The following is a 57,671-nucleotide window of genomic DNA, read 5'->3' on the forward strand; positions in this document are numbered from 1 at the left end:
TTCATAACCGGCCAGATCCAGTACCTCAGCTGTACTTTCCCTTATGTCGTCATTATCTTCAATAATCAAAACTTTCTTGTTCATGGAGATTGGGTGTTTAATTGTAAATTATTTACCTAGCGCAAAGGTGAGTGTAAAAATAGTACCTGAGTTTTGTTCGCTCTGGCAGCTTACCGCTCCGTTCATCAAACCTACGTATCTTTTCACAATGTTCAGGCCTAAACCTGTGCCGGGGATGTCGCCCGTATTGTGTGCCCTGAAAAATGGTTCGAACAGATTTTGCTGATCTACTTTTGGAATGCCGATTCCATTATCTTTCACCTCCAAAATGAGTTCATCATCTTTTAAAATAGAATTGAACTGGATCAAAGTATCTGCGCCAGAGTATTTTATCGAATTGGAAATCAGATTAATGACACAGTTTTTCAACAGGTTCGGATCGAGGTAAACTTCGGCGGTTGTACCTGTGTGTTCGTAAATGATGTGCTGGTTCTCTTTGGTCATCATCTGCATTTCTTCAGCTATTTCTTCAGCAAAACTGATGATGTTGAAAGATTGTGCCGATGCTTCCACTTTTCCCGCTTCAAGTTTTTCCAATGAGAGGAAATCGTTCAGGATCGTAGTGAGATTGTTGATCGAGTTTTTGATTTTCAGCGTATGTTTTTCTACACTGGCCACATCATGTCTGGAGGTATATTTATCGATTAAAGAAGCCGATAATTGTATCGAACTGAGCGGTGTTCTAAACTCATGCGAGGCCATAGAAACAAACCTTGTTTTGAGCTGATTGAGTTCTTTCTCTTTCTGAAAAAGCGCCTGCATATTTTCTTTGGCCATTTCGAGCTCGGATACCAGCTTTACCAGATCGTGTGTACGTTCTTTGATCTTGACCTCTAGTTTTTCGGTGTAACTTCTGATCTGCTCCTCATTGGCCTTTTCTTTACTCAGATCGTGGATAAAACCGGTATAAATTTTACGGTCGCTAAATTTTATTTCGCTTACCCCCAGCCTGAAAGGAAAAACCGAGCCGTCTTTACGCTTTCCTGAAACCTCCCTGCCAATACCTATAATGTGTTTCTGTCCGGTATGTTCGTATCTGGATAAGTAGCCATCATGCTGTGAATGATCGGGCTCTGGCATTAAAACCGATACGTTTTTTCCAACCAGTTCTGCTCTGCCATAACCAAAAAGCTCAAGTGCAGCCGGATTTAAATGTTCTATAATCCCCTTATCATCAATGGTAATAATCCCATCAATGGCATTTTCAATAATGGCATCTAAAAATTTCGATCTATCCATGTAATACATCAGTATATCCTTGTAAATATAGAAAAGTTATTCCCGATCTTTTTCTGCTTATTCAACAATCAATCCGTCCAGTTTGTCTTTCGACTTCGCCAGCTGTTCATATAATCCTTTTAATTCTCCAGATGCCTGGTCTGCAACGTCGGCAAAAAGCTTTTTATAATAATTAATCCCTTCGGCCAGCTGGAATTTGAATGCGTTTAACTGCTTCCTTTTTTTATCGCTAAAATGTTGAAGCTGCTGTTTAATATCATCCTGAAGATAATCGATATAGAGGTTAAGTTCTTTGATAAAAATATGTGGCCTTTCTATTTGTGCCAGCAGGTTAATTTTTCCGTAAATATGGCCAACCATTTCATCGAATGAATATACATCAGAAAAATAAGCCAGGTTTGGCCCCGGGCAAATGGCTACTGCGGTACTTTCTTTGGGTTTAGCCATGTCATATTTCAAATAGGTAGCGGCACATAAGCCTTCACAAAGGCAAACTTTTTCAGTAACCAGATTAAACTGTTTTTGGTATTCATCTGCCGGTAGGCCAGCAGTTTTAAGGCTTTTGATTTTTAAGTGCTGGTATTCGCGGGATGCCGTACAGATGGCCTGCTCGGTAAATTCGGTATTGTTGCAAAGGTATTTCTTGGTGCATGGGCTTCCGGGCCTGCCCTTTTCAATCCGCTCGGTACGCTGAAGTTCTATCGTACTGTTTTTAAAATTATTGAACCGGATACCCAGTGGAGAGGCTCCGCTCAGGTAAAAATCGCTTTCTGTTGAGCTGGCCAATTGTGCCAGTGTTTCGGCATCTACATTAGTTACTTCGGGTACCAATAGGAATGGGCTTCCCCAACCCGTGGCATCGAGATTGTAATGTTGAAGGAGGAAATCGTGTTCTGCAGCGGTGCCAATTCCACCCTGAACACTTACCCGCTGTTTGGGTGGGTTTTCTATTTGTATGCCTCTTAGTGCCAAAGCAGATTGGTACATTTTAAAAAGCTCAGCAAGCATATCGTTTTTTTTGAGCTTAAATTCTTCCAAAATTGGCCCCAGTAAATAACCTTCTGTTGCAAATGCATGGCCACCACAGTTTAAGCCCGACTCTACCCTGAATTCTGAAACCCACAAACCCTTTTTTGCCAAAAATTTAGCCTGGATCAGGGCCGACCTGAAATCGCTTACTTTTAAAATGATTTTCTTTTTCAGATTCTCGTTTTCATCTGGGAAAAAGTCATCAAAGTTTTCCATATAGCTGTATAATTTCGGGTTCATACCAGCAGACAGCACAACTGAGGCATTCAGTTTACTTTCGGCAAAACCACGTAATGCACTTAAGGCATCGGTATTGAGATCGCCTGTGTATTGGTCATCTACATAATTCATTTTATCTACCTTGGCCATAATATTCACATCAATAGCCCCCATCCGCATTGCATTTTTTAAAAGCGATTGGAAGGTCTGCCTGGTTTCACCTTCGGGATAGTCCAGCATCAGTTGGTAACCATGTTTTAATTTAGACGTATCAGGCAGTAGTTCGAAATAACGGCATATATCATTTCCGGCACTAAAATCCTGCTTTTTTAGGGCTTTAAAATCGTCGGTTATCGTTTCCAGCAAAAAATTGAGGTAGGCAGTGATGCGTTTACTCCGGCTATCAGCTGCTCCTTTTGGAATGGCTTCGAAATGAACCGACCGATTTTTTGAATGATAAGCACGCATGCGCTCGATCAGTTCATCATCAACAATAGACAGCACTGATGAAATACCGTATCTGGCAACTTTTAATGGCGTATCGATAGAATAACCGAGGCCCAATACGGGGATATGGAATGAATGTGGCATGGTGTTTCGTTATGTAATCTGAGGTTGCATCATAAAGATAGATTTGTCATCCTGAGCCTGTCGAATGACCTGCTTAAATACCCTCTAAGGTGTTTCGACAGGCTCAACATGACAGCATCTGAGGCGAAATCGCCTTTATGATACACCCTCAATGGTTTCGACAGCAAAACTACTGTAGTAGAACTGATCTGGGGATGATGCCTGTCAAAACGAAAAGTGAGTAGGGTCACTTTTAACGTTTTTATAATATGCCTTTTTGGAAAGTTTGGGATATACTTATTTTACTAAAACCGCTCATTCAACGCTATCGTTTATCTCGAACCTACCTGTTTTAAGATGAAAGATAATTTTGAACACGATAATATCTTCATCATAAGGATCTTTCTTGCCAGTTCCATGCGATGGTTGCTCCGAAGGAGTATTGGTTAAAGGCATCATCCGATGGATGATCCCCTGAAGGGCTCTTTGTTTTTCTGCAGCATCCGTAATTTCTTCAAACTTGCCCCAGCACACCACACTTTTCCAATTATAAGTATCGCGGATCTGATCAGTCTGAAAGCAGACATTGGGGTTGCTTTTCATCATCCTGATTTTTTGCCCTGGAGCAGAATGGGCGTAAACCATGCCGCTGCTATACACATAATTAATGGGCACAATGTAACTTATCCCATGGGCATGGCAGGCCAAACGGCCAATATATTGTTCCTTAAGGAGCTTTTCTATGTCCTCTTCTTTTAATATTCCTAACATCTTCTTATTCGTTAATATTGATTGATAAACACCTAATCACCAGAAATATCCAAAACAATCCGCCCCTCAATCTCACCTTTTTTCATCTGTCCGAATACTTCGTTAATGTCTTCCAGTTTAGCTGATTTAACCTGCGCCCTTACCTTTCCATCTACCGCAAATTCGATCGCTTCCTGCATATCTTTTCTGGTGCCGACAATAGAGCCCCTGATGGTTATTCTGTTCAACACGGTATCGAATATGGGAAGGTCAAAACTGCCCGGAGGTAATCCATTTAGTGATAAAGTACCTTTTCTGCGCAATGCCGAAAGCCCCTGACTAAAAGCAATAGGTGTTACTGCCGTAACCAGTACACCATGCATGCCACCGGTTTGTTTTTTAAGAAATTCACCCGGATCCTGTTCCAGCGCATTAACAACAATGTCGGCACCGAGTTTCCTGGCCATTTCCAATTTATCGTTTGAAATATCAATCGCGGCAACCTGAAAACCCATGGCCTTTGCATACTGAACCCCAAGATGGCCGAGCCCGCCAATACCTGATATGGCTACCCACTCACCTGCTTTAACCTCGGTTTCTTTTAAACCTTTGTATACAGTAACCCCGGCACAGATAATGGGTGCCATTTCTGCAAAATTTACATGAGAAGGGAAATGGGCAACATATCTCGAATCGGCAATTACATACTCTGCAAAACCTCCGTTTACACTATAGCCTCCATTCTGCTGCTCATAGCATAACGTTTCCCAACCTGTTAAGCAGAATTCGCAACAGCCACAGGCACTGTATAACCATGGTACGCCAACTACATCTCCTTCTTTAACACTTTTAACATCGTGCCCCATTGCCGCTACCAACCCAATGGCTTCGTGGCCTGGCACCAATGGCATTTTTGATTTTACCGGCCAGTCGCCATTACAGGCATGCAGATCGGTGTGGCAAACACCGCATGAAATTACCTTAACCAAAATCTCGTATTGATTGAGCGGTCTAACCGGAAGTTCTTCTATGGCCAGTGGTCCTCCATATTCATGGATAACTGCAGCTTTCATTGTTTTTGGGTACATCGTTTTTTGTTTATGATAGATTTAAGAATAGAATTTATTCATTATCAATCCATTACATCGGAATGTTATGTGACGGCGGTAAAACCAAAAGCGGGATCTGAATATGATCTGACATGCTCAGGGTATAGCTACCTTTAAGCAACTGATGAAAAAAACTATGTTTTCGGTGCACCATGGTCAGGATATCGATCTGTCCGTTTTCTACGATCCAGTCTAAACCGTCCTTAATCCGCTCACTGTTTATATGCCTATGGTAGATATTTCTATAGTTAACCCGATCGGCAACCCGGTTTAAAAAATCTTCGGTTGCATGCTTATAACCTTCTGGTTCTGATTTTGAATTACCGGTATGTGTAATGAGTATATCGGCATTAAAAGGTTTTGCAAATTCGGCAAGTGTACATAAAACGGGGATATCACTATGGCTAAAATCTGTGGCAAAAGCGATCTTTTTAGGTTTCTTAAACCTATATCCCGCAGGTATAAGCAAAACAGGTATTTCCTGCTCGATAATTTTTCTGGCAACACTGCCCATAAGCGTTTTGGTTAACTTATCTGCGCGGTTTAATCCGGCCACAACGAGATTCATTTTACTCTCGGTAAAATACTTGCTAATCTCTTGTTCAACCTGGCCACGAACAGATCTCCCAAATACTTCTGCTTTAAAACCAAGCTCATGATGCGCTTTTTTATACTTTTCTTCAACCTTCTCGACCAGTTTGCCCAAGGCCTTTTTAGCATCATCTTCTATCAGCTTATATTCTTCAAGCGGCCATACCAGAGATGCGGCAGCAGGAGAAAACTCAGGAACCTGAAAAACATTTAACAGTTCTACCCTGGCACCAATACCATGGGCCAGATCAGTTGCATAATCGGCTGCGTTCTCTGCAGTAGCAGAGAAATCAACGGGTACCAGGATCTTTTTCATAATGTGCGCTGTTTAATTAAGCATAAAGTTTGTAAAAACCCTATGTTAAAAATATGAGCAGCATCAATTATTATAATGATCCTCATCCAGTGTACGAGCAAAGGCAAACCTTTCTACTAACCATAAGGAAGGGATATTTAGACTAATTATCATTACCACAAAAAAAGATTAAATCATGATGCTTTACGTAATTTTAATGTTTCAAAATTATCCATTATACAAAATGAGTGTCCATATAGGCTTAATGATCTGGAAGGAAATGAAGCAGAAAGATATCTCTGTTTCAGACATTGCCGCCGCCCTTGAGATCAGCAAAACAAAAACGCAGGAGATACTGAATACCGCAACTATCGATATTCTTACTTTGGTCCGCTTGAGTGAAATCCTGAACTATAATTTTTTCAGCTATTACGAAAGTGGAAAGGTTTTCTCGAAGATGGAGTTACAGGAGAAACAAAGACTTACGGCAGAAGTAGACCGTTTGAAGGCTTTGCTCAATGAAAAGAACAAAGCCCTCGAACTCCAGGAAAGGTTAAACAAGATTCAGCTCAGCACGATTTCACTGTTGGAAAAAGGGCAGTTTAGATAAACCGGGCTTACTTAAACTTTAGATTTAACGATACGATATTGGAAACCAGGCTTGTTGACCGGGAATAGTGACCATATCTCAATTCAAGCATATTCAATCTCTGCCAACCGAAAACGCCTTTAGGTGGAGCAAACCTAATACCTGCACCATAAAAATCACTGGTCAACGTGGATAGGTCATAATCACTGGTAAAGTACTGATCCGATGGCGAATGCTGGCCATAAGGTGCAAAGTATTTGGTTCCCACCTGGTTATTATAACGATAAAATGGGCTTATAGAAAAGAACGAATTGATCTTAACAGGAATTTCAAGCTCTGCTGTGTGTGCCCTTATGCCCCAGTTATCCATATAATAGCGGTAAAAAGTGCGGATCACAAAACGATCATCCAAAAAGTAGTTCATCCGCAAACCTATAGGTAACTTATAACGCTTATCTGGCAGGGTTTCAGCACGCATCGAACCATCTGTAAAATAGTCCCGTTGATACTTGGTAGCCAGCAATCCTTTTTGATAAGATGGCTCTAAAATCAGCGAAGCCTGAAATTTTTGGTTGATGACCTGCGAGAGGGAAAAGGATGCACTGAAGGAATTCCTCGGCGCAGTATCATATTGCTCACCGCCTCTTCCGGTATTTGCCGTTCGCAGTTCTATCGGTAAGATTACCGTCCATTGATCTAGAAAGGCCTGAAGTTTAAAGTCAAACTGCGTGTTTTTGTCTTTTGATAAACGGGTTAAATTAAAAGCTGCACCCATCGATTGGTAATCGAACTCTGTTGAATAAGACCCTGTAAAACCGAATGAATTCCCGGTTTCTTCATTAGAGTGGGTCCAGTTGAGTGAGGGATAAATACGGGTATCGGCCGAAGAAGCTGAAGAAATGGTACTAGGATCGATCTTATCAGAAGAAGCCGAAGTATAATGATCTACACCGAGTTCGAAAAGAAAGGTATTTTTTTTACCTCTTTTATTAAACTTGGACATTTGAAGATCTATGGTGTTGGCAAAATCGCTCAGTTTCTCAGTTCCGATACCACCTGTAACAGCAGAATTATTACCATTCTGGTGGTAATAGGCCGAAACCAGGTTGATCTCATCAACTTTTAACTTCCGTGACTGATATTTACTGCTATCTGCTTTTGCAGGCTCGGGCCTGGTTTGTGCATAGGTGCTCAAGATACCGAAGTACATGAAAAGCACATGAAGATATATTTTTCTCATTTTCTAATCGCCATGTTAATTACAGCCACAGCCACCACCGCTTTTGCCTCCGTTGGCACCCGAGGCACCCTCGCGGTAAAGCTGAAAACTTTGTTCAAATTTTTGGGCTTTGCGGGCCGAAAGAATCATATCTGCATCATTAAGTTTACTTTTTTGATAAGGCTTTACGCTGCTACAGGCACTAAGCAGGCTGCCCAGCGAAACTGCGGTAACCATTGAAAGGAAAAATGTTCTGGAACTTTTCATATTTATATCACATTAATATTGTTTGAGGTATATATCCGATCATGATCATCAATTACAATACAGGCCACATGTTTAATCTGGTTGATTAGTTCGAGCCCTACTTTTACGCCCATTACCACAACTGGCGTGGCCAGGGCATCTGCCAGTTCGGCACTGGGACAGATAATACTCACGCTTTTCACACCGCTTACCGGGAGCCCAGTCTTGGGGTCGATCGTATGCGAGTAGCGCTTTCCACCTATAGTAACATATTTTTCATAACTGCCAGAAGTGGCAATCGCCATGTTGCTAATCTTAAGCGAAGAAAATGGCCTATCGGTCTGGTCCGGATCGGCGATACCTACTGTCCACGAGTGGCCACTAAGCTGTGTACCCCAGGTAACCAGATCGCCTGCAGCATTTACAATTCCACTGCTTATCCCCATTTGCTGTAGGATGAGTTTAGCTTTATCGGCTGCATAGCCTTTGCCAATTCCGCCGAAACCGATACGCATACCCTTATTTTTCAGAAACACTGTCGATTTTTCCTTATTCAGGATCACATTTCTGTAATCGATGAGCCCAACAGATGCCAACGCGGTTGCTTCATCAGGCAAGCTGGTCATGTTTTGATCAAAATTCCAAAGCCGCTTATCTATCGATCCATAGGTAATATCAAAAGCACCATCGGTAATTTCTGATATCCTGATCGACCGTTCAATAAGCCCGATAACCTCGTCATCTACACTTACAGGCTTTAACCCTGCGTTTTCATTGATCAGACTGGTCTGACTAAGATCGCTGAAAGTGGTTAGCAGATGTTCTATTCGCCTCACCTCTGCTATTGCAGCATCTATCGCCTCATTACCTGCCTGCCCGTTTTCAGCGATGACAGTAAACTCAAAGCGGTTTCCCATGAGCTTGAGTATCCGGTTTACAGAAACTGGTTTAGCCATCCTGAAGTTATTTTTTAAGTTTATCGATTTCGGAAACGAAAGCCTGTGCACTCTCGTTAGGAAATCCGTCCCAGCTTTTGAGTACTTTTCCATCTTCATCTACCAGAACCGTGTATGGAAACTTGCCATCCTTGTTATATACTTCTGCTAATGATTCGTTGAGCTTGATCTGTTCTTTTGAAAGCTGATTTTTCTTCTGCCTTGGAAAATCCGCCCTGACCAATAAAAGATTGGTAGAGGCATATTGTTCAAAACTTTCAGATTCTAAAATCTCTTTACGTAGGCGGATACATGGACCGCACCAATCAGAGCCAGAAAAATTGATCAGGATCTGTTTATGCATAGCTTTAGCCTGTTTCTGCGCTTCTGAAAAATTCCCCATCCACAATGTTGGAACGGCGAACAGCCCAAAAAGGGCAACAAAAAGTAATTTCATAAAAAGAATAAATTTTTAAAGTTGTACCTGTTAGCTGGGTAGCGCAAAGGTCTAATGAGCGGAAAGCTGGTTTATCCAATAACCTTATGTTTTTAGATAAAGGTATTCCATGCTTAAGGCAGTTAATCAGTGCAAAGGGAGTAGCAGTAATCCCAAAGCTTCCAATTTCTTTTTGCTATCCATGGTCTTTTTATAGTGAATATGAGCAATACGTTAAAATACTTAACCAATGTCTCGACAGATAACCGTTAGGTAACGACGAGCAACGGCAGAAAAATATTTGTAAAATTCTATCTATAAAAAGTTCTTAGCTTTCCTAATCCTTATAAATCTTCTACTCCAATAGAGCATCTGCGTTAGGACCAGAATCCTTTGTAACAAAACTATGGGCGAAATCTGAAGACATTCTGAAGTTTAACCGAAGATTATGTTAATTTTTGTTAATAAAAACAGTTAATTAGAACCACAATACGATAGTAGGATTTAAGCAAACTGAATTACCCTGCCCGTTCCATTTTTAAAAAGAAAGCCACAACCAGTTGATCTTTAGCCCGGATGATCCTGCCTATTTTTTGTGGAGGAATCAGATGAAAATCAGAAAAATTAATGGCTTGTTGCCCTATCAGTTCGATAGAACCTCGTTTAACATTTATCTGATAACAGATTTCGAATCTTTTTAATACCCCTGATAGCGTGATCTCCACATCACCCTTAACAAAACTATTCTGACTTTCGGAAGGGATTTCTTTTAAGGACAGGAATTTGATCCTTAGCACCGGAAACCTGTTCTCCTGCAGGGTATTTAGTAGCTGTTTAGTCATCATCGCACTGTTACAATCAAAATTTTTCACCTCCAGATTTAAGATTCCTGAAAGCGCAATATGGTCTGTTTTATCCTTCGAAACCAGAACGGTATCGGTTTTGGGATACCGCAGGATTACACAGGAAAAGCGGTTTATATTGGTAGATCCATTAACAGTGAGCATACTGTTTTCACTCACTACCCATTTTGAGGTACTTTTGGTTTTCCCTGTAGGCCTCAAGCCGGCCAACAGCAAAAAAAGGAAGATTAACAGTGGCTTCATCATAATTTTTAAAGGCTGGAACAAAACCGCTCCAGCCAAATAGTCTATTGGTTAAAATCCTACAACAGCCTGGATAACATAACCTTTGAATTTTCCCCCGCTCCGGAAATCCGCAGTCGGGAAATCTTTATATTTCTGGCTCACATACTCACCTTTTAACAATATGTTTCTGGTCATAAACCATCCTGCAGCAATAGCAATGCGGTCTATTTTTACATCATTATTATAAGTTATTGCAGGTGTTGTTCCGGCAGCTGCCACATTAGGCATTGCGGCGGTAACCACATTGTATTTTGCACCGATAAAGAAATTTTCTGTCTTGCCGAACCTGTAAACGCCATCTATTGCCATTTGCTCAGCTCCGCGGCTGCTTGTCTCTGTTTTTGATCTTCCCTTTGCGTTTTCATAAGTCGCAAACAGTTCTAGCCCCTGAAATTTTATAAATGCGTTTAGTTGAAGGGCATTAACTTTTTTGGTAAAACCAGGATTAAACCGTCCGGAGAAAGCATTGGTCGTATTTACTGCGCCGACTTTTTCCAGCACCATAAAATAGTTCGAGCCGGTACGGTCGCCGCCATATAAGGTCTGTCCACCAGAACTGTTATTGCTATAAAAAGAAGCTGCTAAACGCACCCTCAAATCGCTGTTCAATTGTTTATCAAAGCCGCCTTTTATATAAACGGCTGGTGATTTGTGCACATTTGCATCCTGGGGAGTCGCGATCAGGCTATCGATATTACCTTTGATCATCCCATTGGAAACACCGATTAAACCAAACAGTGCATTTTTTCTCACTAAAACTTCGCCGCCGATTTCGGTTGTAAAGCCATCCATGATGTAATTTTCGATAAACGGGTTATAAATCGTTTGCCCGCCATCCGACCTGCGGAAATGCTGATCGCCATAGTTGATTTCCATGTGTCCGATTTTGATGGTTGTTACCGCCATAATATCTTCCCACAGTTTGCCCCTAAACGGCAGCTTATCAAACTGGATATATCCACCCTTTACCCAGGTTTCGTTGTGGTGGCGGGAAGAAAGATAGCTCGTGAGGTTCAGCCTGATCCCATCTGAAAGCTGTACATCCATGAACAGATTGGCATTGGCAGTATTAAAACCCGGGGTTATTTTATATAGCCCGCCCGATGTGTTTTCATGTTTCAGCCCTTGAAAAGACTGGGTAAATCCCGCACCAAAACGGACTTTTATTTTATCAAACACGGCATTGCTATCTTTGGGTGCTTCAAAAACATTAATACCGGATTTATCATAAGGCCTAAGATTGGAAACCTGCGCCTGGACGCCAAAACTATACGAACTTATAATGGCTACCGCTAGGGTAGAAAGTAATGTAAATTTATTTTTCATGATTTTATCTTAGTGATGAACTGTTATTTTGCTACTGATGCCTTAACATAGTCGAACTGGAACTGGACAACCAAGTTATTACCCACTTTCATTGCGCCAAGCATAAAACTTGGTGGTTCTATACCATAGTCGGTGAGCATTAATTTTTCGCTGCCATGGCAACTGATGGAACCATCTGCATTTACCAAAGCCATTACCTTCATTGAAAGGCTTTGTGTTTTCCCGGCAATGGTGAGGATTCCGGTGGTCTGAATCGAATACCTTTTTGCCTGTACCATGGTAACTGTTGCAAAAGTGAGCTGATAGCTTATCTTAGGAAACTCAGTTGCGTTAAGTGTTTTATAGGTTCGGCCATCCATAGCAGATTTACCGCTTTTGAGGCTCTTTGCCGCCAGGGTAAATTTTAGGGCTGTTACATCTGTCATTTCACCACGGGCGTTGAAATTAAATGTACCTGTGCTTTCGAACTGTTTGGATGTCATCGACCAATCGTGGACATTGGATGTGCCCGATACCTTAACTGAATTGCCGGCTGTTTGCGAAAGCTGATATGTTGTTTGCGCCACTGTTACCAGCGGTGAGAGCATAAACAATAAGATGATAGGTCTGATTTTTTTCTGGAATATGTTAAATGTTTTCATAGCAGGGTTATTGGATTAAACTGTTGCTCAAACCTACCCTGTTCTGCGCCAAATTTTATGAGGCGCACCAGATTGAAAACTGATAGTCATCACTTTTCAACCACATCAACATCCTATAAATCAATAATATAATTTCTAAAAATGGCTTTTCGACTAAAGTTCTCCTGATTCCGTTCCAAACTGTAGCCTCAACTATTTGCCATCCAGTATTCAAGGCATCTTAAAGATTGACCAAAATATATCCAATCAGGCCGCGAGGAACCAATATCATTAAGTTAATTACAGCGGTTGTCAGTCTGTCCGAAGGACTCCTGTGGAGAGCGTAGTCGAAGACTTCTTGAGATGATAAATCGCAAATAAATGCCCTTCGACTACGCTCAGGGTGACATCTTTTTGAGATTTATCTTTTAACTTGATGACATTGGGGAGGGCCCTTTTCATTTTTACGTCCGATCAGGTCTTAATTGTATTATAATTTACCTGAGCCGCCAATCATAAATTTTAATGCAATTTTAATCATGCAACTAAACCAGGGCCATGCTATAATTTCAATCATAACACATCATCAACAAATGAGTTTATATCCTACTCCACGCAAACTGATGATCTGTATTTCAGGTTCGCTTTTTAAGAGCTTTCGCAGATGTGCCATAAAAACATCCATACTGCGACCATTATAAAAACTGTCTTCTCCCCATATTTTGATCAGCGCATCCTCACGTTCCAAAATGTTATTTCGGTTTTTCAGTAATAATTCTAGCAGGATCGCTTCTTTATAAGAAAGTGAATATTCACCTACAGAAGTTTTTAGTTTTTGGGCAACAGGATCGAGTTCACAGTTTCTAAACCAGTATTTTCTATCGGTATCGTTTTCCCCGTTGTTCGCAGGGCCAAACCGCTTTAAAAGTGATTCCATCCGCACCAGCAGTTCATCAATACTAAAAGGTTTTTTAAGATAGTCGTTTCCACCGCTTTTAAATCCCATCACCACATCTTCGGTAAGGGCTTTTGCACTCAAAAAGATGATCGGAATATTGGGATCAGATTTTCTGATTTCGGCCGCCAAGGTATAACCATCCTTTTGGGGCATCATGATGTCGAGTACACAGATATCAGGCTTTTCTGCTACAAATTGCGCCCAGGCAAGCGCTCCATCTAAAGCCAGCTTTACCTCATAACCACTGCTGGTTAAGCCATCGAGCACAATGCGCGCCAAAAAAGGCTCATCTTCTGCATATAAAACCTTAATTTTCTTCATATAAGGGCAAAATGATCATAAAATTACTTCCTTTCCCTATTTTGCTCTGCAGCGCAACACGCCCGCCATGGAGTTCTACCACCTGTTTTACATAATGAAGCCCCAGGCCGGATCCTTTCACATTATGGATATTATCCTGGCTAAAAATCCTGAAAAAGCGCTCAAAAACCTGTTGCTGATAAATTTCTTTAATCCCCGGACCATCATCCTTAAAGCTGATGGTTAACTCACCATCGGCAATGCTGCAGGAGACCTCAATTTTGGATTGGGCCGGCGAATATTTCAATGCATTATCAATCAGGTTATAACATACGTTAGCAAGATGCATCGCATCACCTTTAATAAAATAAGGCTCATCAGAAGGCACAAGTATAAGCTGCGAATTCTTCTCGCGTACCTGAATATCCATCGTAAAAATCACCTGTTTAAGTACGGATTGAATTTCGAAGAGGGTAAATTGCAATTTTGTTTTCCCAAGGTCCATTTGTTCCTGTTTAAGCACCTTTTCTATCATCGCTTGTAACCGCTGCAATTCATGACGGCTTATATTGATGTAATTCTGCAACTTTTCGGGCTCATCAATCAAATGATATTTACTGATCGATTCAAGGGCCACAGCAATCGTCGAGATTGGCGTTTGGAGCTCATGCGTCATGTTACTGGTAAAGCTCATTCTCGCCTGGGCATAAAGCTGTTGATTTTTCATCAGCCTGATGAGCAGGTAGAACGCGGCTGCTGTAAGCGCCAGCATCAGGAACGACGAAATGAGGTAATACCTCATCTGATAAATGATCAGCCAGGTAATACTGGGCACTACCAGCTGATACTGATTCTGAAACTTAAGGTTATAAGTATATTTCCCACTGGCGAAAGCGGATGCCTCTTTAGCAACTGCTTTCCCTTTCACCAACTTCCCACTGGAATAGTCGTAAAGGACATAGTGCCTATCGATAGCTACACCCAGGCCATTGAGCCGATGGTTCACTAAACTATCCATCACCTTCAGGTCGCGCTGATCTTCCAGCGAAACTTCCCGTTGCGATTTGCCATCGATAACGGAAGTTGATTTATGATCGGTTTGCTTTTTGGGATTGTTCGGGAACGACATTTTCATTTCTACCACCGAACTATCATTGGTAATGCCATAATGGAACCGGCTGCGCAGGTTATCCACTTTTAAATCATCAAAAGCATGCCTGAGCACCAGCCATTCTGGTGAGAGGAAAAACTGCTGAAAACGGGTGCTTTTTTCATGCCCCTTCACGATGCTCTGATAGCTTATCTGACTCGAAGCATCGCTAACAATAGATTCGAGTACTGTAGTAACCGATTTCTTTTGCGCCAGATACAACTGCCGTATCCATGCACATTGCAGGCACAGGCTAATGATCAGTGTAATAACCGCCAGCGGAAGAACATATCTGGAGCGAAGCCATTTCATTCCCCTAAATTGAACAATTCATTTTATCTATAGAAGTCTGGGCCGAAGATTTAACCATATTTAACCGAGATTAACTTTGTTTAACATGTAAAGCATTTAGTTTTGAAACATGAAAAAGTTAACCCTACTCCTTATTTTCTGCTTCCCTTTGGTCACTTTAGCGCAATTACGTAAAGGTTTGGTAACCGACAAAACCGGTGAACCAATTGATGGGGCAACCATTGGCTTGCGGCGTGGAGACTCGACCCTATCCATCCAGACTTCAAAAAACGGGTTGTTCAGTTTCCCGCAGCCTTTTAAAGGCAGTTACATTTTAAAGGCTAATGCTGTTGGATATAAAAATACGGTTCAAACATTGAATCTTCCGATGGATTCGGTTGTGATCGTGATGATCAGTGAGGATAAAACCCTGGAGCAGGTTACAGTATCTGCTTCAAAACCACTTATCGTGAGAAAAATCGACAGGGTGATATTCAATGTCGAAAATAGCATCGTAGCAAGTGGTGCAACGGTTTGGGATGCATTGGGCAAAGCACCGGGCGTACAGACCCGTTTTGACGGCGGCGTAACGGCGAACAATAAAGGTGTGGTGATTTACATGGATGATAAGCCCATCAGGTTATCGGGAGAAGATCTGGCCGCATATCTCCGGAGCCTTCCTTCGGACAATATTGCCAAAATAGAAATTATTGCCAATCCAACGGCGAGGTATGATGCCCAGGGCGGTGCAGTAATCAATATTATTTCTAAAAAACCAAAAGGCGACGGCTTTAACCTGGTGCTTTCCGGCGGTTATACCCAATCAACCTATAGCAGCTATAACCCCAGTATGGTGTTCAATTATCGGAAAGACAAATTGAATGTATATGGCAGTTATGGCTACAGCAGGCGTAAAAAGGACCATACAGAAAGCGAGTACATCATTTTCGATTCCCCGGGAAACTATTCGGATTGGCGGAATGATAAATCGGGAATACGTTCGGGAAAGGCCAATAGTTATAAAATCGGCGCAGATTACAACCTGACCGACAAACAGGTAATCGGTATTTTGGTAAATGGCTACAATGGTGCGAACAGCAGGCCAAATAGTACATTAACGACTATTGTTAACAACCACTCGGCACTACCAGATTCTATTCTTCATACCCAAAATGTTTCTAACGGAAAAGCCTATCAATATAGTTTCAATCTCAACTACAAGATCAAATTAGATACCAACGGGCGGAATATTAATGTGGATTTAGATTATGTGCCTTACCAGAACAAAAACAGCCAACAGGTAGATACTTATGGCACATTGGGTAATGGGAATCTGCTTCCCGACAATTACCACATCTTTACCCCGTCTGACCAGAATATCGATATCTATTCGGGAAAGCTGGATTATACCGATAAGTTCTGGAAGAAATGGACGTTTGAATCGGGTGTAAAATATAGCAGTATCCGCACACGCAACAGTTTTGATTTTTATAATAATCCGGCCACTGGTCCTGAATTGGTACCTAACCGCAGCGACCGCTTTGAATATGCAGAAAACATATCGGCTATTTATGCCAGTATTAGCGGAGATGCTGGCCAATGGAGCTTTGAGGGCGGTTTACGGGGTGAATATACCCGGACAAACGGAAAATCGCTGGTATTAAACACCAATAACCAGAACCACTATTTTAAGCTTTTCCCAACGCTTTTTGTAGCCTATAAAATGAATAAAGACAACGAAATAAACCTTGTTTATAATTCAAGGATCAACAGACCTGAATACTGGAGGTTAAACCCTTTTAAATCTTATACCAGTCCTTACACTTACCTGGAAGGAAACCCTGCACTGCAACCTGCTTTTATTTACAATGGCGAACTGGGCTATACCTATAAACAGCAGTATAACATTTCATTTTACCTACGGCGGGTGGTTGATTATTTTAGTAATATCTCGGTACAGGATAACAGCTCAAAACTCTTTTATGATACCCAAAGAAACCTCGATTTAAGTCAGGAAATGGGTTTCTCGGCATCCTTCCCCATTAAGCCGGCTTCCTGGTGGGAAATTAATAATTATGCACAGGGCTCCTACCGCCAGGAAAAGTCGGGATATTTACAGGCCCGTTATGATTATCATGTTTGGGGTATTTACCTAAGCACGAACCATGCTTTTACATTGAACAAAACACAGGGATTGAAAGCGGAAATCAGCGCATGGTATTCTTCTCCTACCATACAGGGCATTTATAAACTAGCAAAGCTTTATGATGTGAGCGCTGGTGTGAGCAAGAGTTTGTTTAAGGGCAAAGGCACTTTAAGGTTGGCTGTAAACGATATGTTTTATGGAAATGCCTACCGTATTGATGTTGATTACGAAAATCAACATAATGGTTTTTATGAAAAAAATGATACACGCAGTGCTACTTTAAGCTTCTCGTACCGGTTGGGCGGTAATCCAACCGCGGCCAGAAAAAGAACCTCGGCCAGTGAGGAGGAAAAGAAACGCACGCAGTAAATGGCAATAATGAACCCGTAACAGCAAGCGTGGATTGATGCTAAGATTAAAAGCTCATCGAAAGATGGGCCTTTTGTATAGGGATTTTTAACTAACCTCAATTTTTTCTGCTATCGCAAACATGCAGCCAGCGAGGGAATCAATGTCGTTAAGTTAAGGGATAAATCGCAAAAAGATGTCACCCTGAGGGATAATTTATTGTATAAATAATATGAATGACGCATATCCTTTTTTTGCCCAGCGGCTTATTCTTGCCTCGGCTCGCCGCCGCCGAAAGGCTCTTTCTTTTTGGCATCAAAAAGAAACAAAAAATGCCGGCTGAAAATTTTTCTTTAGAGGTCAGTAGGGTGGCTGGGCCAGCAGAATCCGAAAAATTTGTTAGGCCGGATTTAAGCGGAACGGGGATACTGTACTGTGGCCTAGCTGGGTGGAAATGTATAGTGTCGCAAATATCTTATCAGTAAGTAATTACAAAATAATGTCGATGGTAGCGTAGTCGAAGGGCATAAATTTGCGTTTCATCAATCTCAAGAAGTCTTCGACCATGCTCAGACTGACTACCGCAGTGCTTAACTAAAGACTATGAGTAGGGGCTACAATCGTCCGTTAAATACGATTTACGATTTATTTACAAAATTTACATTTTTATTTACAATCCAAATCACCCCATCCGAAAAATATCAAACTAGATTCGCTTAATCAATTTGAAAGGATATGAAACATATGAAAAAAACCATCTATGTGCTGATCTTACCACTGGTTGTGGTGAGCGGATTAGTATTTGCCAATCGTGAAATTAAGCCATCCCCAAAACCCCTATCTATCGCTGAGCGGAAAGCCCGCATGGTGGAGGACAAGAAAAAATGGGAAGCCTCTCCTGACGGGATCAGGTACAAAAAATGGGAGCTTTCCCCCGAAGGTAAAAAAGTGCATGCCAGTCATGATAAGATAAGGAAGTACATAAAGGATTTCAGCAATATGGAAGCCGTGGTCACCTCGGTTACTTTTCAGCGCGCAAACGCGAAATCAGGACCAAAATGGCTTATCGTTAGGATTGATGGCGAAGAATACATGATGCAATTCACGCTTAAGGAATTTCAGCAGTTAAATGGCCTGAAAGTTAACGACAAAATAATGGTAAAAAGCCGCAGCGCTGGCTATTCGCCCAATCATCCCTATTTGATTGTATCGGGCGACTATATTGAGCAAAATAATAAGGTACTTTTTAAACGCGACTTTAGTAAAAATAAAGGTTGCTGAGAAAAAGCTCGACATTCAGTACCTCCCTAAGGACTAAAAGCTCATCGAAAGATGGGCTTTTTTGTTTAGATCTACCTATAATTAGTTTGGTTTTGGTCTTAGCGAGACGCTACTAGGGCTAGATGGGGCAATTTGGCAATAAAAACTAAAATCTTGGTAAGGTAGTGATTCCTGCGCCGTCAACCATATGCACGGGGCTTGTATGCATGTTGCCGGGCAGCACCGGTGATCTGCATGCGGTAGGCCACCATTTCTGTACTGGCATTAAAGTAGGCGCCCATCTGTTGGTGGTTCATGCTTTTCTTCAACCCCCAAAGTAAACCCGGCCTGGAGATTTGAAGGGCGGAGCCAAGGCATTTGGCCTCTTCTTCGTGAAGTTCGTTAAAACTGCGCATGCCCATGGGGATGGCAAAGTCATATTCATTTTCCTGAAAAGCGTGTCCACAGATGATGTGAGCCAGTTCATGCATGATATCACTTTGCTGGCGTGGAGAGGAATGGAAAGGGTTGTGGATAATGATAGTATTTCCTGCGGCGGTTCTCATTGTTAGTGCACTCCATCCGCTACCCCCAGCACCGGTAGCACTTAGGCTTTGTATTTCTTTAGCATCGTTTAAAAAATCTGTGGCCGGATAAATGCTGATGTCCATCGAAGCGGCCAGCTTAAAAGCGCACATAGGTGCGTAAGCTCTCAGTCCCAGCTGTTCGCGATATCCGATGGAGAGTTTCTCCGCCTTCGACTTAAAGCCCCTTTGTAAAATATCCTTTGCCGCCACGTCAGTTTATTTGGTTGAGTAGGCCATGTCGATCATTTTGATGAGCATGTTGAGTGTTTCAGGTTCAAGTTCGCGGTCCGCGCGAAGATGAGCAACCGCTTTTTCCTTATTGGAAATTAGGCTTGTCGGCTGGTCCTGGGAAATGAAAGTATCTGTAGGTACCTCAAGCCAGTTACAAAGCTTGATAAAGGTTTCTACGTCAGGCACTTTTCCCTGCTCTATTCTCGATAAGGTTGGGGCGCTGACGTTGCCGATCTCATCGGAAATCGTTCTAAGCCCCTTATTCCCTCGCTTACTTTTAATCATACCAGCCAATAGCTCGGTATTCAGTGTTGATTGCATGTGGAAAATTTGTTAAAAATAAAACTATGTTTCACTTGTGAAACAGTATTTCAAACTGTATCTTTGATGAAACAAAACCAATTAATGTTTTATTGATGAAACAAAGATAAAACAAAAAACTATTTTAACAACACCTTTAAACACTATTTAAATGGCAATTTTAATTACTTATGATGTTCCTGCAAAGCATGTGGAACTTAAAAAAGAAATGGCAAAACTGGGTTATACCAAAACCATTACCCATGATGGCTCGGTAATCAACCTGCCAAACACAACACTTTATCATCCCTCCAACACCGCCACCCAAGCTAGGACTGATATTCAGCAGACAACTGCTGCTTTGGGTATTAAACTGGAAAGATTTGTCGGAACGGCCTGGCAACATTGGGTGGCAATCTGGGGAGACCCTTTAAATATATAATAATGAAATATCAAAAATTGTATAACCTGGAGCCCGGCGATGGAATCGTCGAACCCCTTTTCCAGACCGGACTATCTATGCACCATGCGATCTACTTAGGAAGCGATGACAGGGGTATTGAGCTGATTGCTGAAAACCACAAGTTTTTTGGGGTACGCGTCGTGGAAGCCAATACTTTTTTCCGCACCGTGAAGCGTATTGAAAGGATTACAAAGTTTATCGGGACAGCTGCACAACGAAAACTTGCCATCGAGCGTGCTTTGGCGCTGAGAGGGAGGCCATATGACCTTTTGGGCTACAACTGCGAGCATTATGCCAACGAGGTACAGTCCGGCTCACCCACGAGCGCACAGGTAAGAAATGGGCTCTTTCTTTTTTTCCTGATAATTATCTTAATGCTTTTAAAGGAGGACTAATCGATGGAAAGGCGAAAGAGGTTTAGGATATTATGTATCGATGGGGGTGGCATTCGAGGTCTGATTCCCGCTAAGGTATTAGCAGAGGTCGAGGATTTGCTGGCCCAAGAGGTACCGGGAAAGAAAATATATGAATATTTTGATTTAATCTGCGGAACCTCGACCGGTGCTATACTCGCTATAGGCATTGCACTAGGCATTCCTGCTTCCCGGTTAACGCAATTTTATAAGGAAAACGCAGCCGTAATTTTCCCGCGGTGGTATTTTTTTTCCCGCCAGGCAAAGGCCCTGGTTTCCCCCATATATAGTAACAAGCAGCTGAGGAAACTTTTGGAGCAGGTTTTTAGCGATGCAAACGGTGGATCTGCTCCTTTACTCAATGACTTGAAGACTAGTGTTTGCATCCCTTCATTCAATGGAAATACCGGTGAAATCAATATTCTCAAAACCCGTCACCATAAAGATTACACCCGAGATTATAAGCTTCCGGCACATGAGGTAGCCTTATCGAGCGCTTCTGCTCCTGTTTATTTCCCACCCCACTCCTTCTCCTATGAAAATAAGCTGGGTAGTGGTTCGAACATTAATATGATTGACGGGGGAATTTTTGCGAACAACCCGGCGCTGGTAGGCTTACTGGAGGCTACCGAGAAATTGATGATTGATCCTGCTGATATCGAAATTGTTTCACTGGGGACTGGACGTGGAAAACAAGTCATCAAAAAGCACTGGCTTCCAAAGAATTTCTGGTACTGGTTTTTGCCCAAGCCGCGATTGCTTGACCTTATCCTTGACAGCCAAGCCCAGATCACCGAACAATACGTAATGTTCATCAACAGGATGTTTTTAAGAACCGGAAAAACCTTTACGTATGAGCGCATCCAATATGATTTTGGAGATGACATTGTCGACCTGAATGCATCCAAGGCAAAGGATATTGAGCGGCTGGAAGCAATCGGCGGAGAACTCGCCAAAAAGCATGCACATAGAATTGTTAACCTTTTAAATCAAGAATAATGGCAGACTGTCAAAAATTGTTCGAGGGTTTCCAACAGGAAATTTCCCTCAACACTGGTAAAAAGACCAGAATGAAAACATCGAAGAAAGCGCTTCGGGAGCGTATCCGGAAATACTTCAAGGACAATCACCCCACTTATGTACCCAAATTTTTCACCCAGGGTTCCTATAAAATGGGCACGGTAATCAGAACCAAAGACGATGTTTGTGATGTGGATGATGGCGTATATTTTTTCCGCTCGCCGGATGTCGCAGCAACAACACTGCAAGGATGGGTATGGGATGCGGTATATGGCTATACTTCAACGGAACCGGAACACCGGAAAAAATGCATTAGAAAGACATTTGCCAATGATTACGAGCTGGATTATCCGGTATATTACAAAATAGACGGGCAAGAATACCGTCTGGCCGTGAAGAATACTGGTTGGGAAGATAGCGACCCAAAGGCAATGATCAAATGGTTCAATGACAAAAAAGACAGTAATGGCTTATTGATCAATATTGTGAGGGATTTGAAAACTTGGTGTGACTATAAACGAAATAAGATGCCCAGCGGACTTGCGATGACCATCCTTGCCTCGAATGCCAAAGCACATATTGTATTGAACAAGCGGGAAGATATCAGCCTGCGGGATATCCTGAAGGAAATCAAAAAAGCACTGGAAAGTAATTTCAGTTGCATTGTTCCAGCCAGCCCGAACGATGACCTTTTTGAAAATTACGACAGCGCCAGACAGGAGAATTTTATGAGCGCACTTGAATCCTTCCTCAAAGATGCTGAGGTTGCCCTGCGAGAAGAAAATGAATTAAAAGCAAGCAGGTTATGGCGTAAACACCTAGGCAACCGATTTCCTGAAGGTGAGGACAAAGTGCAATCATCGAATCTTTCTTCATTTGGTATAGGGCTTGGGGCGGCTAGCTCATCACCATGGGGAATGTAGGATGAATAGTATCTTCAATACCCATGCAATGGCTATTCATGCTCATTTCCCAGGATTGCAATATCTTGAAGATGAAACTGGCCAGGTATCCATTGAAGGCTCGCTGCAACTATATTCGCATGAAGGAGATCTGCTGGATACCTACGGGATCAGGATTGTGGAAAGCGACCATTATCCGTATGCATTTCCCTATGTCTATGAGACCGGGGGGCGTCTGCCGATAAACATTGACTGGCATGTTTTCCAGGATGGTCATTGCTGCATCATTTCACCGCCCGAGGAAAGTCTACTCTGTAAAGATGGAATCGACCTGTCGTGGTTTATCAGAAAACAGCTTATTCCCTATTTTTTTAACCAGAAATTCAGGGAAACCCATGGCTACTATCTAAATGAGCGCTCGCATGGGACGATGGGAATACTAGAATATTTCTATGATCTGTTTGGTTGCAATGACCACCACCGGATTGCCAGGGTGCTGTACCACCTGCTCAGGTATCCTCAGCCTGAAAGGACAGCAAGCTGCTTCTGCGGAAGCGGTCTTAAGTTCAGAAAATGCTGTAGATCTCCTTATCAGGTGTTGTGCAGATTTGGACTAGTAGAAAAGGAGTTCTATTTACAACTGATTTTAAAGGGTACATAAAATGCTTAAGATCACATCTGTCAGTATTTTACCCTGCACGAGGTTTGGTCAGGCATTTAGGTCAAGATGTGAAATATTGTATGTTCTTTAAACCCACACCCTACGCATTTACCGCAGTAGGTGCCACACCAAACTTCTTTTTAAAAGCATGTGAGAAGTGCGACAGGCTTTCAAAACCAAGCTCGAGATAAATGGCAGAAGGTTTCTGGTGTTTGCTTTCGATGAGGTGTTTGGCTTCCCTTAGCCGTTTATCCTGCAGCCAATGGCGGGGTGGCGCACCGAATGTTTTCATAAAATCGCGTTTAAAACCGGCCAGGCTGCGACCAGTAAGCTGCGCGAATTTTTCGATAGGCACATTAAAATGAAAGTTGCTCAGCATAAACTTTTCCAGGTCTATTTTATGGGGTTCTGAAAAGTCGAATAAAAAGTTCCGCAGTGCCGGTAAGGCAAGTAACAGTAGTTTAATGCCTTCTTTCACTTTCAAAATGCCCATTTCATTGGTCATGGTGGCACCAGAGCTTCGGGCATAGGGAACAATAGACTGGAAATATCCTTCCAGGAATTCGTTTGATGGAATCAGGATATTTGGCGGGCCAATGTATTTATGGTCTGCTGTTAACTTTTCTTCCAATACGATTTTGCGCAAAAGGTCTTCCTGCAAGGATATGACGATGGTTTCATAGTTTCCTCCCGGCAGTGGCGTTTTGGTGAGCGTACCCAGCTGGTTTTTGCCAATCAACAGCAGTTCTCCTCCGCTCATCGAAATACTTTGCCCGGCGGTTTCTAAGGTGAACTGCCCCGACACCTGCAGTACCAGGGTATGGTGGTTCCAGAAACACACTTTCTCTTTCCGCTGGACAGAGAGGTAAGAATAAAAGATCAGGCCTGGGAGGATTTCTTTTGGATTGGTCATTTAACGCTGTAAATAAGTACCGCCACGTATGGCACCTACTGCAAAAGTAGTATTTAAAGTATTCATTTCTTGCGGTGTAAATACAATATCGAGCGCTTTAATATTTTCGGGCAGGCGCGATCTGCGGCTCATGCTTACTAAGGGCATGATATGATCGCCCTGTTCCTTTACCCAGGCAATAGCAAGCTGTGTAGGTGTACAGCCTTTGTTGTAGGCCAATTGTTTCAATACTTCTACTTTTTCGAGGTTATGAACCAGGTTTTCGCCCTGAAAACGGGAGAAATGGTTATGGTAATCATTTTCTGCAAGTGGCGCTTTCATGTCGCCGGTTAATAAACCTTCAGCTGTATTGGCAAAAGCCACTACGGCAATGCCCAATTCTTTTGCTGCAGGCAGCAGTTCGTTTTCGATCTGACGGTCGGCCAGCGAATAGCCGATTTCCAGCGCACTTATGGCGTAAGTTTCATTTGCCTGACGAAGCTGCTCAGCCGTAATTTCAGACACGCCAATGTGACGTACTTTACCTTCTTTAATCAGGTCGGCAACCGTTCCGATAATGTCTGCTACCGGCACGCTGCCGTCCATCCGGCAAGGCTGGTAGAGGTCTATCGTTTCGATCCCCAAACGCGTTAGCGAATAATTGATAAAATTTTTGATCGCCATGGGGCGCAGGTCTAATCCCAGCCACTGGCCGTTATGAAAGATGGCGCCGAATTTTACGCTGATAAAAGCATCGTCGCGCCGGCCTTTAATCGCTTTGCCAATTAACATTTCGTTATGACCGGCACCGTAAAAGTCGCCAGTATTTAAAAAATTAATGCCATTATCTAATGCTTCCTGAATGGTAGCAATACTTTCTGTTTCGCTGGGTGTAGCACCACCCCATACAGAAGACATACGCATACAACCCAAACCAAGTTTAGATACGAATGGGCCATTCTGACCCAACTGAATTTTTGTGATGTTGTTCATGAAACAAAGATCAACATTCCAAATACCCAATGCTTTCTTCTACGGCTCAAATATTTTGTCTGTACGGCTCAGCTCTAGCAAATTAGTCATGTATGGCCAGGGTATCCTTAATTAGTGAGCCGATCAACTCAAATTATTCAGTTGTGCCATTTTCAACTGAGTTTGTGGCGTTAAAAACGGCCTGTTTAGCGTGGCTAAATAAGCGTCATTTCGAAGGTTTTTCAGCAGACAGCGTGTCAAGATCGCTTATTCAGTTGCAAAGAATCATTTGGTGTCTTCGAACTGCGGCCCGCAGCGACAGTGATAGTTGAAAGGAGATTTATTTTCAGAAGCATAGCCCTCAGGCCCCATAAAATATCCCTGTTCAATATTCTGCCATTGCTGCTAACCAGAATAATTAAGAAACATATAGGTTGTGTTCCTGAATTTTTGCCGTCAAAACCTTATCTTCGGCATGTTTTTGATAGGACAATAGTAGCCCTAGATAAGCAAATGATTATTCCACATTAGCAACATAAGCCCATGTCTGAAATAAATTATCCTGTACCATATAACGAAGCTGAAAGGCTTTTAAGGTTATCCGATCTCGATATTGATTATGGAAGCCTGTCTGAAAGTTTTAAAGACCTTACCCATCTGGCCGCGAAAGTAGCCGGTACAGAAATCTCATTGGTTAACCTCATCGACGCCTATACCCAGTGGACGGTAGGCAGACATGGCCTTGATTTACAGCAGATGACCCGGGAAGAGTCTGTGTGCCAATACACGATTACACAAAACGATCAGTTCGAGGTAGTGGATCTTTCGGCAGATGACCGCTTTAACAAAAATTTCTATGTCGGTGCTCCGCTGTCCCTTCGTTATTATTTTGGCGTACCATTAAAGGATAACGACGGATTAAACATCGGTGCCCTTTGTGTGCTGGATACCGGATTGAAAACATTAGGCCCGGAGAAAATCGAGCTATTGAAGATCATTGCTGCAGAGATCATGAACAGGATAAAAACCTATCAGACCATGGAGTTGCTGCATAACAATTTAAAAGATGTTAAGGAATCGACCAAAAAAGTTGCTCATGATATTCGCGGACCAATTGCAGGGATAATAGGTCTGTCAGAAATTATTACTGAGCAAGGGAAAAGCGCCAATTTGGATCAGGTAATTGAGTTTATCAAACTCATTCATAGCGGAAGTAAATCACTTTTAGATCTTGCCGACGAAATACTTTCTGGTAATGATGAAGTGAAAGGTCCAGGTGTTAATGAATTTGACCTCAGCAGTTTCCGCGCCAAGCTTCAGGAGCTTTACGAACCGCAGGCAACCTGTAAAAAGATCAATCTGAATATCAATATTAACCCAGACAAAAAAAATATTGTTTTTTCGAAAAACAAGCTGCTGCAGATTAATGGGAACCTGATTTCCAATGCGGTAAAATTTACCCCGAGCGGGGGTACGATAAACGTAGACCTTGATGTAGTGGTGAAACCGGGAGCAAATATTTTACGGATCGTGGTTGCCGACAACGGCGTCGGAATCACGGAAGACGAAATTGAACAAATCTTAACAGGAGGTATTGGCACAAAACAAGGCACCGGAGGTGAAACAGGTTACGGATTTGGCTTATCGCTGGTAAAACACCTCATCGATAAACTAAATGGTGAAATGTTCATTACCTCTGAAATAGGACAGGGAACAGTCTTCCGCATTGAACTTCCTCAACGCCATTCGTAATTTTCTGTCTGATAAAAATCTAGTTTTTGCTATCATGAAGCCCAAATTTTATTTATTGCTATTATCAGCCCTGGTATTCTCCAAATTCTCGCAAGCGCAGGAAGGCAGTGCAGACGAGCTGTTTACCCAGGCAAGAACTGCAGCTTTCGATTCAAAAGACTATCCTAAGGCCATTGCACTCAGTAAAAAGGCTTTGGCTAAAAGTCCGGACTATGCAGATATCAGGATCTTTTTAGGCAGGGTTTATACCTGGAGCAAGCAACCTGATAGTGCCAGGCAAGCTTTCGCCTTGGTTTTAGCGAAACAGCCGGATAACAAAGATGCACATCTGGCTAATTCTACCCTCGAATTTTGGGAAGACAATAATGAAAAGGCCCTGCTTGAGGTAAATAAAGGCCTTACTTTCCATCCTACAGACGATGATCTCCTGCTGTTGAAAGCTAAAATACTCAACAGCTTAAAAAAATGGACCGAAGCAAACGCAGTTATTGAAGGGGTGCTAAAACGATCGCCCAACCTCACCGAAGCACGCACACTTGCCGCAAGAGTAAGGGAAAATTCTTCCAAAAACAAGATAGGACTCAATTACGACTTTGTATACTTCGATAAACAATTCGATGATCCATGGCACATTGTGAGTATAGACTATAGCAGGCAAACCAAATTGGGCTCGGTTACCGGAAGGGTAAACTATGCGAACCGTTTTAACCGCAACGGCCTTCAGTTCGAGGTAGACGCATATCCGCGTATATCAAACACCTTCCAGGCCTATATCAGTGGCGGGTACTCTAACGACGTAGGCGTATTCCCTCACTACCGTGCAGGCTTTTCATTGTATGCAAACCTACCGGCAAGTTTCGAAGCAGAAGCTGGATTTCGCTATTTAACCTTTGGCGAATCAACCTGGAGCTATACCGCATCAGTAGGGAAATACTACAAAAGCTTTTGGTTTAATTTACGGACTTTTTTAACCCCTTCCAACGATCAGGTTTCTCAATCTTTCGCCTTAACCACCCGGTACTATTTTGGTGGTGCCGATGATTATTTTAGCCTTCGCCTGGGCACTGGTTTATCGCCAGATGATCCCCAGAATAATGTTTTAATTGGAAACACGGCTTACAAGCTGCGATCAAATAACATCACGCTCGGTTACCGGAAAGCGTTTAAATCGCTTAATATCCTCATCGTTAACCTCGGGTTAGAGAACCAGGAATACAGGCCCGACACCAAAGGCAATCAACTTGATCTTGGGATTGGCTACATCAGACGTTTCTAATGAAAAGGAAGGTAAAAAAACTATGGATTGTATTGGCTGCTGCTGCCGGCATTCCATTAACGATGTGGCTCTGCTGGTATTTAAGCCCAAAAACCAAAATGGTTGCTGCCATAATCGATAAAACAGTTCTTACACCCGCAGGCCAGGAACACATCTCCTTCTTATGGATATTAAATCATGAGAAACTAACAAAAACAGCAAGTAAGTTTTATAAAATTGACCACGATTATTTTGGTTTTTTCCCTTTGGAGGGAGAAAAATTTCGCCTGAAGGGATTGGAGCGGTTTAACAATGATCAGCTACAGCAATTAAGTGATGATATTAACCTGGTTTATTTTACTGATACCTACGGCATTTATCGAAACGAATGGTATACCCAAAAGAATAACAACGAACGCTCCGGAATGGTTTATGGTGGGATGAGTAGCCAGGATATTGAGTTATTAAAGCAGATGAAGCAGAAAAAGAAGCTCATTATCACAGAATTTAATAGCATAGGAAGCCCTACAAGCCGAGAAACCAGAAAGCAGTTTGAGGATATGTTCGCGATGCACTGGACCGGCTGGACAGGCCGCTTTTTTGAAAGCCTTGATACGACAAGAAATAAGGAACTGCCGCGATGGCTCATTAATAATTATAAACGGGCAAATAACAACAACTGGCCGTTTAAAAAGTCGGGCATTGCTTTGGTTAGCGATCAGGACAGGGTTATCATCCTGGAGGATGGCCGCGACTTAAAAAACCCGATGCCCCATATTATCAGTGGCGAATACGGACAAAAAGTACTGGGTTTGCCTGAAGAGATTAAATATGCATTCTGGTTTGACGTTATTCAGCCGAACAGGGCGATTAATACACAGGTTGCCAGCTTTCGGATGGATGTTAACCAAAAGGGGCAGGCGCTTTTGAAGGCAAATGGGCTAAGTGCTGTTTTCCCTGCCGTGTTGATGCACAAAGAAACCGATTATCGCTTCTATTACTTCTCCGGAGATTTCTGCGACAACCCGGTAAGCCTGTCTTCCTCTTATTTCAAAGGGATTGGTGCATTCAAATGGTTATTCTACGATACCAGTAACCCGATGGAACGATCGAGCTTCTTTTGGAATTTCTATCGCCCGATGATGACCACCATCCTTGATCAGGAACGCGAGTACAATAAAAAATAGCTATTTCTTCGCTGGCCGATATTTTAAAATTACCGATGGCGGCAGCACCCTGGCCTTTGAACCCAAACCTGCATTTTTCCGTTTAAAACTTTCGAAGGCATTTTTTATGCGTTCGTAACTCACCTCATCTTTTACTAACTCCTCTTGCATATTATCGCCTATTTGATAAAGCGATGTGCCGTTGAGGTGATAGGAGCCCTGGATAAAATCGACCATCTCGGTTTTGGTCTGTATCAGCGGGTAACTGTGCACATTTCTGAATGAGCGGGCCGTGTCAAGTCCCGATCCGAGCCAGCTTACAGCGCCGGGTAAATCTATACCATAGCCCGACTGAAGATAGGCGAGCAAACTAGGCGTTACATCAAAATGTGTAGATATGGATGCGAATTGCGCACTACGCTTTAACAGCGGCGAATAAATAATTAAAGGTACATGATAGCGGTCTATCTTATTACTCATCGGAATTTCAGGCATCCGGTGATCGCCGGTAATTAAAAAAATGGTGTTGGCGTAGTCTTCTCTTTTCTTATAATTGTTAAAAAAGCTCCTCAAAGCATCGTCTGCATATAAAATAGTGCCATACTGATTTTTGTAATTGCGATAATTATCTTTCTTAGCTTCGTCGAATCCCAGGTCCGTCATCCGCTGTTCAAACCTGGAATTGTATTTTTCCTGTTCATTAATCAGGAAAGGATTGTGCGTGGTGACCGTTAAAATTACGTTCAGCTCTGCAGGTTTGGTGGCTTTTGAAGGCCTGCTTGCCAGATAATACCGATATAGTTCCTGATCTCCATATCCCCATGAAAATCCATTTTCTTCCGGCAGCTTAGGGTAACCTGCCGAAAAGGACTTAAGGTCTTTGATTTCATCGACACTGTTCTTTTGAAGAAATAGGCTCATATTATCGAAGCTTGCGTCTCCTCCATAATAGAATGATGTTTTATAGCCATTAAATTTCAACAAACTGAATAAAGAAAGATGATCTGGCATTTGCTGCCCCTGCTCAAGAAAACCGTTTTTACCGAAAGGCAAAGATCCCATTAAAGACGGGAGTACTGCAAACGTACGACCACCAGCACTTAAAAAGTTTTTCCAGTAAAGGCCTTTATTAGCTAATGAATCGATAAAAGGAGTGAAATTTCCCAGATAGGCACCTTCATTAGTAAACGCCCGGCCCAAGCCTTCAACGATGATGATCACAAGGTTTGGTTTACCGTTGGCTTTATTGAAAAATGGTGTCAGAACATCACGATCGTTCGCTTTCCTATAAAATGGGTATTCCGAGCCACCCAGGTAGCTGAAAGTTGGGGGCGCAATACTACCGTCGCCATAATCTCCAATGTAGGCATCAGCATAAATATCCACATCCTCATCCCCGGGATAAAAGTGAGTATAAGAGCTGCTAAAAAAGTAATCGGCCTTATTCAGCGCGAGGTTATTGACAAAAAGATTTTCAAAGTTTTTTTTGAAAAGATGCGCTTCGCCACTGGTCATTAGATAAAAAACAGACAGTATAGGTAAAGACCAGGCCAGCCATAACGGAACCTTGATACGGTTTGGCAATCGCTTAAGTGTAACGACCAGGAGTGCAATTACGAATAAAAAACTTAAAATTAAAGGTATGCTTACGGTACCGGATGCGCCAACAGTTTGCTTGATATCCGCAAAAGAGTAACCATAAAAATCTGCTCCCAAAGGCACCAGGGCGGTAGCGAAATACTGGCAGAGCACCAGCTGAATGAAGATGGTAATGGCAACAAATACTTTAAAACTAACTTTAGCCAGTTTAGGATGTACAAAAAACAGCGGAACAAATAGAATAAATTCAAAAATCAGCCATTTTAGCCAAAAGCTCAGATCTGCCAGCCATGACCACAGCATAAAACTAAATAGCTTAGCCGGGAATTGATGAATTAATCCATTAACCACAACTTCTACAACTCTGATTACAATTAAAGCAATAAGCCAAACAAGGGCGATTTGCAGAAAAACTATGCTTGCTGATTTAAAACGGCTGATCATTATTAAACTTTTTCTTTTGTAAATCCCTTCCTGGTCATTTCTCCCCATGAATTCTTTTTCCTCAACAGATCGATATTGCCTTTGATAGCCGACCATACCACAAACGGATGGAAGATTAATGGCTCCAGAAATGCAGTAAGAATTAAAAGCAGAAGATTTCTGTTCGTTTTGTATTGGTTATAAGTGAGCACCTCCGTCAATATTGCAAAAACTGAGTATAAAAATCCGAAGCTGAATATAAAAAGCAATAAGCCCAGAAAGAAAGACCACTGGATCAATCCCAAGCTGGCAAAAACAATAAAGGCAATAAATCCTAAAAATTCTACAAGAGGGGCTAAAAATTCAAAGAAAAACCAATATGGATAGCTAATCATACCTAAAAGCCCGAATTTGGGATTAAAGAACATGACTTTATGCATCTGCAGGGTCTCAATTGTGCCCCGGGTCCAGCGATTTCGCTGTCGCCCCAGTATTTTAAAGGTCGATGGTGCCTCTGTCCAGCAAAGCGGATCAGGGATAAAGCTCACTTTGTGCGCAATCCCCTTTTCTTCCATGTATCGTCTCATTCTTACAACCAACTCCATATCCTCACCTACTGTTTTGTGATTATATCCCCCGCACTTGACTACGATCTCTTTATCGAATGCGCCGAAAGCACCAGATATGAGCAGCAAGCCATTTAAGCGGCTCCAGGCCATCCGACCCAGCAAAAAGGCCCGAATATACTCCAGCGTTTGAACACGTGGCAGGAACTGGCTGGGAAGCTTAACTTTGAGCAAACGCCCGTTTTCCACAATGCAGCTATTGGCAATACGAATCACTCCCCCAGTAGCAATCACCCGCTTTTTCGTGTTTTCCAAAAATGGCTTGGCCAGTTTCAGAATAGCGTCCTGCTCTAAAATACAATCAACATCGATGCAAACAATATAATCATTGCTTGAAACATTTATACCAACATTTAAGGCATCTGCCTTCCCGCCATTCTGCTTATCAACAACGATTAACTTTCTGTAAACTACTTTTCTGCTTCTGTAAACGCCTCTTACTTCCTTAGTTTCAATCTGGCCGTTAACAAAAAAGTCGGCCTTATAAAGATCATAAACTTCAATCAGCTTTGATAACGAATCATCTTTACTTCCATCGTTAATAATAATTACTTCCAGGTTGGTATAATTAATAGACAATAAAGACCGCACATTCTCGATAATGTTAGCCCCCTCATTATACGCTGGTGCTAATATACTGATACTTGGCGCCTGCCTGGAACCTGCCAGTACACCATAATCTGTAAAACTATTTTTACGCAGGTAGTTACGGATCTCTCCGATCGAAAATGCCGCAATAAATATGTAGCAGGACAGAAGTACCAACGAATAGGTTAATAACCCATAAGTAAAAAAATCTATTAAAAACGATTGCCAGCTCACCATTTAATCTCGCTTTTTAGTTGAGGAATCATGTCGTTTAAGGGATAGGTTTTCGATCTGGGATCGTTAAGCAGACACTCCAGGCCATTAGCATTGCCGTTAACAAGCGCACGTGCAACCGCAAATTTCATCTCGTGCTGCTCAGCTTCCAGGTAACCCAGCAGCGTTGAAACATTTTGTACATCCCCAATCACTGCAATCGCATTCATGATAGCGATCTGATTTTTGTAAGTTTCTGCCTCGAACCTGCTCAGGAGCTCTTCTGATGTACTTTCTGTATATATTTCGGTTAATGTTGAGATCGCCTGTTTCCGCACACTGGCATCACCATGATCGAGGCAACTTACAATGTGCTCATAAAGCTCATACCGATGATAATTCCGGACCAATTTAAGGGCAAAAATAACAACACTCGGGTTGTCGGAGTTTAGCCATTTGTCAATCCCCGTTAACTCGGCCAGTGGCACTGCAGACAATTCTTTTAAAAGCCTGATCTGCTGCCACTCTGTGATCTGGTAGGAGATGATATCAAGAAAACGAAGCCCTTCGAACCCAAAAAGATTCAGTACGGCAATCTGTGCCTCAATCCGAACCAGGTCATTTTTATTATTGGTATAACGGTATATCCTGGTAAGATGCTCTTTAAGGCCCATTGTTCCTATCTGTTGAATGGCATAAGCCCGCACATGCCATTTTCGGCTTTCCAGTAACCGGAGTGCCTTTTTGTCTAAGCCAAGCTGAATGTATAAATGACGCAGGTTTTCACCATACCGGCCAGACATATTACGTTTTGCTGCAATAATTTTTTTTACAAATTGCTTACAGAATCTCTTGTTCTTTAAGTTGGCTTTTAACCGTGAAGTTACAGGAATTAAAGCCAGTTGCCCGGCCTTCTCCTCATGAAAAAATATAGCTTTACGAAGTAACAGATCTATCATCCTGTCCCACTTAACATATTCCCTTCTCCAGATTTTCCTGACAAATAAATAAAAAGAAAGAAATGTGATCAGGCAGATCGCCAGCGCGAAGAAAAACGACAGCAGTACTTCAAAAAAAATCATCTCTGATTAACTACTGCAAACCGCTTTATTCGCACAGAAAGTTCGTTAGGGCTAAAGGGCTTCGTTAAGTAATCGTCCGCACCTAAACGAAAAGCTTCAAGTACGATATCCTCCTGTCCCATTCCAGAAAGGATGATGATAGGTGTTTGGCTTTTTTCTTTTACCGCAGCCACGATTTCCAGGCCCGAAAGGTAAGGCATCATCACATCGGAAATAATCAGGTCAGGTTGGTATTCATCTATTTTCCGCAACGCATCTCGCCCGTCACGCGCCAGGATTACCTCATGGCCGTCTTTTTTTAAACGGAATTCGACTGTTCTGAGCATTAACTCATCGTCTTCAGCAATTAATACCCTCATATTTAAAGTTATTGGATGTCTCTCGCAAAGTTAATACATTTCAATCGATAATTAAACAATGCGAATGCGATCAGTAATCGTTATCAAAGAAATACACCATACTCAAACACCGGATAAATAATGCCGAATTGAGCACTTAAAAGCAGAAAATGTATGCAAACCACTTTCTATGCAGTGGTAGAAAAGGCTATAATTCTAAAAAATAGACCCCGGGAACCCTCGGTTCACAACTGTAAGTTTTAAACTACAACTAAAAAGCATAAAGGTAGATGGCTAGCGGATGAAAAAAAGCTGTCTTCTACCTGTTTTTATGAATCATTTTTAAATATAATAGTTTGGGATTTGGCATTTCATCGGCTAAGGATTCTCCTCTGTATTCAGCATGAAAGGTGGTATGTGTTTCCTTTTTTTGACACGAAATTTGTATGGCCTAACTCAAATACCGACCAGTTTAGGTTCAAAAATCACCTGAAATCTTTATACTTTTACTAACAGATGTTTCAAGGTGTTTAGGTTGATCAATAAAAGCCTAATAGATTAAAAGCCCACTCCAACCTGGATCCCCGCTCCAATAGAAGCTGGCTGAGCGTTTCCAAACCTCACCGGAATTGGGACTGCTGCATAGAAACTGACACTTTTGCCTTTCAAAAGTACCTGATTTAAAACAGGTGTAAAACCAAACCTGCCACTGGTTTCAAATGCCGCCCTGCCGATAAAAGTGAAGCCATGTTTGAAACGGAACATAGCACCAGGATGAAAAAGAACAGCATTTACCTTCGAAATGCCATGCTCCGTCCTGATTGAAGGTACCAGCTCAAAGCTGACCCCAAAACGGTCATTTTTCAGGATGTTGATCCCGAAAGGAAAACCTAGGGTATATACACTTGAGAAATTATCGGCAAAACCGTTTTTGTTCCAACTACCTATAGGATTTAGTATCGCAAAATAGCCTGTTACTTTTGGGTAAGACGGGCTCTGCTGGGCACCTACGGAAAATATTCCTGCTGCCATGAAGCAAATCGTTAGTATAAGGGTTCTTATAATTGAAACGGGGTTTCTTGTTAACATTTTAAATGATTTATATAAATTTGATGAGTAAACCGATAATTGCAGCAGCGCCAATAATGTAGGGTTCCTGAAGTTTTTTGATGTAAATAAGGGCGAGTACTGCTGCTATTGCAATAAACGCTGTTGGGATATCTTTTATAGAACGTAATCCGATTACAATCACCGATCCCACGAGCGCACCTATAACTGCTGCGGTAATCCCATCAACAAATGCTTTGATGCTGGTATTCCTGGCAATCTTCTTAAACGATGGGGCAAGGGCGACCGTAAAAATATAACAGGGAAGAAAAGTTGCAAGGGCAGCCACGCATGCGCCTGGAAAACCTGCTACCAGGTAGCCGATAAAGCCGACTGTAATAACTACCGGTCCGGGGGTAATCATGGCCACCGCCACTGAATCCACAAACTGGTGTTCGGTTAGCCAACCGAATTCCTTAACCACTCCGCCATGCAGGAAAGGCACAATAGCGAGTCCGCTGCCGAAAACAAAAGCACCCGCTTTGGCAAAAAACCAACCTATTTCCTGCAGTGTTTTGCTGTCATAGTTCCAGAAGCCTGTACTGATCAGAATGCCGACAGGGAGCGTTGTCGGTTTTTTGATCCATTGCGGCGGGGCTTTGATCAGCATATACAGTATGCCACAACCGAGAAAAAGCAATACCTCTTCCCTTTCGGTAATTACCGTAATTATGATCCCAATGACATAAAAAAGCCATAACAGCCACTTGGATTTCATGGCCGTAAGCTCAAACTTGCTAATGGATTTTATGGTCAGTTTATAGGCGCTCATGGCTATAATACCGATTACCGCAGCACCAACCCCGTAAAAAACGGCCTGCATCCAGGTTAAGCCTCCGTATAACTGGTAAGCCATACCCAATAACACCACCATAATAAAAGAAGGGAGTACAAAGGCCAGCCCGGTAAGGGTAGCACCTAACAATCCATAATGCACAAAGCCAATGTAGATACCCAGTTGTGCCGCCAAAGGCCCAGGGGCCAGTTGGGCAAGCGCAAGCCCCTCTTTATACTCTTCTTCACTCAGCCATTTTTTTTCCTCTACCAAATCCCTTTGCATATAACCAACCAATGCCACCGGTCCCCCAAATCCCCAGGTGCCGAGTTTGAGAAAATATTTTGTAATCTCTGCCAGACTGTAAGCTGGTCTTTCCTTTATTATGGGGTGCTTTTCCATGTATGTTTTTCTGATTGTACCTATTTCGCCCAGCTGTACAGGGCATAGCGCACCATTCCCTGTACAGGCATTTCATAATCATGATTAAAATTGTAAGATAGCCCTGTATTTACGGGCAAGGGAATAGCGCTCGCTTTTCAATTAGTGAGACCATCGCTGTTCCCAGCAATGCTCCACCCTGAATCAGCCGTCTGCGGGATATATTATGATCTTCCATGGCTCTGTATGTACTTGACAGTACAATATTAGACAACGAGAAACCCCAAAAATTGTACGGATTTGACTATTTTGTATCCTTTTTACCTTTAAGCAGGTTTTTTCGGAACGCGGATGGATTTTCCCCGGTCTGCTTCTTGAAAATCCGGTTAAAATGGCTCTGATCGGAAAATCCGGTCAGGTAGGCAATTTCGGTAAGGGTATAAGAAGGCGTCTGCATTAAGACAACTGCTTTTTCGATGCGCATTTTACGGATGTAGTCGCCAAAAGAAAGGTTGTCAAAATACCGGGAAAATTCCCTGGATAGATAGGCCGGATTGATTTCCAATTCATCTGATGCCTGCTGCAGGCTCATGCTCATATTGGTATCCATCTGGTCCTGGATCATCTCTTTGAGTGCTCTGGTCCATTCGGGTGCTTTTTTGGAACTGGATTTCAGGTAACGGTTGTATACATCAAGCAAAAGATGCTCTACCGGCGATTGGGTATGCTTTTGATCATGCAGGTGTTTTGCCCAGGTGTAAAGGCCATCGTATACCTTTATCCCAAGTTCGAGCAGCTCCTGATCATCGGTGATGTTACGGGAAAGACCGAGAAAAATAGCAGAAAGACCAGCCGCCTGCGGCGCAAAATCAAGCCTGTCGGTATCTGCTCCACGAATAATTGCGGCCATACGGTCGAGGGCTACATCTTTTAACCCATGCTTTTTCAAAAAATAATCAAAGGTACATTGGTCATCATAGTGGCTGTATTCTACACCTGGCAGGTCAAAAGGAATAGCTCCAAGCTCACTTGCGGTAATGATTACTTTTTCAAACGGCACATAGATAATCTCTGCTTCAGGGTCTATAAACCTTCTGATCAGCCATGGGCAGGCAATACGGTCAATTTTCGGTCTTTCTCTTGTAATCCACTTCATGTTTGGACAGATATGGGTATGCTTGCAAAGTTAATTGCTAATAACCAGAATACCTGTTCATTATTTATGAATGCTAACAATTATTTGCCTGAAGTTTATAACCACCTGATCTTCAAACAGCCTCTCTTTTTTAAAAGTTTTCTTTTTACTTGAAGACTAATGCATGATGGCACTAAAAAAGGCCTTGAAGCTATTTCGCCGGGACCTTGCAGGGCAAAAGGCACCTATTACACCATAAATCTGCTTTAGCCCATTTCTAAGCAGTTAGTTTGACCTGTTTTCCTGTTTTTACGGCCTGGTAGATGGCATCAATAATTTTAAGATCTTTCAAACCTTCTTCACCGTTTACAGGCACTACCGGCTTATTATCTTCAAAAATAATAGTTGCCATTTCATCCATCTGTACAGTTTGATGCGTAGTTATGGGCTGCGTGAGTTCACCCTGATGTGTTCTACCCTTAATTGGACCATAACCCGTAGAAGGTTGCATTTCTGCAAATCCTTTGTCGCCGCTCATAAAAAATCTATCCAGGTGATTGATGTTATAACTAGACAAGCAGGAGGCTACGGCACCACTCGGGAAACCCAATTGAAATTGTATGGTTTCATCTACACCTTCTTTAAACTTTACAGGGTCGGTCTTGGTTTCCTGAGCAGTTACCCAGATCGGTTCTTCGCCTATCATATACCTGGCTCCGTTAATTGCATAGATTCCAATATCCATCATAGATCCCCCGCCTGCGAGCGCTTTGTTTAATCGCCATTGTGCGGGATCGCCTGCTTTAAAACCACATTGTCCCTGGAAAAACCTGATTTTGCCGAATTCGCCCGCATTTCTCATTCGGATTACCTCGAGTGTGCGGGGTTCAAAATGCAGCCTGTAGCCAACCAATAACTTCACATTTGCTTTTTTACAAGCATCAAGCATTTCTTGTCCCTCTTTGGCATTCAATGCCATCGGTTTCTCGCATATGGCATGTTTCCCTGCTTTTGCTACCCGGATAACCTGACTATGGTGCAGTGCATTTGGCGTAATCACATAAATCGCATCTATATCCGGATTATTTTTTACCTGATCGAAGTTGTCGTAGTTATAACAATTCTTTTCCGGGATGTTGTACTTCGTTTGCCATTCTTTAATTTTTGAAGGTGTACCACTAATTACACCTACCAGCTTCGCCTTGGTACAGGCCTTCATCGCTTCTGCTACACGGGAGCCGTATCCACCTAAACCCATGATGGCTACCCGGAGTACCCTACCCTGGTAAGGCTGTTCGATCTGGTCAAAAGCGTTGGCAAATGCCGATATCGATCCCAATTGCAGCATCAATGCTGATGCACCCATTTTTTGTAGAAAATCTCTTCTGGTATTCATATTTATCCTGTGGCTAGGTACCTATACAGCAAAAATTTAAGCAATATATGCAATTACCCATTTTTACCGCTTAATTAACTGATTTACTTCATGATACCTAACACCTGTCAGTTACATTTAGTTTTCACGATATGCTAATTAGTAAGTTCAATAAGGATACCAGATATTGTCCAGATGCTGCATGCAAGCCCTAGCAACAAGCAGTACAACACAATGTCGACTTCCTTTCTCAACTTGACCCCAAAAACGGCAACAAGCATGAGCGGGCAAGTTGCCATAAAAATGAAAACAATTGCTGCCAGGGTGTCAAAGATATCCGGGCTATAATCCATGAGTAATATGGTCACACCAAGGTATGATAGCCATACAAAAATTGGCGAGACCAGGCATAATAGCCATTTCCAATGCAATTTGAGCGCAAGCTGGTGAGGAAAGGTCTTGCGATAGTTTCTGCGTAACACGAAGATAATGCCAACCATGCACAGTGCCAGCATTCCAATCTTGATGTAGGTATTCCTAATGCTGTCTGCCCGGGTGTTGATACTGGTCGAGGAAACCAACTTACCATCGCGTAATTGCTCAACCCGGGTTCGTTCTCCCTTTACAATGGTTTGTTTAATTACCGTATTACTTATACTATCCTTAATGGTCCAAATAGAGTCTTCAATACCCATTTTGTAGAAGCCTTCAATAATCAACTTGCCGTTTTTTGTCCTGGTGAATCTGCCATCCAGCCTTCCGCCCTTAAACCTTAAAGAATCTTGGCCCTGTGGGGTCTCAACGGCCAAAGCAGTAATTTCTCCCGGAGGCATCAGGCTTGTGCTATCTCCTATTCTTGCTAAGGTGTTCCCGTCAAGATCTGCGAGCGAACGGTTCTTATTGTAATCATCATCTATAACAGGCTTGCTGATATACTGATGGTTAACCTTGACAACGAGCAACGAATCCTTCCTGTAAAATTCAAATTCATCATAAAGCTTAACATCTGGTGTTACAGCAGACCGCAAAAGCACATATTGAGGATGATCAAAAGACTGGATATACTTCTGCATACTGGTGGCGCAGAAAGAGAAAATGGCAACAAGTGCAATAAACGCAGTGCCCAGGCGAGCCAATATCGAATTATTTATCACGAGCTGCGTTCTACCTTTGAGATGCAACCAGCCCCAAAACAGCACAGGTAAGGCAAACAAATCGGTAGGATCAACCGTCCGCTCGATGGGAAAGATGGTATTCATTAATTCAATCAGTCCGGAAGCATATTCACTTTTCCAGAAAACGAACAATATGCCACTGATAATAAAGACCCACGATTTAAATTTAGGGAAGACGGCCGACCAAAAAATCGGAAAAATAAATAGTCCACAGAAATCGGAAAGTTTACCGGTAAGCGCATTATGAAAAGTAGCTTTCAGCAGGAAGTCGTTGAGGATCAAGAGCACAAGGCAAAAGATAAAAAGCGGCGACAAGAGATTTTTTAAACGTTCATACATGCTTCCTGAGGTTGGTTACCTATTAATACGAAATTAGTTGTTTAGTAACCTTTGAACAGATCTGATTCATAAAATAAAAGAGGATCTGGCCTGTTGCATCTTCCAAAATTGCAAGAAGGATATGGATCTTTAGGGAGATCAAATATGCAGAACGGTGCAGACCAGACAGGCATAGCGAAAGCACCACAGTTGAAAAAATTTATTACCTTGTTGACCAACAAAGCTGCACTTCAGACCATTAATAATAGGTTTAATCGCGCTTATCGCAGCATCGACAAACGGTTTCCTCTGGCAGATTATTAATTTAGTGCCTGATAAACCAGCACTTTATATTTGTCGCTGAGTTCACTATGTTTAAAGGGCCACTGCTGGAGGAATAAAAGGCCTGAAAGTTTTTCTTTTGGATCGGCCCAATACGAGGTTGCGAAAAAACCTCCCCAGGAAATGCTTCCTTCAGATAAGCCTAATTTGCCACTTCCCTTAGCCGTTGTAAGCTGAAAACCAATTCCGAACTTATCATCACCCAGTGAGATATCCCCGATCTGGTTCCTGGTCATCAGATCAACAGTATGCCTTGCCAGCAGTTGCTTACCTTGATAATTCCCTTTATTGATAAACAGTTGCAGGAAAGCAGCGTAATCAGTTATGGTAGATACCAAACCGGCCCCACCTGCGAAATAACCATTGTTATTTACCGGATAATTTATCGAACTACCCGGAAATGTACCATCAACCCATTTAACGGGCTTACGGGTCTTCGCATCTTCGGTATATGCAGTTACCAATCTACTCCTTTTGGTTTCAGGCAGATGAAAATAGGTATCGTTCATCCCCAGGGGTGCAAATATTCTTTCGGCAAAGAACCTGTCTAAGGACATGCCGGAAGCGACCTCCACCAGCCTTCCCAGAACATCAATACTTAAACTATAGTTAAAACGTTCGCCAGGGTTATATTCCAGCGGCAAAGTACCCAGTTTATTCACAGCATCAGCCAAAAGCTGCTGATGGTCCGAAAATCCGGCCTGTATGCCAGCTTTGGCATAAATGGCCTGCATTTTGGCCGAACCGATCTGTGCATAACCTAATCCGGAAGTGTGCGTAAGCAGATCCCTGATGGTAATTTCGCGTTTAGCAGGCAGGGTGGTATAACTGCTGTCCTTTTCGTTAAACTTATCGAGCACTTTGGGCCTGGCAAATGAGGGAATATATTTAGAGACCGGATCATCAAGCAGGAACTTTCCCTCCTCCCACAACATCATCACCGCTGTACTGGTTATGGCTTTGGTTTGGGATGCAATACGAAATATAGCATCTTTATGCATCGGCCTGCCTTTTTCTTTATCGTCCATACCAAATGCTTTAAAATAGGCTGGCTTCCCATCCTTCATTACCAGGCATACTGCCCCCACAATCCAGTTGCTATCGATGTAACTTTGAACCACACGGTCTATCCGGGCTAAACGCTCAGGATGAAAGGCACCGGAATGGACCGCCTGCTGTGCGTGCAGCGACAAACACATGGTGGTAATGGAGAGGAACAGGAGTATACGTTTCATAAGACCGATATTGTTAATATCAAATATAGCTAACTAATTAAAACTTGTACGAAGCCGTTAAGTAATAAGCCCTTGGTGGGTTGGAAATGGTAAAATAAGGTGTATTATTGGCCACCACAGCATCAAACTGTGCCTTATTAAAGCTTCCTGCCCCACTTAACTGTGTTAACAGGTTTCCGGGCCGGGCCCAGCTCATTACCTGATAATTATTGAACAGGTTATTGATGTTTGCGCTTAAAGTTATTTTACGTGTGAGGTTGTACCCTGCGCCGATATCAAAATTGGAGAAGGAAGGCAGGTAAAACACGTTAGGGGCGTTGGCCTGTCTTTTGCCAAGATAAGACCAGGTGAGAAAAAGATAGAGTTTATCATTGTGATAAGTGGATGTAATGCGTGATATGATCCTAGCATTGTTATCTGTTTCGTTACCTGAATAAGATATTTTGGTGTCGTCTGCTATTCCAGGGCCATTGGCTACCCAATATTCTGCCTCCACAATTTTGGAACGCTGAAAGGTTGCAACAGCCCTCAGGCTTAAGGTTTTGGTCAGGTTATAATCGCCTTCTATCTCTACCCCAAACGTGCGGTACTTGCTATACAGGGAGGGCGTGGTATAAAGTGTTGCATCTGCGTTGGTAAAAATCGAACCGTTTGGCACTCCGCTCAACATGCTGTAAAAAGGCGTAATAAATAAATCGAGGTCTTTCCTCCGGGCTTTCAGGCCAAGTTCTACCTGTTCGGTGGTACGTACTTCAGGATTTAACAAAGCCACTGTTTCGGGCCTGTTGGCCGCAAAATATACATCCATATCCGGTGATTTTTTACCTCTTGAGTAACGGGTGTATACTGCTGTATTGTCATCGAACTTATAATTGAGTGCACCTGAAAAAGAGAAAGTATTTAATCTTTTTTCAAATTCTACCGAGCTGATACGATCGAGCGTATTGTTATTGAAGAAGGTTTTCGGATCATTATCGGTTCCGCCCTGCAAACCGGTTTTAAAGTAAGTACGCTGGTTATGCGCCTCTACTTTGGCTGTTTCGTACCTTCCTCCCCAATCAAAGGTCAGTTTATCGGTCAGGCTCCAGGTTTGGCTGAAGAAAAAGGCGTATTGTGCCTGCGTTACGTTAAAATCAAGAAAGCCGCCTGTGTCGCCGTTAGCCTGTGCAATTCCTTCAGCATTAGTTACCTGATGAACCCCGGTAGTGCCACCCAGGGTGCTGCCCGTAAAGGTAAGATTTACGAGTTTTGGCCGGTTTTCGATGGTACCCAAAGCAACTCCATTAATTCCGGAGAAGCGGTGGGCTTTCGATCTTCCATAGTACATCCCTGCGTTAAAGCTCATATTTTTAAGCTTTTTATTAACGGCAAACTGGTTGATAACCTCATTCACCTGATTCTCATAACTGCCCAATACAGAAAAATAAAGGGAATGCGGGCTTACGCCCTGTCCTGGCAATACATCCTTAACGATCGTGTAAGCCGGCAAACCGCCCGGTCCGGGTGCTGCATTGATGCTCATTAGTTCAGTTCCGGTTTTGGCATCCTTGAACGAATAGTTCCCAAATCCAAGTCCGGTCATCCCTGAAAGCAGAAAATAACTGCTAAAATCGGTACCACTCATAATTGAGCCGTTTGTGGTATTGTAATTGATATCATTCCGGGAGTAGCGGAAAGCATTGCTGAGCGACCAGCCTTTGCCCAACTGCTGTTCCCACAAGGCTCCTATCGATTTATATTTGCTTTCTACCACATTAGCCGGATTTAAAGAGATATCGCCCCCTCCGATATACCGTGGGGAGGTAAAATCAAATTTAGGCATCAGGATCGTTGAAAATATATCGAATCCTTCACTTGGTTTTGGGTCTGAGAAACTGTTGGTAGGCAGTAACTGGGCATATCCGTTTTTATCATGAAGGTATTTACCGATTATTTTTAGGGAACCGGTTTTATATTTCTTTAAAAGGTTTGCCTTGATCTGTCCACCCTTATTAATGGGATAGCCCGGGTAGCGGCCAGTTTGATCATAGCGGTAAAAACCACCGATATTGTAAAACCAGTTATCTTTGATCGGACCGCCCAGATCCAGATCAATGCGTGCGAGCGGATTACCGCCATCACTTCCCTGAAAGCCATATTTGGTTCTGAATTCGCCCTCAAAGGTATTACCTCCGGTTTTAGAAACATAATTAAAGATCCCGCCTGGCGCATTGGCCGCCGTAACTGAGGCCGTTCCGCCCCGTACAGCTTCTAAACGGGCCAGGGTTGCATCTGGCCTGAGGAAAAAATCGGGTCCATAACTGAAATAGGTAATATTGGTTACCGGGATTCCATCTTCCTGCATCGAAACATATTCATACCCAAAACTACCGTCTTGCGAACCTGCGGTGATGCCGCGTGAGGCAACACTGTTCCTGATCTCACCATTTGATGAATTTACAAATACGCCTGGTGCATTTTTTAAAAGGTCGGCAGCACTTGCCGGTACAGTACGTTCAATCTGTGCACTGTTTAAGGTGGTAATGGCTACGGAAGCATCAATACGTTTTCGCTTATCGAACATTCCGGTAACCACCACTTCATCCATGGTATTCACCGCTGTTGTCATCCTGATCACCGCTTTAGCGTTGGCTAACAAAGCTATTTCCCGGGTTACAAAACCCAAAAAAGAAACGGTTGCAGTTTCCTTTGGGGCACTGATATTGGCAAAAACAAATTCACCGTTCTGGTCGGTAGTCGTGCTTCGTCCGGTTATTTTCAGTTTAATACTTGCACCGGGAATAGCATTTCCCTGCTCGTCGGTAACTTTACCTGAAAAAGTGTTGATTTGAGCGTTGCATATACCAGCAAACAGCAACATGGCCAAAAGCATAAAAAGCTTACCGTAGTTTAGATTGTTGTGTAATTTTCTTTTCATAACCGATAGTTTATATTATTGGTTCAGTAGTTTTTTTGCCATGTAGTAGAGTTCTGTATTTGCCCGTTCAGGAACAAAGCCATGAGGGTATCCGGCGTAATTGTGCAGCTCTGTAAATATTCCCGCATCAATAAGTCTTTGCGCATATAAAAGTGCACCATCCCTCAAAGGATCGACGCCACAGGTTAAAATATAGGTTGGCGGCAGGCCCTTTAAATTTTGGGTCAGCCCGGGCAGTGCATGTTCAGGAACATTTTTATACTGTTTTTCGCCAAGATAATATTTTAGGTAGCGGGGCATGTCGGCTCCCTTAACACCGGGAATATTCCATAACTCCACTACCGACACATGGGTTGTATCCATATCTGCAGGAGGAAAAACCAGCAGTTGGGCTTTTATTTTCGGGCCTTTTTCTGCCCTGGCCTTAAGTACGATGCTTCCTGCAATTGCTGCTCCGGCACTTCCGCCGCCCACACCAACTTTAGCGGTATCTATCCCATAAGTTTTTGCATTGGAAATACCCCAGAGCAGGGTTGAATAACCATCGTTCACCCCGGCCGGAAATACATGTTCGGGGGCAAGCCTGTAATCGACCGATATGACCACTACCTGGGAGCGGATACTCATCGTAGCGCAGGCTTGGTGATCACTGGTAAGATTTCCCGCTATAAAACCACCGCCATGAAACCAAACCAGTAATGGAACATTCCCGTTGGCGTACTTTGGCCGGTAAACCCGTATGGGCACCAGCGGATCGCCTTTTTCCAGCCCTGGTATATTCAGGTCGGAAATTTCTACACTATCTGCGTTTTTAAGCTTAGGCGTTGGACGTGCCTTATCCGCTTTTCTTGCATTGGCAATAAAGGTACTATCAAGTTTTGAAACAGGCCCGAAGGCGAGTAATTTGATTTCCGGCGATAAGCGGGTACTCACCTCTGCTGCAGTAAGGGGCCTCACTGTGTTTTTCTGTTTTTTTGTCTGCTGTGCGAAAACGGCTGTACATGCCATTAGCATGACCAGGGACAATGTGCTTAATCTGTTCATATTTTATCTTTTTTGTCCGTATTTTTTGAGCCATGCAGCAGCAGCCTGGTATAATTTTAGCTTTTCCTGCGGTTTTTTATCCAGATCATGTGCCAGGCCTTGCACTTCAATAAATTTCACAGGAACATGCATACGCTGAAGTTTTTGGGCCAGCTGCTGCGACTGGATAACTTTTACAACCGGATCGATGGTTCCATGCGCAATGAAAGTAGGGATGTTTTTAACATGGGTATAAGGACTTGCCAATGAAAAACTTGCTGGCACATGGCTAACACCCGTAAAGCGGTCGCCAGTAATTTTTTCTACCAATCCTATCAGTCCTGCCTTTACACAATAATTCAGTGTAGCGGTATCAGTAAAGTTATTGGGGCCACTGAAATCTACTATGGCATTTATTTTTCTTTGTGTGGTATACCCATACAAAAGTGCCAGATGTGCCCCCGAGCTAAAACCTGCAATACTAAAACCATCCGCACGGGTATTCCATTGACCGGCATGGTCTGCACAATACTTTACCGCGCTGTCTACATCCTCCATTATCTGTTTATAATGAACAGTAGAATCATTGGCATACCTATGGTTAATATTAACTGAAGCAATACCTTGGCTAAGCAGGTACTGCTGAAAATCCCTGACATATTCCTTGCCGGCCTGCACCCATGCACCGCCATGGATCAGGATCACAAAAGGTGTTTTGGGTGCCCGGCCCGGTGGAAGGTAAACATCCATGAGGTTACGTTCAAAACTTCCATATTTTACATCTTTGAGCTTTACGGTATCTCGCTGTGCCATGGCATCCATTGATCCCAGCAGAAAGAAAATAAGCACTTTTATCAGAATGGTCTTTTTCATCATTATAAATTATTTTTCAGTTCTTTTTTAAGCAGTTTTCCGGTAGCAGTTAAAGGCAATACCGCTCTAAATTCCACATAGCGGGGACACTTATAAGAGGCCAGCATCGCCCTGCACCAGTCGATAATCTCTCTTTCAGCAACCTGCTGGTTTTCTTTTAATACAATAAATGCTTTTACTTCTTCACCAAGTTTATCATCCGGTACGCCCACAACAGCGGCAAGCGATACTGCCGGATGCTTCATCATCACCTCTTCTACTTCTCTTGGATAAATATTCATACCACCTCTGATGATCATATCTTTTAGTCTGTCAACAATGAAATAGAAGCCATCGCCATCTTTTATGGCAATATCACCAGAGTGCAGCCAGCCGTTGCGCAGTACTTCCCGGGTTTCATCCGGCCTGCGGAAATAGCCTTTCATCACATTATGCCCTTTGTAGATCAGCTCTCCTTTTTCACCGTTTGCAACCTCTTGACCTTCCTGATCGATTATTTTTACGCAGACACCCCAAACCGGGGTTCCGATAGATCCGGGTTTGCGCCCGATCTTTGGATCGTTGAAGGTGACTACCGGGGAGCCTTCGCTCATCCCATATCCTTCCTGCACCTGAACACTGAACCTTTGCTCAAAACCCTCAAGTACAGCCAGTGGCAGAGAAGCTCCGCCAGAAATGCAGATCCGCAAAGCATTCCCCACCTGCTGGTCAGTGATTTCGGGATGGATATAGCTGGCCATTACCCAGTACATTGTGGGCACGCCTGCAAAGATGCTTACCTGATGTTTATTGATATTTTCGATAACATCTTTCGCATCAAACCGAGGCAAAAGGATACCATGAGCTGCCCTGTAAAGGCCCGCATTCATCAACACCGTCATACCGAATACATGGAATAACGGAAGAACAATCAATTGGACGTCTGTTTGGGAAAGGGAAAACAATTCAGCCGAGAGAACGGCATTGCAATAAAGATTGATATGGGTAAGTTCTGCGCCTTTTGGCCTTCCTGTAGTTCCTGATGTATAAATAATCACAGCCGTATCTTCTGCATCAGTAACGCAGCTATCAAAGGCTTCATCTTCTCCGGCCATCAGTTCAGCTAACGTATAACTTCTTTCCCCGACAGGCTTGTCAGCACCGATCAAAACAAAATCCCTGCAGCCAGGTACCTCATCGAAAGCATTCCAGCCTAATTTTCCAACTGGCATTTCTGGAGTTCCTTCAAAACAAAAATAAAACGCTGCCTGGGAGTCTTGAAGGTGGTATTTTATTTCATCAGACTTAAGGAGGATATTCAATGGAACCATTACAGCACCTGTTTTTAGCACTGCATAATAAATAACGGGAAACCAGATGCAGTTTGGGCAAGTCATGGCCACCTTTTCACCTTCACGGATGCCTAATTTTTTAAGTGCGTTGGCTAGCTGGTTGGCCATAACATTTACCTGGTGAAAAGTAAAATCAGTGCTGCCGGAACTGAAGGCCAGACGGGTTCCGAATCTTGAGGCACTATCCTCCAAAAGCACAGATAAATTCAGCATAAAAATAGTTGGTTAGCGGCAAGTTTTGCTTGCTGATATGAAACTAATTATTATGCATGCATTATAAAAATCGAAACGGGAATTAATTCAGTCGAAACGGGAATTTCTATATTTTACCGTAATAACGCTTAAAAAGCATTTCGAAATACCTGATATTGGTATAGCCCAAACTCCTTGCAGCTTCGGCAAGATCAACATGGTTTTCGGCAACCAATAGGTTTGCCATCTGGATTTTTTGTTGAATAATATATTGACGGATCGGGAGTCCGTATACTTTTTTAAAATCCCTTTTAAGATCACACTCATTCAGTCCAACCCAACGGCTCAGCTGCAAAACGCTTATTTCTGTGTCCATGTTAGACATGATCCGGGTATGTGCTTCCCTTATACTGTCCAGACGTCTTTGGGTAAGGCCATCGCTATCAGTAGGTTCTATTTCCTTCTGACTTAAATGGCGGATCAGGTAATATATAAATTCCGTCAACTTGGCGTCCAGAAGCATGGTATTGGAAAAGTCACGGGCGGAAATTTTAAAGAGTTGCTTGATGAGCTGTTTAACTTGAGGATGATGTGCACAGCTTAGAAACCGTCTGCTTAACTCCGTTATACCTCCTGTAAAGTATGCCTCCGGAATAAAAAACCGTATTCCATCAACACGGGTAATTTCCCAGCCAAATTTCTTAGCGCCTTCCAACGCAGCGGAATGTAAGAGCTGGTCTTCATTGCTGATCCGAAAATCGATCAACCCGCGCTGTCCGACCGGGTCGGGAGAATAAAATTGTGTAGGTTCATTAAAATCCCAGATGCCGCGAAAAAAATGGATGTCGTTTTTGATAAAAACCTGAACAAATCCAGTCCCCATATGCTCTGGAAGCATAATGCTCTTGGACGACCAGGTATCTCTTGAGGAAAAACCGTACTTCGTGGTCAGTTCCTGTAGATATTTCGTTGGGTCAGCGTAGGGCAATAACAACTGCATGCTAGTATATTTGGTCTACTGCAAGTTACGATTTTTCTGATCAAAACAGAACGGGAAAGCGGTCTGATATTCGCATATCACTGTTGTATGGTTAATGCGATAATACCGTATTGATTTAAGACATATTGTGTTGTTTCCACGGAAAGTGCGCAGATCCTTTCCATACGGCGGTATAAATTGATATGCGGCCTAAAGAGAAGACCACATATCAATCATGAATTTATCATCAATTGCAAATAGAACTAGCGGGTACCAAACGTGTAAACGGATCTTTTAAAAATAAACTGTTATCCATGGCATCAATTTCCACCAGCTATAAAGCTTAACACTTAATGCTCCTCACCTTCTTCTTCGGCATTCTTAACCTTGCTCAACAGATCGTAGGCGCCTTTTGTTACCACCTTCACATCACTGATCTGCCCGGCGAAAGAAACCTGGGTGTAACCATTTTCGGCAACTCCTGTTTTTACTTCCATCATCCTGTACCGATAAGTGTTACTGCCCTTATCAGCAGGCTGATCTATAAACACGAACTTTTTGCCTTCAAATTCAACAATTGCCGCATCAGGTAGTGCTTCAACCTTGTTCATTCCGCTTTCTACATAAGCCTTAAGGTACATACCCGGAAGCAATTGTGTATCCTCCTTATCCAGGTGGCAGTGAATTTGCACGGTACGCTCTTTGCTAATTTCCCGGCCAATGAGATAAACCGTAGCCATGCGTTCCTTTTCCTCGTTAGCCAGTACAAAGCGGACTTTCTGCCCCAGCTTAAGCTTGGGTACATCTTTTTCAAATACCGTAAGCTCTGCATGCAGGTGCTCGGTATCGGCAATTTTGAACAGTACATCGGTGGTGCTGGCAAAGGCACCTATATTGGTATTAACCTGCGTAACATAACCCGCCATTGGTGTATAGAGGTTGAAGGTTTTCTGGATCTGTCCTTTTTCCAGTGCTGAAAAACTGATGTTCATAATGGAAAGTTTTGAACGCTGCCCCAGCAATCTTGCACTCACACTCTGGTATTCGCTCCTTGCTTTCTGCAATGCTTTTTTGGAATTTACGTTTTCCTTTGCCAATTCCTCCTGGCGGTCTAACTCCTGCTTTAAAAATTGCAGCTGGCTTTTATAGTCCAGATAATCTTGTTGCATCTGGATAAATTCAGGATTCTGCATTACGGCTACAAGCGCCCCTTTGGCTACCCGTTTTCCCTGCAACATATCGGTACTTTTTACAATCCCTTCCAGCGGTGTGGAAATAGATACCAGGCTTTGCGGGGGAAGGTCGAGCATGCCGTTTACTTTCGTTGTTCCGCTTAATTCCTTTAGCTCAATGGCTCCCAACGTAATTTCTGATAGCTTGTGCTGCTCTGGGGTAAGGGTTACGATATCGCGCTCTTCGTGAACGGGCTCTTTTTCGGGCGCCTTCTCCGAGTTGGGACTGCTACAGCCAGCCAGATAAAATGGAAAGGATAACAGGATAAAATATTTATATATGGATCTCATGAGATTTGTACTTAAAATGATTTGTTGTTACCGGTTAAAAATTCTATCTGATTGATGCTCTGGCTTAACTGGAGCAGGGCCATCAGCCGCCCTTCGTAAATACCATTCGCCTGTTTAAGGTTCAACAGGTATTCCGAATAGCCTATTTCGCCGTTCTGATAGGCAATACGGCTGTTTTTCAATATCAGTGCTGCATTGGCCAGGGCCGAAGTAATAAAATAGTCGTAACGTTTCCTGTTTTTCAGGTATTCGCCCAGGGCCTGCTGGTACTGGCCTGTTAGTTTTCGCTGCTGGAGTTCCAGGTCGTTCGAAGCAATATCCTTGTTAATGGATGCAGCCTTTGCCTTCGCCGAATAGGCCCGGTAAAATAGTGGAACGGAAAGCCCCACCTGAAAGCCCTGAAAACGTTTGTCGCGGCCAAAGAAAACATCATTGCCATTAACGTTTTGAAAACCGGTTAGCGACTGGTTAAAATAGCCTAGCGTAAAATCGGGAAGTACTTTGGCCAATTCTACTTTGCGCTGCTTTTCGGCAATAACAATCTGTTGCCTGAAATAGGCAATGGCTGGATTTTCGTCTAGAAGCGCCGTATCTCCGATCGAAATCTCGGGTGTTTCCCTTAAAAACTTGTCGGCAATTAGGGGCAGCCCGCCCTTGCCAAGAAGCGTAGCAAGCTGCGTTTTATAAATTTCGATATCAGACCGGTCTTGATCGAGCAGGTTCTGTACCTCCTTAAGCTGCGTCTCAGCGGCTACTTTTTCGAGCAGGTTTCCCTCCCCTGTTTTGTACTTCAGCGAAGCCGATTTTACAAATCCCTTGTAGATGCTGTCTTGCTCGAGCAGCAGTTTTTCCTTCGAATAGAGGTACTGAAGATTGGTATAAACCGTCTTCACCTGAAAAATGAGTTCGTTTTTACTTGAAGCCACCTGAAGCTGGCCAGCTTTGATACGTTCATCTCCTAATGCCGCATTTGCAGCAAAAAGTGTTGGGAAGGGAATGCTTTGCGAAACGGTAAAGTTGTTGTCGTTTTTAACGAGACTGTTATACTGTCCATAAAGCAAAGACACTTCGGTTTTGGGCATTTCGAAAGCGCTTTTCCTGAGCGCCTGCTGCAGCCCTACACCAAGGTTAGCTCCGCTAATCGCCCTGTTGTTTTCCAGTGCCGAAGATACCGCCTGTTCAAGGGTTAACGCAGTTTGTGCCTTAGCGGGCTGCAATCCAAACAAGGCAATAAACATAATGATTATACCTGCTACGGGAGCAATTCTTACTTTTTTGCGTCCTATTTTTTCTACCCAGATATAAAGCACCGGAAGTACCAAAAGGGTCAACAGTGTTGCAGAGATCAGTCCACCAATAACAACCGTTGCCAATGGACGCTGCACTTCAGCACCGCTGCCACCCGAGATAGCCATTGGAAGAAAGCCCAAAGAGGCTACAAGGGCCGTCATAATCACCGGGCGAAGCCTAACCGAAGTTCCTGTTCTGATAATTTCGAGAATATCGTTCATTCCTTCTTTTTTTAACCTGTTAAATTCACTGATCAGTACGATACCATTCAGTACCGCCACGCCAAAAAGCGCAATAAAACCGATGCCTGCGGAGATACTAAAGGGCATGCCCCGTGCCCATAGGGCGAACACACCGCCAATGGCCGACAAGGGAATTGCGGTAAAAATTAAAAGCGCATGTTTAATCGATGAAAAAGTAAGGTAAAGCAGTAGTAAAATAAGCAGTAGTGCCAATGGTACGGCAATACCCAATCTTTTGGTGGCTGCCTGCAGGTTCTCAAAAGTGCCGCCAAAGGTTGGATAATATCCTGGTAAAAACTTAACCTCGGTATCAATCTTCTGCTGAATTTCCTTTACAATACTTTCCACATCTCTTCCCCTCACATTAAAGCCAACGGTAATCCGTCGCTTTGCATCATCACGCTGGATCTGGTTTGGTCCTTCCCTATACTGGATATCAGCCAACTGTTCCAGCGGGATCTGGTTTCCATTGGATGCGGTTACAAAGAGGTTCTTCACATCCTCCAGCGATTGCCTGTTTTCTTTTTCCAGGCGGACAACCATATCAAATCGTTTTTCGCCCTCGAATACAAGACCAGCCACTTCACCAGCAAAGCCCGAGCGGATAGCCGTATTCACATCCTCGATGTTCAGTCCGAACTGCGCAATCTTTTCTCTATGAAATTTGATGATGACCTGTGGAAGTCCCGAGGCCTGTTCCACATACACATCCTCGGCACCATCTATTTTTCTGGCTATCGCTCCAATTTTAGCTGCATAGGCACTTAGCTTCGAAAAATCCTCTCCATAGATCTTGATGACCACATCTTGCCTTGCGCCGGTCATGAGTTCATTAAAGCGCATCTGGATGGGCTGCTGAAATCCGAAAGTAACCCCTGGAATATACTGTTCGAGCTTGGCCTGCATTTTGCCTGCAAGCTCGTCTCTCGTCGAAGCATTGGTCCAGTCGCCCTTATCCTTTAAGATAATAATCAGATCACAGGCTTCAACCGGCATGGGGTCGGTTGGAATCTCGCTGGAGCCAATCTTTCCGATTACCTCTTTTACTTCAGGAAAGTTTGCCTTTAATACTTTTGCAGCACGTGTAGCGGCCTCAATGGTCTGAGAAAGGCTGCTTCCGGTAAGTACCCGGGTTTCTACGGCAAAGTCGCCCTCCTCTAGCGTAGGAATAAATTCGGCGCCCAGGTAATTGAAAATAATAAGGCAAATGGCAAATAACCCTACGGCAATGCCCACAACGGCCACCCTTGCCCGAAGTGCAAAATTGAGCATTGGGGTGTACACCTTTTGAAAAAAAGACATAATCCGGTCTGAGATATTTCTTTTGGTGCTGATGGTTTTGTTTAGAAACAGCGCACTCATCATCGGCACATAAGTTAACGACAAGATAAAAGCACCAAGGATAGCAAATGCCACCGTTTGGGCCATTGGCCTAAACATCTTGCCTTCTATACCAACCAGTGCCAGAATAGGTAGGTAAACGATGAGGATAATGATTTCGCCAAAAGCAGCACTGTTACGGATCTTGGAAGCAGATTCAAAAATCTCTGTGTCCATCTCTTGCTGGCTTAACCTGTTTTTGTTTTTTCGGATACCCAGATGGTGGAGAGATGCCTCTACTATAATTACCGCTCCGTCTACAATTAGCCCAAAGTCTATAGCGCCAAGGCTCATCAGGTTTCCGCTGACGCCAAAAAGGTTCATCAGGCATATGGCAAAAAGCATGGCAAGCGGAATAACCGAGGCCACAATCAGTCCGGCACGGAAATTCCCCAAAAGCAGTACCAGTACAAAGATCACAATCAATGCACCTTCTGCCAGGTTTTTAGCCACCGTACCAATGGCACTGTCTACCAGTTTTGTGCGATCGAGGAATGGTTCGATCACCACGCCCTCTGGAAGATTCTTTGCAATCAGATCCATCCGGGTTTTTACGTTTGCAATAACCTTTGAAGAATTGGCACCCTTTAGCATCATTACTACTGCCCCCACTACCTCGCCCTGATCGTTTCTGGTCATGGCACCATACCTGGTGGCCGCACCGATCCGCACTTCTGCTACATTTCGGATCAGCACGGGAATGCTGTTCTCATTGGTCCGTACTACGATGTTCTCAATGTCCTCGATACTATTGATAAGTCCTTCGCTCCTGATAAAATAGGCATTGGGCTTCTTATCGATATAAGATCCGCCAGTGTTCTGGTTGTTTTTTTCAAGTGCCTTAAAAATGTCGCTGATGGAGATATCCATGCTTCTGAGCTTATCAGGATTGAGGGCAATCTCATACTGTTTGAGGTATCCCCCAAAGCTGCTCACATCTGCTATGCCCTCTACGCCCAGGAGCTGACGGCGAACAATCCAGTCTTGAATGGTGCGGAGCTCGGTGGCATCATACTTTTTTTCATATCCTTTTTTGGGATGGATTACATACTGGTAAATCTCTCCCAGTCCGGTTGTTAACGGTGCAACCTCGGGTGTGCCGATCCCTTTCGGAATGGCTCTTTCTACCTCGGCAAGCCTTTCGCTCACCTGTTGGCGGGCCCAGTAAATCTCTACATTTTCCTTAAATACCACTGTCACAACTGAAAGGCCGAACCTGCTAAAGGAACGGATTTCTTCAATCCCGGGAATAGTGGCCATAGTTTGTTCTACCGGGTAGGTTACAAAGCGCTCAATATCTTCCGCGCCGTTACTTGGCGAGGAGGTAATAATCTGGACCTGATTATTGGTAATATCGGGAAGGGCATCTATGGGCAGCTGCCTAATGGAGTATATGCCCCAGGCAATCAGCGCCAGTATCATAATTCCCACCAGCAGTTTCTGCCTGATGGAGAATTGTATTATTCTGTTCAGCATTGTCGTTTAAATCAAAAATCAATAAATAGCAGATATTATTGCACCTCACGGTGCAAAATTGTGCTTGTAAAAAAGCATGCTTTTCATGGAGAGCTCCATGAGATAAAAAATTGATTAAACGAGTTTAGGCGGTTGCCAAATATCAAGCGGTTGTTTTTTCAATGCAGAGCACTGGAAAACCGGGTATGGTTTCCGGAATACCGGAACAATCAGATCTGTTAACTTTTCGGTTGGAAAGTGTTGACCCACCGAGCAGCAGGCACAGCTGCAGAATGGCGGACAGGATTCTCCATGCATATGCTCAGCTTTTGCATCATCGCTATGCACAGTACTTTCCGTGTGAGACTTGGAAACCATATCTTCCTTATCCTGGCAGGGCATTAGGCCCAGAAGGATCAGATAAATGGAAAAAAGGAATACAAAGTTTTTCACCAAGGGCAAATGTAATGATTAATGTTTTTAATTCATAAAGCCCGTTTTTATTTTAATTCCTGTTCTGTTTTGATGGTTAGAAAATGATCTGTCTATTTATTCATTGATGGTCTTTGCTGATGGAAATTAATACCTTGTGGAATTAAATTTACAATCATGCGCTATCTACCTATCTAATTTAAACGTTCTGATCGCTATTCTGGTATTTTATAAAATGGCAGTATCGATGCTTAATAAGGGTGCGCTACTATTCGAAATGGCGTAGATATATAGCTTCTTTCTATGCGGATCTGCTTTTATTCCATATGCCTTAACATTAAGTTGAATCTTTTTGAGTGGTTTCCCTTTTTTATCGAAGATATAGATTGTTCTGCTAAACGATTTCCTTAAATCTTTCATAGGTTTGCCATCATATAAAGCGTAAACATATTTCTCGTCTGTAGTGAGCGATAAAAAGGCACGTCGGGTCTTCTTGGTATTGACGAGGATCTGGCTACTGCCCATTCTTTTAACCTCATATTCGGGTTCGAACCCCCCAATTCCATGAGTCCGAAATAACATTTTCCCTTGCCTATCATAGCCCTCCATTACATCCGTAAAATAGGACGCTACAAATATCCGATCAGTATATCGATCATAGGTACATGTAGACCTATATTTCATCCCGGTAATATAGTTGCTCTCGGCATCTTCTTTATCAACTGAACCAAAATATTTCAACACTCTAGGGGTCGAATCGATCTTGATCATCAACAATTTGCCCTTGATATTATTGATCGATGTTGCCACGACCAGCGAATCAGAAACTTTGGAGATACTTGTCAGCCCGCGTAATTCTTCTTCCATAATAATCGTGTTCGAAAGCGCATAAGGTTCTTTCTCTTTTTGCCCAAACTGAAAAAGTTTGTTCAGGCTAAAATCGTAGAGGTAGAACGATTTTTGGGTTGAAATAATATCCTGAGGAGCGATCACATCGTCTACAAGCTTGATCTGATCCTGCATTTCAAAATTATTGCTAAATAGATCTACCTGTTTAAGGCTATCAATAAGTATAAGCTCATCCTCATCTGAAAGCGAAAGGTGTTTGATCTTAGCGTTGAAGCCTTTTAAGCTGACCGGTTTTGCGACAGCCTGGATTTGCTGAAAATCGTCATCACTTATGTAAGTGGCATTTTCCAAAAATTTTGGCTCACGGCACGATAAAATGGTTAGGCTTAAGGAGAGGATAATATAGATTTTTTTCATTTGCTTAAGTATGGGATTAATTTTTCAAGGTTTTCCTTATGGTTCAACAGGTCGCCCTTTGCGAGGATCTTCCATTCCTTATTAACGATCATTGCCTTAAAATTGCCATTAGGATCAATCTTATTGGCATTTCCAAAATGGTACTGGGGATCCATAAACATTGTGCAGTCAGGTCCGTAAATACTGTTTGTTACAAATTTTAACTGCGGCAGGCCTGCACCATACCCAATAAACAGTAGCCGTTCCTGATCGATATGGTGCTTTTCGATAAGCAGTTTAGCCTCTTTCAAGTTTGCAGCGCACATGGAGCATCCTCCATCCAGTAAGATCAGCATTCTGTTCATGGGCGTTTTTCCCTTAAGGTATTCGCTTAAGCTAACCGTGGTATCTGAGATGAGGCGAAGCTCGCCTATATCCTTGTTAAATACCAAGGTCTCCGTTGCCTGGCTTTCGAAATCGTCCTCCTTACTAGTAAAATGGTCGATCCCCTTACGGACGATAAAGAATATAACCACTCCTGCTGCGAAGATAAGGAATGATGAGAGTAATGATTTTTTGCTTTGCATAGTCATTCTAATTGTTTTGATCCTCTACTTTGATATTCCTCG

The 57,671-nt window shown here is 42.9% G+C and carries 51 protein-coding genes (2 of these 51 cut by a window edge); 11 read left to right on the forward strand and 40 right to left on the reverse strand.

From position 1 onward, the window contains the following. The 6 genes from AC07VK_RS22875 to AC07VK_RS22900 form a co-directional block, all read right to left on the reverse strand. Positions 1 to 84 carry the beginning of a response regulator gene (locus tag AC07VK_RS22875; RefSeq protein ID WP_492954294.1) on the reverse strand. It extends 948 nt beyond the left edge of the window, so the window shows 84 of its 1,032 coding nt (coding positions 1-84); its start codon is at positions 82 to 84; the stop codon falls past the left edge of the window. Between the two features lie 24 nt (positions 85 to 108). Further along, positions 109 to 1,299: a PAS domain-containing sensor histidine kinase gene (locus AC07VK_RS22880; RefSeq protein ID WP_492963319.1), complete on the reverse strand. Its 1,191-nt coding sequence runs from the start codon at positions 1,297 to 1,299 to the stop codon at positions 109 to 111. Positions 1,300 to 1,356: 57 nt separating this feature from the next. Continuing rightward, on the reverse strand, positions 1,357 to 3,138 hold the full coding sequence (locus AC07VK_RS22885) for a hypothetical protein (RefSeq protein WP_492963317.1): 1,782 nt from the start codon (positions 3,136 to 3,138) through the stop codon (positions 1,357 to 1,359). A 294-nt stretch (positions 3,139 to 3,432) separates the two neighbouring features. Beyond that, entirely contained in the window at positions 3,433 to 3,888 is a 456-nt protein-coding gene (locus AC07VK_RS22890) for a pyridoxamine 5'-phosphate oxidase family protein (protein WP_492963315.1), read from the reverse strand. Positions 3,889 to 3,920: 32 nt separating this feature from the next. Next, positions 3,921 to 4,940 carry an alcohol dehydrogenase AdhP gene (gene adhP / locus AC07VK_RS22895; RefSeq protein WP_493053052.1) on the reverse strand — a complete coding sequence of 340 codons (1,020 nt, stop codon included), beginning with the start codon at positions 4,938 to 4,940 and terminating at the stop codon, positions 3,921 to 3,923. Between the two features lie 67 nt (positions 4,941 to 5,007). Next, positions 5,008 to 5,883, reverse strand: a complete 876-nt coding sequence (locus tag AC07VK_RS22900) for a universal stress protein (RefSeq protein ID WP_492963311.1) — start codon at positions 5,881 to 5,883, stop codon at positions 5,008 to 5,010. 223 nt (positions 5,884 to 6,106) lie between these two features. On the opposite strand from AC07VK_RS22900, the gene AC07VK_RS22905 reads away from it, so the two are divergent. Further along, positions 6,107 to 6,472: a helix-turn-helix domain-containing protein gene (locus AC07VK_RS22905; protein WP_492954288.1), complete on the forward strand. Its 366-nt coding sequence runs from the start codon at positions 6,107 to 6,109 to the stop codon at positions 6,470 to 6,472. Between the two features lie 7 nt (positions 6,473 to 6,479). Here AC07VK_RS22905 and AC07VK_RS22910 read toward each other — a convergent pair whose 3' ends face one another. The 9 genes from AC07VK_RS22910 to AC07VK_RS22950 form a co-directional block, all read right to left on the reverse strand. Beyond that, positions 6,480 to 7,691, reverse strand: coding sequence for a DUF3570 domain-containing protein (locus AC07VK_RS22910; RefSeq protein ID WP_492963309.1), 1,212 nt, complete (start codon positions 7,689 to 7,691; stop codon positions 6,480 to 6,482). A gap of 15 nt (positions 7,692 to 7,706) precedes the next feature. Next, complete coding sequence (locus tag AC07VK_RS22915; protein WP_477610551.1) at positions 7,707 to 7,937, reverse strand: DUF4266 domain-containing protein; 231 nt, start codon at positions 7,935 to 7,937, stop codon at positions 7,707 to 7,709. A 2-nt stretch (positions 7,938 to 7,939) separates the two neighbouring features. Next, complete coding sequence (locus tag AC07VK_RS22920) at positions 7,940 to 8,872, reverse strand: FAD:protein FMN transferase (RefSeq protein WP_492963307.1); 933 nt, start codon at positions 8,870 to 8,872, stop codon at positions 7,940 to 7,942. Between the two features lie 7 nt (positions 8,873 to 8,879). After that, entirely contained in the window at positions 8,880 to 9,308 is a 429-nt protein-coding gene (locus tag AC07VK_RS22925; protein WP_492963305.1) for a thioredoxin family protein, read from the reverse strand. A 497-nt stretch (positions 9,309 to 9,805) separates the two neighbouring features. Then, entirely contained in the window at positions 9,806 to 10,396 is a 591-nt protein-coding gene (locus AC07VK_RS22930; RefSeq protein WP_492963303.1) for a YceI family protein, read from the reverse strand. 48 nt (positions 10,397 to 10,444) lie between these two features. Continuing rightward, positions 10,445 to 11,761 (reverse strand): hypothetical protein, encoded by a 1,317-nt coding sequence (locus AC07VK_RS22935; protein WP_492963301.1) that lies wholly within the window; start codon positions 11,759 to 11,761, stop codon positions 10,445 to 10,447. Between the two features lie 23 nt (positions 11,762 to 11,784). Further along, positions 11,785 to 12,402, reverse strand: a complete 618-nt coding sequence (locus AC07VK_RS22940) for a YceI family protein (protein WP_492963299.1) — start codon at positions 12,400 to 12,402, stop codon at positions 11,785 to 11,787. A 565-nt stretch (positions 12,403 to 12,967) separates the two neighbouring features. Further along, positions 12,968 to 13,660: a response regulator transcription factor gene (locus AC07VK_RS22945; RefSeq protein ID WP_492963297.1), complete on the reverse strand. Its 693-nt coding sequence runs from the start codon at positions 13,658 to 13,660 to the stop codon at positions 12,968 to 12,970. Then, positions 13,647 to 15,101 (reverse strand): sensor histidine kinase, encoded by a 1,455-nt coding sequence (locus AC07VK_RS22950; protein WP_492963295.1) that lies wholly within the window; start codon positions 15,099 to 15,101, stop codon positions 13,647 to 13,649. Before AC07VK_RS22950 ends, AC07VK_RS22945 begins: the two co-directional genes overlap by 14 nt. 109 nt (positions 15,102 to 15,210) lie before the next feature. Between AC07VK_RS22950 and AC07VK_RS22955 the strand changes: the two genes are divergently transcribed. Continuing rightward, positions 15,211 to 17,595, forward strand: coding sequence for a TonB-dependent receptor (locus tag AC07VK_RS22955; RefSeq protein ID WP_492963293.1), 2,385 nt, complete (start codon positions 15,211 to 15,213; stop codon positions 17,593 to 17,595). 723 nt (positions 17,596 to 18,318) lie between these two features. Beyond that, a complete protein-coding gene (locus AC07VK_RS22960) occupies positions 18,319 to 18,855 on the forward strand; it encodes a hypothetical protein (RefSeq protein WP_492963291.1) in 537 nt (178 codons plus the stop codon). Between the two features lie 179 nt (positions 18,856 to 19,034). On the opposite strand, the gene AC07VK_RS22965 is transcribed toward AC07VK_RS22960, so the two are convergent. Then, positions 19,035 to 19,505 (reverse strand): ImmA/IrrE family metallo-endopeptidase, encoded by a 471-nt coding sequence (locus AC07VK_RS22965; protein ID WP_494939837.1) that lies wholly within the window; start codon positions 19,503 to 19,505, stop codon positions 19,035 to 19,037. Positions 19,506 to 19,637: 132 nt separating this feature from the next. Beyond that, entirely contained in the window at positions 19,638 to 19,973 is a 336-nt protein-coding gene (locus AC07VK_RS22970; RefSeq protein WP_492963287.1) for a helix-turn-helix domain-containing protein, read from the reverse strand. A gap of 151 nt (positions 19,974 to 20,124) precedes the next feature. Between AC07VK_RS22970 and AC07VK_RS22975 the strand changes: the two genes are divergently transcribed. From AC07VK_RS22975 to AC07VK_RS22995, 5 genes are read left to right on the forward strand one after another with little or no spacing between them, the layout of a single operon-like run. Beyond that, complete coding sequence (locus AC07VK_RS22975) at positions 20,125 to 20,394, forward strand: hypothetical protein (RefSeq protein WP_492963286.1); 270 nt, start codon at positions 20,125 to 20,127, stop codon at positions 20,392 to 20,394. A gap of 2 nt (positions 20,395 to 20,396) precedes the next feature. Beyond that, positions 20,397 to 20,810 carry a lecithin retinol acyltransferase family protein gene (locus tag AC07VK_RS22980; protein WP_492963284.1) on the forward strand — a complete coding sequence of 138 codons (414 nt, stop codon included), beginning with the start codon at positions 20,397 to 20,399 and terminating at the stop codon, positions 20,808 to 20,810. Between the two features lie 3 nt (positions 20,811 to 20,813). Next, positions 20,814 to 21,827, forward strand: coding sequence for a CBASS cGAMP-activated phospholipase (locus AC07VK_RS22985; protein ID WP_492963282.1), 1,014 nt, complete (start codon positions 20,814 to 20,816; stop codon positions 21,825 to 21,827). Next, the gene (locus AC07VK_RS22990; RefSeq protein WP_492963280.1) at positions 21,827 to 22,771 is read left to right on the forward strand and encodes a cyclic GMP-AMP synthase DncV-like nucleotidyltransferase; all 945 of its coding nucleotides are present in this window, start codon (positions 21,827 to 21,829) and stop codon (positions 22,769 to 22,771) included. Before AC07VK_RS22985 ends, AC07VK_RS22990 begins: the two co-directional genes overlap by 1 nt. A 1-nt stretch (position 22,772) precedes the next feature. Continuing rightward, positions 22,773 to 23,411, forward strand: a complete 639-nt coding sequence (locus AC07VK_RS22995) for a YecA family protein (RefSeq protein WP_492963278.1) — start codon at positions 22,773 to 22,775, stop codon at positions 23,409 to 23,411. A 100-nt stretch (positions 23,412 to 23,511) separates the two neighbouring features. Here AC07VK_RS22995 and AC07VK_RS23000 read toward each other — a convergent pair whose 3' ends face one another. Further along, a complete protein-coding gene (locus AC07VK_RS23000; protein ID WP_492963277.1) occupies positions 23,512 to 24,324 on the reverse strand; it encodes a helix-turn-helix domain-containing protein in 813 nt (270 codons plus the stop codon). Continuing rightward, positions 24,325 to 25,296 (reverse strand): aldo/keto reductase, encoded by a 972-nt coding sequence (locus AC07VK_RS23005; protein WP_492963275.1) that lies wholly within the window; start codon positions 25,294 to 25,296, stop codon positions 24,325 to 24,327. Between the two features lie 522 nt (positions 25,297 to 25,818). Here AC07VK_RS23005 and AC07VK_RS23010 point away from each other — a divergent pair. The 3 genes from AC07VK_RS23010 to AC07VK_RS23020 are packed head-to-tail and all read left to right on the forward strand — an operon-like array spanning position 25,819 to position 29,469. Next, positions 25,819 to 27,027, forward strand: coding sequence for a GAF domain-containing sensor histidine kinase (locus AC07VK_RS23010; protein WP_492954272.1), 1,209 nt, complete (start codon positions 25,819 to 25,821; stop codon positions 27,025 to 27,027). 34 nt (positions 27,028 to 27,061) lie between these two features. Further along, entirely contained in the window at positions 27,062 to 28,303 is a 1,242-nt protein-coding gene (locus AC07VK_RS23015; protein WP_492963273.1) for a YaiO family outer membrane beta-barrel protein, read from the forward strand. Then, complete coding sequence (locus tag AC07VK_RS23020; protein ID WP_492963271.1) at positions 28,303 to 29,469, forward strand: hypothetical protein; 1,167 nt, start codon at positions 28,303 to 28,305, stop codon at positions 29,467 to 29,469. Before AC07VK_RS23015 ends, AC07VK_RS23020 begins: the two co-directional genes overlap by 1 nt. On the opposite strand, the gene AC07VK_RS23025 is transcribed toward AC07VK_RS23020, so the two are convergent. The 21 genes from AC07VK_RS23025 to AC07VK_RS23125 form a co-directional block, all read right to left on the reverse strand. Beyond that, positions 29,470 to 31,491, reverse strand: coding sequence for an LTA synthase family protein (locus tag AC07VK_RS23025; RefSeq protein ID WP_492963269.1), 2,022 nt, complete (start codon positions 31,489 to 31,491; stop codon positions 29,470 to 29,472). Positions 31,492 to 31,493: 2 nt separating this feature from the next. Then, on the reverse strand, positions 31,494 to 32,921 hold the full coding sequence (locus AC07VK_RS23030) for a glycosyltransferase family 2 protein (protein WP_492963267.1): 1,428 nt from the start codon (positions 32,919 to 32,921) through the stop codon (positions 31,494 to 31,496). Next, on the reverse strand, positions 32,915 to 33,979 hold the full coding sequence (locus AC07VK_RS23035; RefSeq protein WP_492963265.1) for a HEAT repeat domain-containing protein: 1,065 nt from the start codon (positions 33,977 to 33,979) through the stop codon (positions 32,915 to 32,917). The genes AC07VK_RS23030 and AC07VK_RS23035 overlap by 7 nt, the downstream gene beginning before the upstream one ends. Further along, positions 33,976 to 34,338, reverse strand: a complete 363-nt coding sequence (locus tag AC07VK_RS23040) for a response regulator transcription factor (RefSeq protein WP_492963263.1) — start codon at positions 34,336 to 34,338, stop codon at positions 33,976 to 33,978. The genes AC07VK_RS23035 and AC07VK_RS23040 overlap by 4 nt, the downstream gene beginning before the upstream one ends. A gap of 537 nt (positions 34,339 to 34,875) precedes the next feature. After that, on the reverse strand, positions 34,876 to 35,349 hold the full coding sequence (locus AC07VK_RS23045) for a hypothetical protein (protein WP_492963261.1): 474 nt from the start codon (positions 35,347 to 35,349) through the stop codon (positions 34,876 to 34,878). 67 nt (positions 35,350 to 35,416) lie between these two features. Then, entirely contained in the window at positions 35,417 to 36,601 is a 1,185-nt protein-coding gene (locus AC07VK_RS23050; protein ID WP_492963259.1) for a chromate transporter, read from the reverse strand. Positions 36,602 to 36,884: 283 nt separating this feature from the next. After that, positions 36,885 to 37,736, reverse strand: a complete 852-nt coding sequence (locus AC07VK_RS23055; RefSeq protein ID WP_492963257.1) for a chromate resistance protein ChrB domain-containing protein — start codon at positions 37,734 to 37,736, stop codon at positions 36,885 to 36,887. Positions 37,737 to 37,992: 256 nt separating this feature from the next. Then, positions 37,993 to 39,111 (reverse strand): Gfo/Idh/MocA family protein, encoded by a 1,119-nt coding sequence (locus tag AC07VK_RS23060; protein ID WP_492963255.1) that lies wholly within the window; start codon positions 39,109 to 39,111, stop codon positions 37,993 to 37,995. 134 nt (positions 39,112 to 39,245) lie between these two features. Beyond that, positions 39,246 to 40,604 carry a hypothetical protein gene (locus AC07VK_RS23065; RefSeq protein ID WP_492963253.1) on the reverse strand — a complete coding sequence of 453 codons (1,359 nt, stop codon included), beginning with the start codon at positions 40,602 to 40,604 and terminating at the stop codon, positions 39,246 to 39,248. A gap of 299 nt (positions 40,605 to 40,903) precedes the next feature. Continuing rightward, positions 40,904 to 42,160: a serine hydrolase domain-containing protein gene (locus AC07VK_RS23070; RefSeq protein ID WP_492963251.1), complete on the reverse strand. Its 1,257-nt coding sequence runs from the start codon at positions 42,158 to 42,160 to the stop codon at positions 40,904 to 40,906. Positions 42,161 to 42,197: 37 nt separating this feature from the next. Next, a complete protein-coding gene (locus tag AC07VK_RS23075; protein WP_492963249.1) occupies positions 42,198 to 45,077 on the reverse strand; it encodes a TonB-dependent receptor domain-containing protein in 2,880 nt (959 codons plus the stop codon). Positions 45,078 to 45,092: 15 nt separating this feature from the next. Beyond that, a complete protein-coding gene (locus AC07VK_RS23080; RefSeq protein WP_492963247.1) occupies positions 45,093 to 46,121 on the reverse strand; it encodes an alpha/beta hydrolase in 1,029 nt (342 codons plus the stop codon). Positions 46,122 to 46,124: 3 nt separating this feature from the next. Continuing rightward, entirely contained in the window at positions 46,125 to 46,976 is an 852-nt protein-coding gene (locus AC07VK_RS23085) for an alpha/beta hydrolase fold domain-containing protein (protein WP_492963245.1), read from the reverse strand. Next, on the reverse strand, positions 46,976 to 48,517 hold the full coding sequence (locus AC07VK_RS23090; protein ID WP_492963243.1) for a long-chain-fatty-acid--CoA ligase: 1,542 nt from the start codon (positions 48,515 to 48,517) through the stop codon (positions 46,976 to 46,978). The genes AC07VK_RS23085 and AC07VK_RS23090 overlap by 1 nt, the downstream gene beginning before the upstream one ends. A gap of 106 nt (positions 48,518 to 48,623) precedes the next feature. Next, complete coding sequence (locus AC07VK_RS23095; protein WP_492963241.1) at positions 48,624 to 49,496, reverse strand: helix-turn-helix domain-containing protein; 873 nt, start codon at positions 49,494 to 49,496, stop codon at positions 48,624 to 48,626. A 329-nt stretch (positions 49,497 to 49,825) separates the two neighbouring features. Continuing rightward, positions 49,826 to 50,998 (reverse strand): efflux RND transporter periplasmic adaptor subunit, encoded by a 1,173-nt coding sequence (locus AC07VK_RS23100; RefSeq protein WP_492963239.1) that lies wholly within the window; start codon positions 50,996 to 50,998, stop codon positions 49,826 to 49,828. 11 nt (positions 50,999 to 51,009) lie between these two features. After that, entirely contained in the window at positions 51,010 to 55,386 is a 4,377-nt protein-coding gene (locus AC07VK_RS23105; RefSeq protein WP_492963237.1) for a CusA/CzcA family heavy metal efflux RND transporter, read from the reverse strand. Between the two features lie 114 nt (positions 55,387 to 55,500). Further along, positions 55,501 to 55,818, reverse strand: a complete 318-nt coding sequence (locus AC07VK_RS23110; protein WP_492954252.1) for a DUF6660 family protein — start codon at positions 55,816 to 55,818, stop codon at positions 55,501 to 55,503. A gap of 207 nt (positions 55,819 to 56,025) precedes the next feature. Further along, positions 56,026 to 57,063, reverse strand: a complete 1,038-nt coding sequence (locus AC07VK_RS23115) for a BF3164 family lipoprotein (protein ID WP_492963235.1) — start codon at positions 57,061 to 57,063, stop codon at positions 56,026 to 56,028. Further along, entirely contained in the window at positions 57,060 to 57,629 is a 570-nt protein-coding gene (locus AC07VK_RS23120; RefSeq protein ID WP_492963233.1) for a hypothetical protein, read from the reverse strand. The genes AC07VK_RS23115 and AC07VK_RS23120 overlap by 4 nt, the downstream gene beginning before the upstream one ends. Positions 57,630 to 57,636: 7 nt before the next feature. Continuing rightward, positions 57,637 to 57,671, reverse strand: the end of a protein-coding gene (locus AC07VK_RS23125; RefSeq protein ID WP_492963231.1) for an outer membrane beta-barrel protein. The gene runs 2,350 nt beyond the window's last position; the window shows 35 of its 2,385 coding nt (coding positions 2,351-2,385); its start codon lies beyond the right edge, outside the window; it ends in the stop codon at positions 57,637 to 57,639.

The sequence above is a fragment of the Pedobacter sp. GW821-FHT01D05 genome (assembly GCF_059422505.1).

Coding starts and splice junctions, on each gene's coding strand:
- AC07VK_RS22880 (WP_492963319.1), bottom strand. CDS start 1,299: ATGGATAGATCGAAATTTTTAGATGCCATTATTGAAAATGCCATTGAT.
- AC07VK_RS22885 (WP_492963317.1), bottom strand. CDS start 3,138: ATGCCACATTCATTCCATATCCCCGTATTGGGCCTCGGTTATTCTATC.
- AC07VK_RS22890 (WP_492963315.1), bottom strand. CDS start 3,888: ATGTTAGGAATATTAAAAGAAGAGGACATAGAAAAGCTCCTTAAGGAA.
- adhP (WP_493053052.1), bottom strand. CDS start 4,940: ATGAAAGCTGCAGTTATCCATGAATATGGAGGACCACTGGCCATAGAA.
- AC07VK_RS22900 (WP_492963311.1), bottom strand. CDS start 5,883: ATGAAAAAGATCCTGGTACCCGTTGATTTCTCTGCTACTGCAGAGAAC.
- AC07VK_RS22905 (WP_492954288.1), top strand. CDS start 6,107: ATGAGTGTCCATATAGGCTTAATGATCTGGAAGGAAATGAAGCAGAAA.
- AC07VK_RS22910 (WP_492963309.1), bottom strand. CDS start 7,691: ATGAGAAAAATATATCTTCATGTGCTTTTCATGTACTTCGGTATCTTG.
- AC07VK_RS22915 (WP_477610551.1), bottom strand. CDS start 7,937: ATGAAAAGTTCCAGAACATTTTTCCTTTCAATGGTTACCGCAGTTTCG.
- AC07VK_RS22920 (WP_492963307.1), bottom strand. CDS start 8,872: ATGGCTAAACCAGTTTCTGTAAACCGGATACTCAAGCTCATGGGAAAC.
- AC07VK_RS22925 (WP_492963305.1), bottom strand. CDS start 9,308: ATGAAATTACTTTTTGTTGCCCTTTTTGGGCTGTTCGCCGTTCCAACA.
- AC07VK_RS22930 (WP_492963303.1), bottom strand. CDS start 10,396: ATGATGAAGCCACTGTTAATCTTCCTTTTTTTGCTGTTGGCCGGCTTG.
- AC07VK_RS22935 (WP_492963301.1), bottom strand. CDS start 11,761: ATGAAAAATAAATTTACATTACTTTCTACCCTAGCGGTAGCCATTATA.
- AC07VK_RS22940 (WP_492963299.1), bottom strand. CDS start 12,402: ATGAAAACATTTAACATATTCCAGAAAAAAATCAGACCTATCATCTTA.
- AC07VK_RS22945 (WP_492963297.1), bottom strand. CDS start 13,660: ATGAAGAAAATTAAGGTTTTATATGCAGAAGATGAGCCTTTTTTGGCG.
- AC07VK_RS22950 (WP_492963295.1), bottom strand. CDS start 15,101: ATGAAATGGCTTCGCTCCAGATATGTTCTTCCGCTGGCGGTTATTACA.
- AC07VK_RS22955 (WP_492963293.1), top strand. CDS start 15,211: ATGAAAAAGTTAACCCTACTCCTTATTTTCTGCTTCCCTTTGGTCACT.
- AC07VK_RS22960 (WP_492963291.1), top strand. CDS start 18,319: ATGAAAAAAACCATCTATGTGCTGATCTTACCACTGGTTGTGGTGAGC.
- AC07VK_RS22965 (WP_494939837.1), bottom strand. CDS start 19,505: ATGGACATCAGCATTTATCCGGCCACAGATTTTTTAAACGATGCTAAA.
- AC07VK_RS22970 (WP_492963287.1), bottom strand. CDS start 19,973: ATGCAATCAACACTGAATACCGAGCTATTGGCTGGTATGATTAAAAGT.
- AC07VK_RS22975 (WP_492963286.1), top strand. CDS start 20,125: ATGGCAATTTTAATTACTTATGATGTTCCTGCAAAGCATGTGGAACTT.
- AC07VK_RS22980 (WP_492963284.1), top strand. CDS start 20,397: ATGAAATATCAAAAATTGTATAACCTGGAGCCCGGCGATGGAATCGTC.
- AC07VK_RS22985 (WP_492963282.1), top strand. CDS start 20,814: ATGGAAAGGCGAAAGAGGTTTAGGATATTATGTATCGATGGGGGTGGC.
- AC07VK_RS22990 (WP_492963280.1), top strand. CDS start 21,827: ATGGCAGACTGTCAAAAATTGTTCGAGGGTTTCCAACAGGAAATTTCC.
- AC07VK_RS22995 (WP_492963278.1), top strand. CDS start 22,773: ATGAATAGTATCTTCAATACCCATGCAATGGCTATTCATGCTCATTTC.
- AC07VK_RS23000 (WP_492963277.1), bottom strand. CDS start 24,324: ATGACCAATCCAAAAGAAATCCTCCCAGGCCTGATCTTTTATTCTTAC.
- AC07VK_RS23005 (WP_492963275.1), bottom strand. CDS start 25,296: ATGAACAACATCACAAAAATTCAGTTGGGTCAGAATGGCCCATTCGTA.
- AC07VK_RS23010 (WP_492954272.1), top strand. CDS start 25,819: ATGTCTGAAATAAATTATCCTGTACCATATAACGAAGCTGAAAGGCTT.
- AC07VK_RS23015 (WP_492963273.1), top strand. CDS start 27,062: ATGAAGCCCAAATTTTATTTATTGCTATTATCAGCCCTGGTATTCTCC.
- AC07VK_RS23020 (WP_492963271.1), top strand. CDS start 28,303: ATGAAAAGGAAGGTAAAAAAACTATGGATTGTATTGGCTGCTGCTGCC.
- AC07VK_RS23025 (WP_492963269.1), bottom strand. CDS start 31,491: ATGATCAGCCGTTTTAAATCAGCAAGCATAGTTTTTCTGCAAATCGCC.
- AC07VK_RS23030 (WP_492963267.1), bottom strand. CDS start 32,921: ATGGTGAGCTGGCAATCGTTTTTAATAGATTTTTTTACTTATGGGTTA.
- AC07VK_RS23035 (WP_492963265.1), bottom strand. CDS start 33,979: ATGATTTTTTTTGAAGTACTGCTGTCGTTTTTCTTCGCGCTGGCGATC.
- AC07VK_RS23040 (WP_492963263.1), bottom strand. CDS start 34,338: ATGAGGGTATTAATTGCTGAAGACGATGAGTTAATGCTCAGAACAGTC.
- AC07VK_RS23045 (WP_492963261.1), bottom strand. CDS start 35,349: ATGGCAGCAGGAATATTTTCCGTAGGTGCCCAGCAGAGCCCGTCTTAC.
- AC07VK_RS23050 (WP_492963259.1), bottom strand. CDS start 36,601: ATGGAAAAGCACCCCATAATAAAGGAAAGACCAGCTTACAGTCTGGCA.
- AC07VK_RS23055 (WP_492963257.1), bottom strand. CDS start 37,736: ATGAAGTGGATTACAAGAGAAAGACCGAAAATTGACCGTATTGCCTGC.
- AC07VK_RS23060 (WP_492963255.1), bottom strand. CDS start 39,111: ATGAATACCAGAAGAGATTTTCTACAAAAAATGGGTGCATCAGCATTG.
- AC07VK_RS23065 (WP_492963253.1), bottom strand. CDS start 40,604: ATGTATGAACGTTTAAAAAATCTCTTGTCGCCGCTTTTTATCTTTTGC.
- AC07VK_RS23070 (WP_492963251.1), bottom strand. CDS start 42,160: ATGAAACGTATACTCCTGTTCCTCTCCATTACCACCATGTGTTTGTCG.
- AC07VK_RS23075 (WP_492963249.1), bottom strand. CDS start 45,077: ATGAAAAGAAAATTACACAACAATCTAAACTACGGTAAGCTTTTTATG.
- AC07VK_RS23080 (WP_492963247.1), bottom strand. CDS start 46,121: ATGAACAGATTAAGCACATTGTCCCTGGTCATGCTAATGGCATGTACA.
- AC07VK_RS23085 (WP_492963245.1), bottom strand. CDS start 46,976: ATGATGAAAAAGACCATTCTGATAAAAGTGCTTATTTTCTTTCTGCTG.
- AC07VK_RS23090 (WP_492963243.1), bottom strand. CDS start 48,517: ATGCTGAATTTATCTGTGCTTTTGGAGGATAGTGCCTCAAGATTCGGA.
- AC07VK_RS23095 (WP_492963241.1), bottom strand. CDS start 49,496: ATGCAGTTGTTATTGCCCTACGCTGACCCAACGAAATATCTACAGGAA.
- AC07VK_RS23100 (WP_492963239.1), bottom strand. CDS start 50,998: ATGAGATCCATATATAAATATTTTATCCTGTTATCCTTTCCATTTTAT.
- AC07VK_RS23105 (WP_492963237.1), bottom strand. CDS start 55,386: ATGCTGAACAGAATAATACAATTCTCCATCAGGCAGAAACTGCTGGTG.
- AC07VK_RS23115 (WP_492963235.1), bottom strand. CDS start 57,063: ATGAAAAAAATCTATATTATCCTCTCCTTAAGCCTAACCATTTTATCG.
- AC07VK_RS23120 (WP_492963233.1), bottom strand. CDS start 57,629: ATGCAAAGCAAAAAATCATTACTCTCATCATTCCTTATCTTCGCAGCA.